This is a genomic window from Pseudomonas sp. NPDC077451 (genome assembly GCF_044543345.1).
GTDB lineage: Bacteria > Pseudomonadota > Gammaproteobacteria > Pseudomonadales > Pseudomonadaceae > Stutzerimonas.
Map to the genome: position 1 here is coordinate 1 of NZ_JBITVX010000025.1, position 44,874 is coordinate 44,874.

Below are 44,874 nucleotides of genomic sequence, written 5' to 3' on the forward strand. Positions count from 1 at the left end.
CACGATGTGATACACGGTAAGCGTTCAGCGTGTGATACAGCTACCCGTGCAGCCTGTGATACAGATACGCAAGGTGAGTTAGCTAGACGCTTACTCTCTACGTGCCAGGTAATCACGAGTTCTACTCCGGCCACCTGACCCACACATTGGTGACGATGCGTTCCGCCGCTCGGGACGGTCGTGTACAGGTCATGAATATGCAGGAAGCTGAGATTGAAGGGGTTCGCTTTCTTGGATGCACAATGTGGACGGACTATGCGGCCGCCGGCAACGCCCATCAGGCCGGTTTGTATGCGCGTTCGTGCATGAACGATTTTCGGTACATCCGCACCGAGTCGTTCCGGCGGATCGTACCGAACGATTTGGTGCAGGAATCAGTTAAAGCGCGTTCCTGGCTGCGCTCGAAACTAGACGAGCCGTTCGATGGAAAAACGGTGGTGATCACTCATCACGCGCCATCGCTTCGCTCGCTGTTAGATAGTCCCGATGCGGGAACATTGCTCGATGCAGCTTACGTCAATGACTGTGAACATCTTATGGGTGGGGAGCGCGTTGCGCTCTGGCTCCATGGCCATTCACATTCTGCTGTGGATTACGAAATTCGCGGAACAAGGGTGGTATGCAACCCGCGTGGTTATCCATTTGAAGAAACGGGTTTTATTCCGAATTTGGTGCTGATGGTATGAGTTCAACTAAGCGGATTGTCGAACAAACGCGCGATGTGGCAGAAGCTTTGGCACGAGCGATGGGCACCTCTTTCGGCAGGGAAGTTACGGCGTACCTAACGGACGCCTATTTAGTGGCAGGCTGTTGTGTAGGCGTGGTTCATCGTCACGTGCGAGCTGACGTGTATGGGCGGTTTCAAGACGGGCACCGGGTTCGCACCTCCGACGTCTTGGAGGCCCATGAGCAGTATGGGTTTTGGACGCTGTATACCGCCACGGGGAGCCTGTACGTCATTGTGACATTCTTAAAAGGCAGCGGGCGCCGTTCGCTGGATGTGCTCCTGGAGCAAAGGGTAAAAGGCTTGCACGCGACCCCTGCAAGAATTCAGTGAGCCGTGCGTAGTGGGATGGTTCTCGCGTCATTTTTATAAATCGAGGTCCGCGGTTCATATGGCCAGGATGAGCTAAAAGCTATTACTAATGGCGCTTGTTAGAGAGTTTTTTACGGGAAAATGCCGTGCTCTGATTTTTATTAAATCTAACACCGATTTATAGCCTTCCATCGTTTGTAGCAGGTCAATTGGTCTATTATTTGCGAGCCCGGCTGCGGGCCGTCTCATCCAATCACGGGACGCCTTAATGTTTCCTTCAAACATCTCGACAGCAGCGAATTGTGCAAGGACAAAGCGAAGTTGTTTCCTGTTAGCGACAATTGGGCCAACACCGAGGCGATCAACTATGATTCCATGCTTGCAAAGGAGATCGCTTGACGCCTCAAGCAAAGCAGCAGGCACTACCCCCCTTGCGAGCGTTAGCAGCTTGATATCTTCCGAGGAAACGCTGGCAGGGGGTAGTTCTTTTAAAAGCTGCCTAATTATTTCGTGAATCTGCTCATTATCCATTCTGCTTTCCTCCTTTAGTTCGGCGTCCTGAGCATATTAAATATAGTGCAATATGCCAAGGCCAGAGTGCTGCTTAATAGAGGAAGGGTAATGCGTAGTTCCTTTACGTGGTGTCGCCGAAGTGGACATTGGTTCATCGTGCTCAATATGAACCAAAATCCAGTGCATATGGAGCACAACTTAAGACCGAGTGCTAACAAGTGACTATTTGACCGGCTTCATTGCCTCCACACATTAGATTCCCTAATTTCCATACCGGTTCGCTTCAGACTTGCGTCGCATTTCCAAAATTGGATGGTCTGCCGCTACTTGTTTGCCCAAGTGCATGGGCCCAGGCAGACGCAGGTAGCCGTCCCACAGTGAAGGGGTCCTGCACAGCAAGGCGACCTGTTCAGCGATCACTGTCGCAGTGCTAAATGCCCCGGGCGTTATGATCGTGATTTCTGTTACGCCCAACTGCTGCCATGGATCTCGCAGGTCTCGTTCTGATACGTCGTATCTTGTGTTCTCGCGCTGTGAGCGAACGCTGCCGTACTGCTTAGACGGTGACACGAAATAAAATACCGAGGCGCTCTCGCAAGATTGAAAAGCTCCCACCTTCGTCCCGATGTAGTGAGCAGAGTTGGGAGACAAGGTGTGGTTGCCGCTGATCTGTGCTACCTGGTGATCGGCTCGAATGCGGACGACAGCGGCATCTGACGGGACGGGAGGAAGACCCTCCCCGGGGCCATCTTTCAATGCTCCATAGAAGGTTCTTAGATTGGCATCGAGGCAGACGATCAACGAGTCGTTCGAATTGATCTTGCAGTCCAGCAAGGATTGGGTGACCAATGTCTTCAATTGGTCAGGCTTGAGCAGAGTGTCCGTCCCGTGGATGGCGGCCAAGCCCTCGCCGTAGCTGAACCATTTGCCATTGGAGTCCAGGCTAGATTCGAACCAGAAAACCTCTGGTTTATTCCCGCCCAACACCGTCCGGGTGATAACCGGCAGATAGATGGCCGGGCCTTTATCCTGAATTCTATCCAGCAAAATCGACAGCACCGTTGTGCTCGCCGGCATCGATTTTACTTTGGGCGTCGGAACGGGGAGGTGCCCGCTTAGTCGAATCGCTTCGATGATCGAGTTGGTAGCTTTGAAATCACGATCATCCGCTTTGGTCTTCCGCCTCTTAGCTTGTGCATCAGGGTCGATATGCATGATGAACTGGGTCGCGATGCCGTGCTTTGCCAGTACCCTCCGAATGACGTGCTTGGGGTCTAGCCCTGCTTCCTGAGAGGCAGCGGACGTACTGGTCTCAACGATCATTACCTTTGCGCCATTTTCAGAAGCCTGCTTGCTCGCGGGCACCACATGGTTCATTAGCCAGTCGTTTAGGCTGTTGCTGTCATGTTTTCCTTCAAGCATTCGCTGCGCGTCCGGTACATCCAGGCGTGTCAGTGCCACGAGAGGAGGCATCACCTTATCGAAGAACTTGCTGTCCTGGGCCAGGGTGGTACTGGCTGCATGTAGCCGCAGCATCACGTCAGCGTGTGCTGCGAGTACCATCGCGTTCAGATTGGCGGCCTCTCCCGTGGTGACAACCTTCTCCTCTCGTAAGCTAGCCACCGCCTTCTTGACCAGAAGCGGAGCCGTTCCAGGCAGACTTGCAAGGAGGTGAAAGCCGGCTTGGTCGAGGAACAGCGGGCCAGGGCCTGACGCAATCATTGGATTCGACGGTGGGATGGCGTAGATGGGTCTCACGTCGCTGTCGATGGGGATGTCGCCGTCGACCATTGGAGGAAACGACTGTACGCCCATGAAGGTCAGCAGCTTCTCGACAGGGTGCTCGTACGTAGTTTCCCAGCCTTCGACCGTCTTCTTGGTTTTGAGCTTCGCTTTGACGATCAGGTCGCCGGTTTTGACCCAGGCATGTTTTTTCTTGCCTACAAGGTTGGGCATCACCTGGGTCAGTTTCACACGTAGCTGGATGTAGGGCTGCGGCCGACCGTGCAGCAAGACAAGAGTCGGTTCGATAGCATGCAGTGCACTGGCATATCGGACATCATTTTCGGAAACGATAGGGTCATCCCATGCAAGCAAGCTGGAATCAGCTGCCTGGTACAGCTTGATGGGCATCGCCGCCTGCATGGGCTTTTGTATGAGGGCTTGCCCCACCAGCCAAGGAATGACCGTATACGCGAGCGATGAAATGTCTCCAGGCGTGACTAGGTGACTTGTATCCAGCGGCACCACGTCGGTGACGATCAACTTTCCTTCAATGCCGATCAGTTGCTCGTTCCAAATCCTAAGGACGTCCATCGACCATAGGTGGAGCACCTCGTTGATAGTGTCGACTGACAGCGGATAGAGCATGATAATCGCCGAGACACCGCCCTCTTTTTGGGGGAATAGGTCCACCTTTACGGGGCCCCGGGAAAGAACGGCAAGCATCTCCTCCAATCCTGTCGTAGGCAGGCCCGGATGTGGCTTTTTAACCAGCCCCTGAAGCGCTTGCCACGCGTCGAGATACTGGGGGCCGATTACCACACGGTAGGCTTGCCCCAATTGGGTCGCATCAAATTTGAATAGGCTGGTGCGTAGCTCAAGGGCCTTCATCTCGCGTCCTTTCTTGATTCATTGATGTATTTCAGAAGTGCTGATGCGACGCCGGCATGGTGACGTTCGAACTGATCCCAATCCCCATCTTTCTTGAGTTGATGGACGCTCTCGTTGAGCATCTCGTGCCAAGGCTTGACGCCATTCAGAAACGCGGCATCAGCGAAGTAACAAGTTACCGGAGTACCTCCTCGACGCCCCCGTCCGATGAGTTGAGTGAGGCTCACCAGGATGTTCATGATGGTGTAATGACGGATGTTATCCGGTTGCTGGCTAAACGCCGGGCGTGCGGTACGAATACTTTGTAGGAGAGCATTGGAGTGCTTTCGCTCCTGCATCATCAGCAAGCCAGGGCTGCTGTAGAAGGCAACCGCTTTCCCCGTCTCGTAGCAGATATGGGCAAGGTTGTTGTTTGGGCTGTCCGAAGAGGGCAGTGGACGGACGCAGATCACTACGGCGCCAATCGCCGAAAGACCATCGGCGTTTACGATGTTGTGGCCGCGCGCCATAGGGCCAAGCGCACTGACCAGCAACGTCTTGTCCTTATGCCGGCCGCTGGTGAATTCCGCCAGGTCGTCGTAGACAAGTGTTTGCTGTGCTTCGAGTGAGGATGGCTTGTACTCGCTCTGTCGTCCTCGCACCCAGCCTACCAATTGGCCTGGGCCACCCTGCATTTTCGCGAGGGTCATGGCCAGCACTTCAGCATCCGTGTCGCTGTTGGTGACCAAGAGCAGGCGAGCGCGCTCTTGGGTCTTTGGGTCGTTTGCCAGACTCTGGAGACGGGCTTTCGCCCAGGGCCATATTTCTTTGGCAAATTTCGATACCAGGAACTTGCGCTCCGCAAAGGCGGCACCAGAGATGGCGGTCGTTTGGTTGACATTCTCGAAGGTGATCTGGCCAGCTGCATCCGGAACGTCGATGAAGTCTTTGGCTCGAAGGTCGTAAGCACTGGCTCCGGGAAAATATGCAGTGGCAGAGAACCCTATGAACAACCGTTTCACACCGGCATAGCCCAGAGCGCTGACATCCGGAAGTGAAAGTAGGGTGCTGTGCGGATCACCGCGCATGGCGACGACGTTCAGGGTCGAGTCATTGTCGCTACTGTCTTTCCGCTTGAAACCAAACACGGCCCGCTGCAAGGGGCCGTTGGGGGTAGGGCTCAACGGCTCTGGCCCTGCAATGCTCCTTCGAACCTCATAAGCGTTTGGGACCTCGGCGTTGACGAAGCCAGAAAGCTCAACCTGGAGGTTTCGCAGGTGTGTTTCGATGACCAGCAGCGTGCCACGCAAGATCAACGATGCTTTTAGGCGGATCTGGTCATGCTCTTTCAGCGGTGCAGGAAGCAGACCACTGTCGGACAATGCCTTGATGAGATGACCAAGGTTGACCGCCAGGGTTTCAAGCTTGTGTTCGCCATCGTTTGAGCGCCAGCAGGCAAGGTGGTGACTTAGCCTTTCCAGGTGGGGTGGTATGCGGTTCGTGTTGTTGAACAGCTGTTCCAGCTCCTCGCGATTGATTCCCAGCTTTTCGGTAATGAAGGTGTCGTCGGCATCTGACCAGGTTGTTTCCTTCTTTGGCCACTCGAAATATTTTTCCTGCTGAAGGTTCATGAGCTGGCTCACACTGAGCGTGCAATAGGTTAGCGCCCAGTTCACCCGGTACAGACTGCTTCGATCAATCCCAGGTATGTTTGACCGGCCAACAACGGTATTGAACAGGCGCAAGAGAGGGCTATTGTCACCCTGGTTGCCAAGCTTCAGCTCGATGACACTGCTGTCTATGGCAGACTTCAGCAGACCGTCGATTTCGTCGACGAGAAACACCGGGGCAGTCCGGAGCAGCAACTCGATCAGGCTGCGCGGTCCAGGAAACTGGTCGGCGTCGGACAGCGGAATGCGCGTAGTGCCCGACAATAGGGCATGATGGTTGATCACCACGATGTCGGCTTCAAGAGCTTCTGACAACATTCTGGTCCGACCGCATTTGAAGAGAAAAGGACAGTGGTTAAGCCGTTTTGAATGCTCAAGTCGGCCTTCCTCCTGGGTCGATACCCGAACGTTGAAGCAAGGCTCTTTACCGGGTTCGACGTCGAGGAGGTCGGACGCGTAAGCATCCAGCAGGCAGGCATAGTCGTACGCGGACGCAGTATTGCTCTGCGCGAACTGGATCTGTGCACGCTCATAGACCCGCGTCGCTGAGTGCAATGGTGCAACCTTCAGATCAGCCGCTGCCACAGCTAGCGACAGCCTGAGAATACGTACGGTGTTTTCCAGTTCGACTAGCGTCGGTACCGCAATCACGACTCTGTGACCTCGGCGAGCCGCGTCAATCGACATCATCACCATGGCAACGCTTTTGCCGGTTCCAGTGGGGGCATTCACGCGGTAAAAATTGCCCGAGTCTGCTGCGCGTTTGGGTTCTGATCCCCAAATGTTGGTCAGGGAGGCTTCGTGTTGGCTGTGGAGATTGGGCGTTGCATCGAGTTGCTGGGCGAGTTCGCGTAGTGAGCCAAGCTCCCACTCGATTTCCTGCACAGCGGGCGATGAGGGGATATGGATGTGGCAGTCAGCGACTTCGAGGACGCTCCGCTCGCTTTCAGGTACAACGAAAACCCTGACCTGATCTCCAGCGATATGCTTGAGGACTACGTCCCCAGACTCTGGGAGCTGGGCATAGACCGGTGTCGCACGCCCATACTTGAGTGCCTCGAAGTATTCCCTGATGAGCTGGTCGGCATTCAGGTGCGGTGATATGCGATAGCAATCCTGTTCGTGGAGCTCGTCACTCAGCTTGCTCGCGTCGATCAACTCAAAGGGGCTGCGTTCACCTTTGATAATCGCCTCGGCGCTCATCAGGAAACGCTTGGGTTGGGCTACAAGTGAGGGCCTGAACCGCAAGCTCTCGGCTATCAGCAGCTGATCAGCGTCCTGAAGCGCGCACCAGGTGCTCCAGCCGCGTGTTCGGCCCGCGCAGAGAGCTGCTGCATCGGCCAGCATGGGTTCACTGCCCACATATCGCGCAGCCAGGGCGAGGAAAAGCGTTGTACTAATGTCAGAAAGGGGCTGCATGTTTTTGTGCCTCCCTTACGCACTGGCTCTGCGTGAAGACCGCAACCCCTGCAGGGCAGCGTTGGCGGAGCAGGGGAATGTTCTGCATCTGGTAATCCGGGATTACGATCCAGCGAGGCTTGCTCGAAGGGATTGATTCGATGTGTTTGGCCAGCTCGTAGGACGATATCCAGACCTTGGCATCAATATCCTGGTAAGCGTGGCCAAGACGGATACGCAGATCCGTTCGATCCACATCAGGCCACAGCTGCACCTCCAAACCTTTCGCCACGAGCGCGCTTGCGAGCGCAACCTCAAGCAGTCCAGGTTGGAGCGTGAATTTCCATAATGGCGGTTTGAGCATCAGCCGGTCTTCGACGGGGTGTCCCAGAAGGATGCTGTTGTCTACACGGTTGATCAGTCTCGAACCATCACGAACAAAAAGACTCTTTTTGTCCTGGCACCAGGCAGAGTCGCAACTGACCTGGTGCCGCTGAGCATTCATCGGCCATTTGCATTCGGGACATAGATACAGAAGCCCGTTATGGTGCAGGTGAGGGGGGATGGGCTCGTAGAACTCGCTTAGAGAAAGATTGAGTGGAACGAAGGATTCTTGGGCCTGGAAGGGCACGATCACGCCATGCTCAATCAGAAACAACCGGAAGTTTCGATAGTGTGTCTCACCGTCAGCCCGAAGGCGGCACGCTTGCTTGACCCGGTTTACGCTGGCCTGGACTTGCTCCCACAGCTCCCTTACGTCGAGCTCAAGCAGCATCTCATTGCAGGTTTGCGTGGCGATGTTGGAATACAGTAAGGGGCCTGAGTAGTCGGCCCTGATAGCCGAAGACAGCCAGTCCTCAAGGGGAACGCTTAGCTTGCGCTCCAATTCTATGGCTGACATTGGGTAGCCAACAGGCTCAAGACGCCAGAGCAGGGCGCAAGCCCGCTGCAGCAAGGGAAACGCCAGTGCCCTGTTCTTACTGCTGAGTGATGCGCCTTGAGCGAGGAGTTGCAGCAAATGCTCAGGTTGTTGTTTATCCATGCACTGTTCTCCACTGCGTCAACTTTGGTCTTTAAGTGGGCCGAATGTGAGCAGCTTTAGGCCATAACCTGAGTATTCAGGGGCTACCCATCCAGTGGGTGCGATATCGCATTTGATTTTGGCCTCTAGCAGGATCAATAGGTCGAAATAGTCGCTTATCGACATATCGCAATTGCCTTCTATTACGAGGATTGCATCGACCGTAGTAGTGAGTCTTGTATGCCCAGCCTGCGCTAGTAATGAATCTATAGCTGCATTTGGTGTTGAGCCCCAGCTAGTTGCTGCTTGACCAATGCAGTGTTCAGGCAGCTGCCATGTGGGGTAACTATTCCAGTTCAACCCTGGGATGCTTTGCATCTCTCTTGCTAAGTACAGGCTTGCCCAGAAGTCACACAGAGCTTGCTCAGTGCACCATAGATAGCTGCGATAACCCGGATATGCTTGTGCCATGCATGGGGCTAAATGATGGACGTGGATGATGGCTGCTAGTCGATCTAGGTGACTCGCGGGAGGTAGCTGGTCTGGAGATGAGCAGAAAAAATGAAGCTCATCAAATTGCTGTTCAGGCCAAGGTTCGTCTAGTCCGTGAGCAGAAAAACGATGCCTGTCGAGACAGGTGATGCTTTCGGGGAAATAAGCCTTGGGCAGTTCAAGTATTTGGTCTGCTAGTCGCTGAGCTTCGGCTTGTGTTTCTGCGATCAAGGCGATATCGAAACTTACCGAGTATTGTTCCCGTAGATTGAGAGCTTTCTGGTGCGTTTCTGTCTTAGCGCTTTCGGTATCGTCACCTTGGTTTAAAAGGTGGTACAGATAGTCGCTAGGCTGCATGCGCTTGCGATGCGCGTTGTTCATCTTTAGCGCACCTGCACGGGGCCGTTTGCGCACTTGTAACCGGGGTATTGGGCTTCTGCCGTGACGCGAGCCATCTCGGAGCTGGCGGCCTGTACCGTGATTGTAAAGTTAGCGCGTGGGCCCGCATTGGGTGTCACGCGTTGCAGGAAGGCAAAGCAAGTCTTCATAGCTGAGTCTCCATGGTCAGATGACAGGAGACAGAATGGGTTGGGTATGCGACAGCCTGTGTCGCATTCAACCTTGTTCGTACAGTGCCGCCATCCGATGCGCCGATAAGGCCATCACCCAGAAGTGCTTGTTGGACAACCTCCAGTACCTCTGGCTTCACCTGACCTGGTTCCAGGACAACAAAGCGGGTGTTGCTGATGACCTTGCCTGAGCAGTCTTGGCTAGGCCGGTTTCCTTTCAACAGTGATGTCGCGTAATCCCGAAGGGGCGCCAGATTTTCTACCTGCGCCGCCATTCCGAATCTAGCAGCGTGCTCCATGATCATGACGAGGTTCATCGCATCTGTTGGCAGCATGCTCAGTCGCGATAGCGATTTCTCTGCCCACCACAGTTTTGCTTTGCCCTTGGGCCTGCTGTGCACATGGGGGAATTTCTATTCGAGTTCGCTGAGGTCACGTTGAATGGTGCGTTTATCAACCTGGACGCCTTGGTTGGCTACTCGTTGGTGAATGGCATTGCTATCGAGAGCGCTGTCCTTGCTAGGGAGAAGGCCAAAGATGAGCTCATGGCGGAGTAGCTGTTCCACACTTCCATCCCTACTTGTGTGCGACACAGGCTGTCGCATGGCTGTTGAAAATGGTCAGACACGATCATCGATGAGGCAGCAGCATGAGCAAATCTGCGGAAGTCTTCAATCTCATGGATAACCTTCTTCCGCTGGCTGAAGACGTCGATCTAGCTGGGCCTGACGAGTTGCAACGCCTTTACGCTGGCATTGGAATGCCATCGCTGAGAGCGAAGGAGCTAAGCGGGCAGGCGGGTGTTACCTATCACGAGATCAAAGCAGCCAATCCGCTTCTTGGATTGGTTGATCCGATCAGGATTCGAAATCGCTATGTGGAGCTGCGTGAGCAGGCTCTGTTGGGCGATGCGGATGCGCTCAATGATCTAGGGTGGTTTTGGCTCAATGGTCTGCGGCTGAAGCCGAACCCTGCGCTGGCCAGGCGGTTATTCAAGGTTGCGGCAGTGATGGGAGCCTCAGAGGCTCTATTCAACCTCGCCGAGCTGGCCTTTTATGGCAAGGGGCTGGTGGTCAATCCGGGCTTGGCCATCGACTATTACGAGCAGGCTTTCGAAGCAGGGATTCACTGTGCTGCGCAAGCATTAGGGAGCTTGTATGAGCGTGGGGACGAGGGTGTCATCGTCGATCATGGCAAAGCCATCAGTTGGTACAAGCGTGGAGCGGCCGAGCAGGACTTGATGGCGTGCTTCTCACTTGGCAGGTTGGCTCTGGATGAGACATCACCCGAGTATGATCCAGCACTTGGCTTGTATTGGCTGCAGTGGGCGGCCATGAGGGGGCTGGTGCTGGCGACTGAGCGACTTGCTGAATTTTACTTTTCTACCTTCGAGTCTCCACCGGATCCAGATGGGCTGCTGTTTCGTTTCTGGCGGGATCTGGCGATCAGCCAGGGAAGCTTGTGGGCCAGAGAGTTGCGTGCATCGGATGTTGCTATTCAACAGGTATGCAAAAGCTCATAGCATGCTGGCTTTATGCCCCTGCAGGGATATCAATAGGTGCTGGGGTTAGGACTAAGAGGAAGGGAATGAGTCTGACTGGGAATCAAAAGGCCTTTGCACGGTACCTGGCTGATTTATGGGGCAGGCCAGAGGCACTGGGGGAGATGCGTGGTTTGTTCCCAGTGGGAGATGCTTCGGAGGCAGGGCTGCTGCATAGCTTTCGCATTAGCAAACATCAGAGCTGGAAGCCTTGGAAAGGGCGTATTGCCTCAGCGGTTCATCATTGGTGGTGTCATTCGCTTCAGGAGGCCTTTCTCCATTACTCCTGGCCTGATAGCCCTAAGCCTAATTCGTCCCAATGCATTGCTGCCCGTTTACGGCAAGCGCTAGCTGTGCGTGATCAAGCAACTGCCCGCGATGCATGCCTGGCTATATTCCACTGGGGGGGCGTCGCGCGTCGCCCTGGTGATAAATCTCTGGCTTGGGTCGAGGATCAGTACCTAAAAAAAACGCTATGCCAATCAATCATGCATGCAGTCCAACTGCTTCAACCTGGATCTGCTCAAGGGCTTGCTGCATTCGATGGCAAGGAACTCCTGATGAATTCCGCTATGACAAAGGTCTACGCGGCTGCCGACCCTGACCACATCATTATCTACGACGGCCGCGTTGGTGCTGCACTTGGATTGCTCGCCCGTTATTCACTCATGCGTTCTGGCGTACCTAGCGTCCCTGCTGATTTATCCTTTCGGTGGGGGGCCGGACAAGGCGACACGACGAATAGAGATCCATCGCTGGGGGCGTTCAAGTTTCGCAAGCTCAATGCCGCTCAGTGCCAGCTATGGGCGGGACAGGTGTTGCTTGCAGGAGAGTTGCTGCAGCAGGTGATGGCCTACAACCCAAGCATTGGCTCCATTGCAGAGCTTGAGAAAGCCCTCTTCATGATCGGTTACAACGTAGATACAGATCTCCCCCCTCTGCCGCTTCCCCGGGTTTCCCCATAAGGAGATTTAAATGGAGCTTTATCGGGCGATTCCTGCCAGCCAAGTGGGGAGGGCGGAAAAAGATCTTCGTCGTCACTCAGCGATGCGAATACCCAGCAATGTTCCCTACGTGGTCGACAACCTCTGGGAGTCTCTTCGGCCGAGAAATATGCCGTCCCGCCGGCATGCAATTTACGCCAGCCCAACCCCTGAACTCGCTTTGCTGAATGCCAGTGCTCCGCTGGCTGATGGTGATGAATACGTTGCCTGCAGGGTTGTTGTAGAACCACAGAAAATCCGTAACGCTCAGCTTCAGGTGACCGATGCGCGCTACCACAGCGACATTCGCTTGATTAGCAAGTGGATCAGTCAGCATGGGCAGGAGTTGGCTGAGCTTTCGTTGGATCAAAAGCAGAAGCTTGCACCGCTCTTTATGCCGGGCCTGCATCGACGTGAGCTGACCGAGCTGTGGAAGGCTCATCCGTTGGTGGCCGCGCTTTGTACCTATGCGACGCAGCACTCTTCGTTCTGGTCCTCCGCATCTGACAGCCCTCGGTCTTCGGATGGCGAGCTGTTCTTTGAGTTGGTCGATGACGCCGATACCTACCGGCTTGAAGTCATTTGAAGTTGCCGGAGCGTTTCTCCAATCGCTGCCTCAGTTCAACGACGTCACTTTGCTTCTTCCGTGAAAGATCCCGTGCGACACAGGGTGTCGCATGCGTTGATTAGCTTTCACTCCAGCGTACCTAGAGGGATGGTGTCTATGCAGGAGCTTCAGCCTGGTCTTGTTGTCATCCATGGCAATCATCTAGAAGAACTGCGAGCCCTTGCAGTGCAGTGGATGCGCAGCCACCCGCTACATCCGCTGGAGAACGAGGTGCTGCTGGTGCAAAGCAATGGTATCGCCCAGTGGCTGAAACTGGCGCTGGCCGAAGACCCGCACAAGGGTGGCTGCGGCATTGCTGCGGCGCTGGATGTGCAGTTGCCTGCGCGCTTTCTGTGGCAGGTGTATCGCGGGGTGCTGGGGGCGCAGACCACGCCGCAGTCCTCGCCGCTGGACAAGGCAGCGCTGAGCTGGCGGCTGATGCGCCTGCTGCCCAGCTTGCTCACGAACCCGGTTTTCGCAAGCCTGCAGCGCTTTTTGGAAAAGGACGATGAACAGCGCAAGCTGCACCAACTGTGCGAGCGGTTGGCGGACTTGTTCGACCAATACCAGGTGTACCGCGCCGATTGGCTGGAAGACTGGGCTGCCGGGCGGGATCAACTTCAACACATCAAGGGCACTGTGCTGCCATTGGATGCGCCGAACCTGTGGCAGGCGCAGCTATGGCGCGAGGTATTGGCCGACGTTGGCGAGGGCGCGCTCGAGCAAAGCCGCGCCGGGGTTCACAAACGCTTCGTCGCCCACCTGCGCAGCGCTGCCCAGGCGCCAAAGGGGCTGCCACGCAGGGTTGTGGTGTTCGGCATTTCCTCGATGCCTGCGCAGGTGCTCGAAGCCCTGAAAGAGCTTTCCCGCTACAGCCAGGTGCTGCTGTGCGTGCACAACCCTTGCCGGCACCACTGGGGCGATATCGTTGCCGACAAAGACTTGCTGGCGCACCACTACCGCCGCCAACCTGCCCGTGAGGTTGCCGCAGCTGCGAATGAGCACGGCCAACCCTTGCTCGCCGCCTGGGGTAAGCAGGGGCGCGACTACATCAACCTGCTCGACTACCACGACGAGCCCGGCAGCTATCGCCACCTGCTCGATGGCCTCAATGGCGGGCGTATCGACCTGTTCACCGAACCGGATACGGCAACCCTGCTAGGCCAGCTGCAAAGCGATATTCTTGAGCTGCGCCCGTTGCCGGAAACCCGCGAAGCCTGGGGGGCGGTAGACGCTACCGCCGACCGCTCGCTGCGTTTTCACGTGGTGCACAGCATGCAGCGCGAAGTGGAGGTGCTGCACGACCAACTGCTCGCCCGCTTCAGCGCCGACAAGCAGTTGAGCCCACGGGATGTGATCGTGATGGTGCCGGACATCAACGCCTACACCCCTCACATCGAGGCAGTGTTCGGCCAGGTGCCAAGGAGTGATTCGCGCTACCTGCCGTTTACCGTGGCCGACCAAGGCCAGCGCGGCCGCCAGCCGCTGCTGATTGCCCTGGAACACCTGCTCAAGCTGCCCCATAGCCGCTTCGCTGCCAGCGACATTCTTGACCTGCTGGACGTACCGGCCTTGCGCGCGCGTTTCACGATCAACGAAGCCGACGTACCCACACTGCAACGCTGGATCGACGGTGCCGGTGTGCGCTGGGGGCTCGATGCCGAGCAGCGCGAAAGCCTGGGCATGCCGGCGGGCCTCGAGCAGAACACCTGGCGCTTCGGAATGCGACGCATGCTGCTGGGCTACGCTGCTGGGCGAGCGCCTCAGCTCAACGGCATCGAACCCTACGACGAAGTGTCGGGGCTGGAAGCTGCCCTGGCCGGGCCGCTGCTGACCTTGCTCGACCACCTGGAAGTGGCCCTTCAGGAACTCCAGCAACCGGCCACGCCGGTGCAATGGGCAGAGCGCCTGCAAGCCTTGTTGAAGGTGTTCTTCCGCCCGGTAAACGATACAGAGGAACTGCTGGTCAACCAATTGCTCAAGCTGCTCGAAGGTTGGCTGCGCACCTGCGAGGTGGCGCAGTTCGCGCAGCCACTGCCGCTGAGCGTGGTGCACGAGGCCTGGCTCAGCGGTATCGAAGATAGCGGCCTGTCGCAGCGCTTCCTGGCCGGCGCGGTGAACTTCTGCACCCTGATGCCTATGCGGGCGATTCCGTTCAAGGTGGTGTGCCTGCTGGGCATGAATGATGGCGATTACCCGCGCCAGCAATCACCGGTCGATTTCGACCTGATGCGCAACGACTACCGCCCTGGCGATAGGTCGCGACGTGAAGATGACCGCTACCTGTTGCTGGAGGCCGTGCTGTCGGCGCGAAAACAACTGTATGTGAGCTGGGTGGGCCGCAACATCCGCGACAACAGCGAGCGTGTGCCCTCGGTGCTGATTGGCCAATTGCGCGACCACCTGGCCAGCGGCTGGCGCTCGGCCAACGGCCAGCCATTGCTGCCAGCGCTGACCCAGGAGCACCCGCTGCAACCCTTCAGCGCCGCCTACTTCGCCAACGAGCCGGGGCCTGATGGCTTGTTCACCTACTCCAGCGAGTGGCGCGAGGTGCATGACGAATACAGCTCGCAGCCAGCAGGGGAGCGCCTGCCCGCGCTGGTGCAGGACACGCCATTGAGCCTGCGGCAACTTTCCGAGTTCGTGCGCGACCCGGTGGGCGCTTTCTTCAGCCAGCGGTTGAAGGTCAAATTCGACGACGACGAGTTGGTAAACCGCGATGACGAAGCCTTCCAGCTCGATGGCCTGGAAAACTGGCAGCACCAGGACAGGCTTACCCAGACGCTGAAGCGCTGGGTCGAGGAGGCTTACGACCCCGAACAGGCCGTGACCGAACTGGGCCTGCAAGTGCAACGCCTGCAACGCGAGGGCGCCTTGCCACTGGGCGGCTTCGGCACCTTGAGCGCCTCGGCGCTGGTGGAGCCGATGCCGGGCCTGCTGGCGCGCTACCACGCCCAACTGCAAGCCTGGCCTGAGCTTGAAGAGGGCCAGAGCGCCGCAACCATCGAAGCCACTGACGAGCGTCCCGGCCTCAAGGATTGGCTGGGTGGCATTCGCCGCAACGCGTTGGATGAGCGAGCCTACCTGCAACTGGACAGCAAGAAGCTGTGCAGCGACGACAGCCTGCGTTGGCAGCACCTGGTGCGGCCTTGGTTGCGGCACTTGGCGTTGCAGTTGAACGGGCCTGCCTGCACGACCATTCTGGTGGGTTTGAATGGCGATGTGGTGTTCCGGCCAGTGCCTGAAAACCAGGCCCGGGAGCAGCTGCAAGCGCTGCTCCAGGCCTGGGTGGCGGGCATGCAAGAGCCGCTGCCGGTGGCCTGCGAAAGCGCCTTCGCCTGGTTGGCAGCGGGTGGGGAAAGCAGCGATTCGGCCTACGACAAAGCGCGCGATATCTATGAAGGCGGCTACATGAAAAAGGGTGAAGTGGAGCGCTCGTTCGCCCAACGGCGTGCCTACGCGGACTTCGACCAACTGCGCGCGAGCGGCCAGTTCGTGGCCTGGGCCCAGCGCCTGTATGGCGGCTTGTTCGGCCACTTCACCTCGACCGACGCAGGAAGCGACCAATGACAGCGGTTAACCTCAACCCCCTCGATTTCCCACTGCATGGCAGCCGCTTGATCGAAGCGAGTGCCGGCACCGGCAAAACCTTCACCATCGCCTTGCTGTACGTGCGGCTGGTACTGGGCCATGGGGGCGATGCTGCGTTCAAGCAAGCGCTGACGCCGCCGCAAATTCTGGTGGTGACCTTCACCGACGCCGCCACCCAAGAGCTGCGCGACCGCATTCGCGCACGCTTGAACGAGGCTGCCCAGTGCTTTCAGGCACCTGATGAGCGTCACGACCCGCTGCTGGTGAAACTGCGCAACGGTTACCCCGCCGATCAGTGGCCGGCCTGTGCTCGTCGGTTGCAGTTGGCCAGCGAGTGGATGGACGAAGCCGCGGTTTCGACCATTCATGGCTGGTGCTACCGGATGCTGCGCGAGCACGCCTTCGACAGCGGCAGCCTGTTTACCCAGACACTGGAAACCGACCAGCGCGAGTTGCTCGATGAAGTGGTCAGGGACTACTGGCGCCAGCAGTTCTATGGCCTGCCGCCTGAGGTTGCCAGGGTGGTGACGGATAGCTTCAAAAGCCCCACCGAGCTACGCGAAGCGCTGACGCCGCTGCTGTCGCGTAGCGATGCCGAGTTTCAGCAGGCAGGGATGTCGATCACAGCGCCCGCGCACCTGGATGCTTTGCTTCAGGGGCCTGCTGACTGGGCTGCGCAGTGTGTCGCGCTCGAAGCGCAGGCAAGGGCGGCCTGGGCCAACGACATCGTGGCTCTGGAGGCGTTGCTGCACAGCGCGCGCAGCGCACTGAACGGCAAGTCCTACCCCACCAAAACCCCCGAAACTTTTGATCAAATGCTTGGCGATATCGCCGCCTGGAGCCAGGGAGGCGAAGCCAGTAGCCACGTTCGCAAATGCGGGCAAGCCCGCTTCAAGCTGAACAAAGGCGGTGCCATCGGCACGCACCCAGCGTTTCAAACCATCGATGCTTGGGTCGACCATGAGGAGTCGAAGCAGGACATCCGCGCGCAGTTGCTGCTGCATGCTCTGCGTGAAGTGCAGGGCGCCTTCGAGGAAGAAAAGCTGCGCCGGGCGCAGATCGGTTTCGACGACTTGCTCAACCGCCTTGGCCGTGCCCTGGAAGGCCCGTCTGGCCCGCGCCTGGCGCAGACCATTCGCCAGCAGTACCCGGTGGCCCTGATCGACGAGTTCCAGGACACCGACCCGGTTCAGTACGGCATCTTCGACAAAATCTACTGCATTGGAGAAAACCTGCCCGACTGCGGCCTGTTCATGATCGGCGACCCGAAACAGGCAATCTATTCGTTCCGTGGCGCCGACATCTACACCTACCTCAAGGCGCGTGAGGCTACCAAGGGCCGGCATTACACCCTGGGCACCAACTACCGCTCCACCCAAGCGATGGTCGATGCCGCCAACCATTGTTTCAAGTTCGCCGAAGCCCACCCCCGAGCAGCGTTCCGGTTTGCCGAGGAGGGGAAGGAGAACCAGGTGCCGTTCGAAGGTGTTGATGCCAAAGGCCGCAGCGATACGTTGGAGATCGAGGGTGAAAAGCAGAAGGCCCTGACCCTCTGGCAGCTGCAAACCAACGGAGTAATCAACAACGCCACTTACCTGCGCGAGGCCTCCGAGGTATGCGCCTCGGCGATTCAGGCCTGGCTCGACCGCAGTGCAGAAAAACCCTCGGGCCTGCGCAACAGCGATGGCCAACTCACTGCACTCAAGCCTGCCGATATCGCCATTCTGGTACGCAGCCGCAAGGAAGCCGAAGCTATTCGCAAGGCCCTTGCGCGTCGCAAACTGGCCAGCGTTTATCTGTCTGACCGCGACTCAGTATTCGAAAGCGAAGAAGCCACCGACCTGCTGTGCATCCTGCGGGCCTGCGCCCAGCCCACCAGCGACCGCTTGCTGCGTGCGGCATTGGCCACCCGCAGCGTGGGCATTTCCTGGCAGGACCTGGAGCAGTTGAACCAGAACGAGCTGTGCTGGGAAGCGCATGTGCAGTGGTTCCGCGACTTCCGCGTGCTGTGGCAGCAACAAGGCGTGCTGCCCATGCTGCGCAGGCTGCTTGCAACCTTCAAGGTGCCGGCCCGTTTGCTGGCTGAAGAACAGGGCGAGCGCCGCCTGACCAACCTGCTGCACCTGGCCGAATGGCTGCAGCGCAGCGCCGCCGAACTCGATGGCGAGCACGCGCTGATTCGCCATCTGGCCGAGCAGATCAAGGAGCAGAGCGAGGAAGAAATTCTGCGCCTGGAAAGCGACTCGGACCTGATCAAAGTGGTGACCGTGCACAAGTCCAAGGGCCTGGAGTACCCCTTGGTGATGTTGCCGTTCGCGTGCAGCGCCAGGGCGGTGGATGGCCGTAGCAAGGCGCCGCCGATGTTCCATGAACGACAGGATGAGCATTACAGCCTGGTGCTTGAACTGGCCAAGGGCGACCCGGCAAAGCCTGCGCAGAAACGCGCTGACGATGAGCGCATGGGCGAGGAAATGCGCCTGCTGTATGTCGCCCTGACCCGCGCCCGCTACGCCACCTGGATCTGCGTGGCGCCCCAGGGGTTCAAGACCGGAGGCTCGTCGATAGACCTGCACAAGTCGGGCTTGGGCTACTTGCTGGCAGGCGAAGGCACGGTTGCCCCTGATTGGTTGGCTGAAGTGGTGGACGCCTTCGCGAAGGGCTGCGACGACATCGCGGTGTGCAAGGCCCCTGCGCAAACCGAGGGTGTCCATGTGGCACCTGCGCGCCCGACGGTAAGCGAGGCCTTGCGCCCGCTGCATGCGCTGGCGACCAACTGGTGGATCGCCAGCTACTCTGCCTTGGCCATCGCCGACGACCGTGCGCGGATGGGCGCCGAGTCGCCGGTTGCCCCTGAGCCTGCCACCGCGCTGGAAGCCAACCTGCAAGAGCAGGACGACGAGCAGAACCCGCCTGCCGGCGTTGGTATTCACGCCTTCCCCCGAGGGGCGGGGCCGGGCACTTTCCTGCACGGGCTGTTCGAGTGGGCCGGCGATGAGGGCTTCGGCAACGCTGCCAGCGACGAGCAAGCCCTGCACGACGCCGTGGCCCGGCGCTGCAACCTGCGCGGCTGGGAGCGCTGGATCGACCCGCTGTCGGCTTGGTTGAGCCATTACCTCAAGGCCCCACTGCGCTTCAACGGCACCCAGTGCACGCTAGCCGGGTTGAGCACCTATCAGGTCGAGATGGAGTTCTGGTTCTCCAGCCGCAACGTGAACGTCGAACGCCTCGATGCCTTGGTACGCGAACACACCCTCGGCGGTACGCCGCGACTGATACTGGCGCCCAACCAGTTGAACGGCATGTTCAAAGGCTTCATCGACCTGACCTTCGAACACGAGGGCCGCTACTACGTGGCGGACTACAAATCCAACTGGCTGGGCAGCACCGATAGCGCCTATGTCGCTGAGGCCATGGCCGAAACCATGCTGGACAAACGCTACGATCTGCAGCTGTGCCTGTACCTGTTGGCCCTGCATCGCCAGCTCAAGCTGCGCCTGCCCGGCTACGACTACGAGCAGCACATGGGCGGGGCGCTGTACCTGTTCATTCGTGGGCACCAGGCGCCCACCCATGGCCTGCACTTCGAGCGGCCACCGCAGCAACTGATCGAGCAGCTTGACCAACTCTTCATGGGCCAGTTCGAGGAGGCCAGCGCATGAGCCAGACCCTCAAGCAACTGAGCAGCAGCCAGGGCGATACCGAGCAGGTGGCGGTGTTCATTGGCGCCGCCAGCAACAGCGAGCTCTTGCAGCAAGTCGATACCTGGGTGGCGCGTGGCTGGTTGCGCGCGCTGGATCGTGCCTTGGCGAAATTCATTCTTGAACAAGACCCTCAGGCCCAGGCCAGCGTGCTGCTGGCCGCCGCGATGACCAGCCACCAACTGGGCCGTGGCCATGCCTGCCTGGACCTTACCGCCACCCTGGCAGCGCCGGATTTCGTGCTGTCGTTGCCACCAGAAGGCGAGGAGGGCAGTACGCTGCCGTCGCAATGGTTGCAGGGCCTGGACGCTACGCAGTGGCGCCAGGCTCTGGCCGCCAGCACCCTGGTCGAGGACCGTGACGCCCGCCAGGACGCCCCCGAACGGCCCTTGGTGCTGGTGGGGCAGCGCCTGTACTTGCGCCGCTACTGGAACTACGAGTGCAGCATCGCCCAAGCCTTAAGCGCACGCTTGAGCGTGGCGCCGGTCACACCAGATAACTTCGCTAGCCGTCTCGATGAACTGTTTCCCGCCCGTTCCGAAGCCGAGCGCGCGCAAGGCAGCAACTGGCAGAAAATTGCCTGCGCGCTGGCGGCCCGTGGCAACTTCAGCGTCATCACTGGCGGCCCGGGCACCGGCAAGACCACCTCGGTGGTGCGCCTGCTGGGGTTGCTGCAAACCCCGGCGGTCGAGAGCGGCAAGCCGCTGCGCATCCGCCTGGCGGCGCCGACCGGCAAGGCGGCGGCGCGGTTGTCCGAGTCCATTGGCAAGGAGGTTCGGGTGTTGCCGGTGAGTGATGCGGTGCGCGCCGAGATCCCGACGGATGTGTCCACCTTGCACCGCTTGCTGGGCAGCCGACCGAACTCGCGCAACTTCATTCACCAGCGCGATAAACCGCTGGAGCTGGATGTACTGGTGGTCGATGAAGCCTCGATGATCGACCTGGAAATGATGGCCTGCGTGCTGGATGCCTTGCCCCAGGCAGCGCGCTTGATTCTGCTAGGCGACAAGGACCAGTTGGCCTCGGTGGAAGCCGGTTCGGTGATGGGCGACTTGTGCCGCGAGGCTGAAAAAGGCGACTACAACGCGCAAACCGCCCAGTGGCTGAGCACCCACAGCGGTGAGGCGCTGGTTGACCCTGAGTTGCAGATGGCCGAAGGCGCGGGTGCCCCGCTGGCGCAGCAGACCGTGATGTTGCGCCGCTCTTGGCGTTTCGACCCGCAGAAGGGTATCGGGCGCCTGGCCAAGCTGATCAACAACAAGCAGGCGGGCGAAGCACGGCGTGCGCTCGAACAGCCCTCGGAGCAACTTTTCAACCTGCTGGTGCGTGGCGAGCAGGATGCGGCGCTTAGCGACCTGGCCATCGATGGCAACCGCAATGCGCCCGGCTACCGGCATTACCTGGTGCAACTGCGCGACTTGCGCCCTGTGGCTGATACACAGTGGGACAGCGAGCTATGGGCCGGTTGGGCAGGCAAGGTGTTGTCTGCATTCGACCAGTTCCGCCTGCTCTGCGCATTGCGCCGGGGGCCTTGGGGCGTCGAAGGGCTTAACCAGCGTGTGGCTACGCAATTGCGTCGCCGCGGCTTGCTGGACAGCGACCACGGCTGGTACGAAGGGCGTCCGGTGCTGGTGACGCGCAATGACTACAGCTTGAACCTGATGAACGGCGATATCGGCATCGCGCTATGGGTGCCGGGGCCGGACGGTGCGCTGGCCCTGCGCGTGGCCTTCCCGCGCAACGACGGCAGTGGCGGCGTGCGCTTCGTGATGCCGAGCCGGTTGGTGGAGGTGGAGACGGTGTTCGCCATGACGGTGCACAAGTCCCAGGGCTCGGAGTTCAACCACACCGCGCTGGTGTTGCCTGATGCGCTGAACCCGGTGTTGACCAAGGAGCTGCTGTACACCGCCATCACCCGCGCCAGGGAATGGTTCAGCCTGGCCGAGACTCACCCGGGTGTGTTCGAAGGCGCGGTGGGCCGCAACGTGCAGCGCACCAGCGGCTTGGCGTTGCAACTGCATGAGGCGCTGGCTCAACGCATCTGAGTGGGCGAATTCAGGCATTTGTAGCCGGGTTACTGGCCTGGGCCGTGACCTTTGCCATGTCAGAGCTTACGGCCTGGACGGTGATGGTGAAGTTGACCTGAGGGCCGGCGGCGCTGCAGGAGGCCAACCCGCTGGGGGTATCGCGGCTGGTGGATGGCGAATACCGCCGCTAGGGCCTGAATAGACACAATCGTTGCGGTTCGTCGCGCCGACAAGCCAGCTCCCAGGCAAGTCCAACCTGTAGGAACCGGTTTGCTGCATCAGTGGACGCCTGCTTAAGAGGGGGTAGACAAAATCAAGAGGTAAGTCGACGAGCCAGCATGCGAGCCTTTGGCAGCCGTGCCCATGCTGCACTCATATTGATGTTCATCTCAATCACATGAACCTGTGTCCATCCTCAGCCAGCCACTGGGTATTTGGCATCGCCCCATAAGGTGTCCGGGCTGTCCAGCGTGATCTAGATGATCAAGGGCATCAGTTTCCTAGCAGGTAGCAGCAGTCTCGTAGCTAATCCCTACTCACTCTGCCATTCCAGGTTGCTCCACCATGAATGAGCTGGGTTGCGCAGGGTGTACGGGTTGTCCAGTAGTACGCGAATGCTGCCGGGAAACTCCGACCAGACGAAGTCTCGATGTTTTTGTTGCTACCAAGGAACACGGTTTTTCGAGAAAGGCTTTGAAGGTTTCCCGCTCGGATAATCGCTGCTGCTCGACGATATCGGTGGCGTAGGCAGCGTTGAATGCGATCCACAGAAAAAAGAAACGGCCATTTAGTGTCTTCGGCTTGTTTTGCTCGGTTCAGCTAACTGAGTGCTCGGTGTAGTCGTAGGCTGAGATTGGGATGATGTTGATCGTTGGGGTCGTCTTTACCAAATGGTACTGGTAATAAAGATGGTCTCCAGGCCCCAATTTGCCGAAGTGTGGCTTGGACACTTCAGCGTACCGGCACGGGGGCGTTGGCGCATTTGTAGCCCGGGTATTGGGCTTCGGCTGTGATGCGAGCCATTTCGGAACTCACGGCCTGCACTGTGGTCTTGAAATTGGCGCGAGGTCCCGCATTAGGGATTACGCGCTGAAGGAAAGCGGAATAGGTCTTCATAGCTGAGTCTCCATGGTCAGGTAATCGGAGACAGAATGCTCCCAGCATGCGACAGCCTGTGTCGCATTCAACCGTACAGTCTGGCCATCCGACGTGCCGACGAGGCGATTTGCTGCCTCAGTTCAGCCGGCTCTAGAACCTCCAGCTCCTCCCCTTGGCTCAAAAGCCATAGCTCGAGACCTTGGCTAAGAGGCAGACTGCCTGTCATCAACCACCAGCCATCAGCGGTGGGCTGTAGCTGTTGATCGGCAGTGAGCGCGTTCTCGTCCAGGCGTTCGTAGAGCGTCTGAGAAATGCGGAGCTTCAGTTGAGTTGGGTGCTCAGATTTCTGGGATATCAGGCTGCGCTTGACCTCGAACGAGTTCATCTCAAAACCGTCAGGAGTTCTTAGGTCTTCCCATGTAGCCTTGGCAGACTGAAAACGATGCAGGGGAAGGGAGGCCAGTTTGCCTTCGGGCAAGCCTTTGAAAACACATACGAGGTAGATATTGGAATCTTGATAGGAAAGACCTAGTGGCTTGATATGTAGTGTTCGTGGCTCACGGGCACCGCGCTTCAGGTAGAGCGCTTCGATAGAGGCATCATCCAGAAGTGCCTGTTGGACAGCCTCTAGGACCTCCGGCTTCACTTGGCCTGGTTCCAGAACAACGAAGCGGGTATTGCTGATGATCTTGCCTGAACAGCCCTGGCTGGGCCGGTTTCCTTTCAACAGTGATGTTGCGTAGTTCCGAAGGGGCGCCAGATTCTCAACCTGTGCCGCCATTCCGAATCTAGCCGCGTGATCCATGATCATGACGAGGTTCATTGCATCTGTTGGCAGCATGCTCAGTCGCGACAGCGACTTTTCTGCCCACCACAACTTGGCTTTTCCCTTTGGCCTGCTATGCACATGGGGGAATTTCTGTTCTAGCTCGCTTAGGTCACGCTGAATGGTGCGCTTATCAACCTGGACACCCTGGTTGGCTACTCGTTGGTGAATGGCATTGCTATCGAGAGCGCTTTCCTTGTTCGGGAGAAGGCCAAGAATGAGTTCATGGCGAAGCAGCTGTTCCACAGTTTACGTCCTTGTTTGTGTGCGACACAGGTTGTCGCATGGCCGCTGAAAATGGTCAGACACGATCATCGATGGGCAGCAGCATGAGCAACTCTGCAGACATCTTCAATCTTATGGACAACCTTCTTCCCCGGGCTGACTGCGTCGAGATGGTTGAGCCTGACGAGTTGCAACGCCTTTATGCTGGAATCGGTATGCCATCGCTGAGAGTGATGGAGCTGAGCGGGCAGGCGCGGGGTGTCAACTATCACGAGATCAGGGAAGCAAATCCGCTTCTTGGATTGGTTGATCCGATCATAATTCGAAATCGCTATGTGGAGCTGCGTGAACAGGCTCTGTTGGGCGATGCGGATGCGATCAATGATCTAGGGTGGTTTTGGCTAAATGGTCTGAGGCTGAAGCCCAACCCTGCGCCTGCCGGTTCGTCTGCTGTAGATGAACCGCAATCCGATTGTTCGGATACTTTAGTGGCGGGTGTAGGGGAGCGTCCTGCTGCTTGTAAAGTGATTCTGAATCGCCCTGGTTTCGTAGACGCGTTCGAGTCTCAATATCGGGCCTCAGTTAACGTCCGCTTCTGGGCCGGTAGCAGCCTGTTGTCACCGGCTGCAATCGGCCAAAAGCCGTCGTTCGACTGATCGGACTGTGACGGCTATGGTGAACCATCAAATCATTGCTGCGTGAGTACTCAATGCTGATCTCCGGCTTATCCAACGGCCAGTCACTAACACCTCCTGCGCAATTCGAGCCCGCCGTGCCATGGTGGAGTTTTACCAAAGCAGTTTTGGCTGCTACGGCCCTGACACTCGTGCGTGATGGGCTGATCGATCTGGATGATCGACTTCCCAAAAACGCATTCACCTTGCGTCAACTCCTGCGTCATGAGGCGGGACTTGCAGACTATGGCGAGCTTCCCGAATACCATGCTGCCGTTGCCAACCATGAAGCGGCGTGGCCAGCGGAGGAGATGATGCGCCGTCTCGATGGTCACCGGCTTCGATATAGCCCTGGAACTGGTTGGCGCTACTCGAATGTGGGCTACATGCTCGTGGCTAGGCTTATCGAACGTACAACAGGCCTGCCGCTTGAAGAAGCCGTCAATAAGCAAGTATTGGCTCCCCTCGGTATCACGAGTGCTCGCTTCGCAACGGAGAGAGAGGATCTATACGGCGAATGCCTCGGCAGTTCGTTGAGCTACGACCCGGCTTGGGTCTACCACGGACTGTTGGTCGGCCCCGTTTCACAGGCCGCTCTTCTTCTGGATCGCTTGCTCGCCGAACAACTTCTTCCCGCCAATTTGCTTCAGGACATGCTTGCCACACGGGCATTGGGTGGCCCGATTGCCGGGCGTCCCTGGATTTCGCCGGGATACGCTCTAGGCCTGATGCGCGGCACTATCGAAGGTGGTCTGTCCTTGACTGGGCATACTGGCTGTGGGCCCGGAAGTGTTGTGGCGGTATATCGCGGCTCTGCTGGTGAAAGATCGGCATGCTGCGCAGTTTTCTCGCGGGATTTACATGATGGGGATATAGAGGCACGCGTTATCCAGCAAATACGTAAGGGGCTTGGAATGGTGCATTGACGGAATCTTCCAGCCATTCCTTACGCTTGGTAGATATCAGTCTATTTGAGCATCAAAGGTTTGTCGCTACCTTCCGAGTGATCCAGAACGACTATCTAACTGAACTGCGCTCGGTCAAAAAAAACACTGGCTCCACACGGAATCATATTCCGGCTGAGTCCGCTTTTGGCCGATTGCTGCTATTAGAAACACTGGCAAGACAAGCTCTACATTTGAAAATACTTGGCGTTACGCATACCTAGCATCGTGAACGCGAAGCGTATGTTTTCCTCTGTAAGATCTCGATCGCGCAAGTGCCGGACCTTTAGTCCCAGGTAGTCGGCCCAGAATGCGCCTTGCTTGAATTGCAGCCACCGTTTGGTCTTAGCCATAGCTTCTAAGTACTGGTTCATTAGCAAGTACTGGTGATCACCCGCGCTGTAACGGCCAAGCTGGAAGGCTGCTGTATAGTGCTCGGCTGCTTTATCAAACTGATCAGCGTTGTAATGAACTACCGCGCGCAGCCAATGAAGCACCCAAGGCACCCGTTCGGCCACGCCGGTCTTACTCATCCGAACCTCAAGCTCATCGATGGCTGATAACGTAGCTCTGCCGCGCCGACGCATGGCATTCGCTTCAGCCATTAACTCATCGAAGCCGTCAGGCTTGTCCAATACCCACCGGCTAGTGATGTCCTGATTTATACGCGCGGCGAAAGTACCCAGCTGTTTCTCGACCCAATCGATGCATAGTGGGTTGTATGAGCCATCGGATCCTCGGTTTGACTGGATGAACGCATAGGCTTCATCGCATTGCCGGAGATATATGGTCATCTCACGGAGTGCATAGTGACTTCGTGTCTTCTCTAGGCTTAGGTCAGGGATGGGAGTGTGCTCGGCAAGCCGATCCGCTTTCGCTTGAGCGATCTTTATATGGGGCGACAACCAGTCGGTGTAGAGCTTCAACTGTTGGCACGTCTCTAGCAAAAACGCTCGACCGTAGATGGACTCGATGCTGTGAGCCACATAGCTCGCTATGCGAGACACAGACACAGTTGTGATGATCGCCCGGCGCAGCTCCAGCGGCACCGGGTTGCCGGCGCGCTCTAAAGCTTCAAAGCTTTGCACGAGGTTTCGATATAGCGCGGGTAAAGTCGGAGGCTTGGCCTTGCTGAGCCATTTCCACCGGCGGCACGTGTCCAAATTACGCGCTAGTTGCCCGCACAGGTCGGCCACCCCGGCAGGTCGATGGAACTGGGCCTGGGATACACCGCAGACTTGGTATGCCCACTGCAGTGCGTTGTGCAGAGGGGAAACAAGCTCACCCTCCTCCTCGTGCGGCAGAAACCAAAACTGCTGGGTGGGTCTCGGTTGCTGATTGTTGGCAGCCGAGGTTGCAAGCGCCTGCACCTGCCATGAGACCACGCAGCTTCTGACTACAAACGTGGTTAGGAGGTAACGAACCGTTGCCGGCTTGCTCATGAATGTACTGAATCGCTTGAGCGTATTACGGTACGGCTCGTACAGGTCATTGAAGAGTTCTGCAAGTTGTGCACGCATGACCGGACAGGTCACGTAGATACCGAGCTCCTCTGTGTAAAGGTTGATCAACGATTCAAGCTGAGGCTGAAGCGAACCACTTTCTTCAGCCAGTCGATTAAGCCGCTTATGCAGCGTCTTGCTGTTTATCTCACGAAACGTGCTTCCTTCAACCGCCAGCAGATCTTTGCTGCTGGATAGGCCCGTAGCATCGAGCGGAACAGGCGCAGCGCAAGCAAAAAGCAGAAACAGGCAGGTTTCGAGTAGGAACAGCTGCGCCCGCGATGACGAGGTCCCTTAACGTGGAGGCTCATTCAATCAGCCAAGGAGCACGCCATGGGCGTTATCGTCATTACCGGAGGCAGTCGAGGAATTGGCGCCAGTGCAGCAGAACACGCCGCCCGGCGCGGCATGGGTGTCATCCTCACTTACAACCAGCATCCAGACGTTGCGGATGAGGTGGTGCGACGCATCGAACAAGCGGGCGGCAAAGCCGTTGCGCTCAAGCTCGACGTGGCGGATGTGGGAAGCTTCGACGCGTTCCGTGAAGCTGTCCTCGCAGCACTCCAGCAGACCTGGGGTACGAGCACGCTCGCAGGCTTGGTGAATAACGCCGGTTACGGCCTGTTCAACCTGTTGGCATCAGTCAGCGAGGCGCAGTTCGATGGTCTGTTCAATGTTCATCTAAAAGGTCCGTTCTTCCTGACGCAGACCTTGCTGCCACTGCTGGAAGAAAACGCCAGCATCGTCAACCTGACCAGCGCCACCACGCGGGTGGCCACGGCTGGAGTGGCACCATACGCGGCGTTCAAAGGTGGGCTGGAAGTGCTCACGCGCTATATGGCCAAGGAATTCGGCGATCGGCGTATCCGTGCCAACGCTGTTTCCCCTGGGGCGATTAGAACCGAGTTGGGCGGCGGGCTCAATGACGAATTCGAGGCGATGCTGGCTGCGCAAACGGCGCTGGCCAGAGTCGGTGAGCCCGATGATGTGGCCCGTGTCATCGCCATGTTGCTGTCCGAGGAGGGGGCTTGGATTAATGCCCAGTCCATTGAAGTCGCGGGCGGCTACATCATCTGATTAATCGAGGAATTGTCATGCTTGATCATATTTTTCTGTCTGTGAGTGACATCGAGCGCTCCATCCGTTTCTACGAGACGGTCTTGATGCCGCTCGGTATCACAGCGCGCCTGGACTACGACGGCAAGGACGGCCCACCCGGGCACCCGGACTTGAAAGGCTTCGGCGCCAACGGCCGGATGTTTTTCTGGCTGCGCCAGGGTGAAGTCGAAGGCCGAGCTGTGCATGTCGGTTTTGTCGCAGACAGTAAGGCTCAAGTTGAGTCCGCCTATGCGGCCGCATTGGCCAATGGCGCGGTCGATAACGGCGCACCGGGTGCACGACTGCATTACGACCCGAACTACTACGCCGCTAATGTCCTGGACCCTGACGGGTACAGTTTGGAATTCGTCTACAAGAACTGGCAGCACGTCCAATGAAAAAATTAATGATCTATGGCGCAACCGGTTACGTGGGGCGCATGGCGGCGGAGTATGCCAAGGCACAAGGGCTGGACATGGTCATTGCCGGGCGCAGCCACGACAAAGTACGTGCATTTGCCGCAGAGCTGGACGTTCCTTATCGCGTATTCGCGCCAGATGCCCGGACGGCCGAATCCCTTGAAGGCGTCGGCGTGCTGGTGAACTTTGCCGGGCCCTTCGCGCAAACCGCCGATGCCTTGGTGCAGGCCTGTATCAAGGCTGGCGTCGACTATCTGGATATCACGGCCGAGATCAATGTGTACCGGTTGGCCGAGCGATTGGGCGCTGAGGCGGCCGGGTCAGGCGTCATGCTGCTGCCTGGCGTGGGCTGGGACGTTGTGCCGACTGACTGCCTGGCGGTGCATGTTGCGCACCGTGTGGAAGATCCGCTGTCACTTAGCATTGCACTTCAGGTCGCGGGCTCCATGTCGCGTGGATCGGCCCGCAGTGTCAGCGAAATCATTGGCGCGGGACTTATGGCGCGGATTGACGGGCAGCTCGTGGCAACGCCCGATGCGCAACCACGACATTTCGATTTTGGCGATGGCCTGGAGTTGTGCGCGCCGCTGTCTTTCGGTGACTTGGTTACCGGCTGGCACTCCACCGGCATTCCAAACATTTCCATGTTCGTGCATTTCTCCGGCGAGCCTTTTCCCGAAGGCGATCTCTCACAGCTCCCCGATGGGCCCAACACGCAGCAACGTGAAGCCCACCGCGCCCGTGCAGCGGCTGAAGTCACCGGCGCTGACGGCACAGTTGCGCGTTCAGTGATCGAGACCGTCAACGGCTACACCTACACACCGATCGCTGCGGTGGAGGCGGCGCGCCGGGTATTGAGTGGCGAGCGGCGGCCGGGCTTCGAGACGCCAGCAAAGCTACTGGGCGTTGGATTCGCCGAGAGCATCGCCGGAACGACCATCACTGATCGCTGATCCTCTGGGCACGGCAATGCTGGGCTGCTCAGGAACTCGCAGCACTGTCGCTTGCCTCGAACTCACGGGAGATCAGCTTGCCAGCAGTCTGTGCCACCTCCACCAGGCGCTCGCAGGACATGCCACTGCATGCCGCTGCCGACAGCCCGCGCAGGGTGACTAGCAGATAGTCAGCCAGCGCCTGAGCAGCGTCTGGCCGGACCTCATCAAGGTATCGGCGGATCGCCTGAATCCCGGCGTCGCCCAGCTTCTCTGCCATGTCGCGGGCGATCGGATCGTCCGCGCGCATGCCCTCGGTTATCAGGCAGCCACGCAACGCGCTGTCGCGTCCGTACTGCTTCGCAGCGGCAACCAGCAGCGCGGTCAGCGCTTCGGCGGGCGCTCGATCCGGTGCCAGCAATTTGTCCATCGGCAGGGCGTTTTCACCGGCGTAGCGATGCATTGCACGCTCGAACAGCTCGGCTTTGCTGCCATAGGCAGCGTAAAAGCTGGGCGGCTTGATGTTCATGGCCTCGGTCAGGTCGGCCAGGCTGACAGCGTCGAAACCACGCTGGTGAAACAATGCCTGTGCGATGGCTATCCCTTGCTCTCGGTCGAAGGCGGGGCGGCGCTGCCTGGGTTTTTCGTGCATGGGTATCTCTCAAGTTGATGCGACACTGTAGCGATCGCTAAATGCATGTTCAATCGCGATTCCCTGAAAGGTAATTTTAGTGATCGCTAAATAGCTTGCGAGCAACCTTGGGTTTATGTAGTGTCCGCTACATATTCACTCGTTGAGGTATTTGTCATGCAGTTCAAAAACAAGGTTGTGCTGATCACTGGCGGTTCTTCGGGCCTAGGCTTTGCGATCGCCGAAGTGTTCGTCAGCCAGGGCGCCGACGTGATCATCACCGGTCGCCGCCAGCCTCAGCTCGACGAAGCCGTTAGCCGCCTCGGTGGGAATGTTTCTGCCGTGCGGACCGACATCTCGAGCCCTGCAGAACTTGCCGATATGTACACGCACATAAGCGCGGTCCATGGCCGTATCGATGTGTTGATCGCCAATGCCGGGATGGGTGAAGTCGAGCCTCTGGGGGCAATCACTGAAGCGGGTTTCGATCGGGTGTTCGCAACCAACGTCAAAGGCACCACGTTTACCGTTCAAGGGGCGCTGCCGTTGATGGGCGAGGGCAGCAGCATCGTCATCATCGGCTCGACTTCCTCGATCAATCCTGGGCCTGGCATGAGCGTCTACGGAGCCACCAAGGCCGCATTACGCGCGATGGTGAGGAGCTGGATCCTCGACATTAAAGGCTCAGGCGTACGCATCAACCTGCTCAGCCCTGGGCCGGTGGACACCCCGTCACTGCGCGACGTACTTGGCGAAAACGCACAGCAGGTGATCGATGTATTCAACGAGAAGAGCACGCTCGGCCGGATCGGCCAGGCGCACGAGATCGGCCAGGCCGCGCTCTTCCTGGCGAGCGATGCGTCGAGCTACATCAACGGCGCCGAGCTGTTCGCCGACGGCGGCGCCTCCCAGGTCTGATCGGCTAGGAGTAGCCGCTTTGCCCCTCGCTGATCTCCATAAAGCCCAGGAAAACCTAACCTGCTCCTAATACGGCCGCGCCATGCTGTCGGCGATGCTCGCGTTAGGTAGCGAATTTACGAATCTGCCGAACAATCGGCGCCTTGAGGAGTTACCTAATGAGTGAGTTTGCCGGATCGGCAATCGATCATATGGGCATCGGTGTGTCGGACATTTTGCATGCACGTGATTTCTACGAACAGGCGCTCAAGCCGCTTGGGATCACGTTGATGATGAGCATCGAGACCGACCCTCCACAATCGACGCCTCGGCGACTGGGGTTCGGTTCCGCAGGAAAGCCATTCCTCTGGCTGCACCACGCTCCTGTCCCCAGCCACGGGGCCCATATCGCGCTGATCGCGCAGACTCATGAGGAGGTCGATGCGTTCCATGCGGCTGCTATTGCCGCTGGCGGAAAGGACAACGGCGCGCCGGGGATCAGGCCCCGTTACCACGCTAATTATTACGCGGCCTACGTCCTGGGCCCTGACGGAGTGAATCTGGAGGCTGTTTGCCAGCTAGCTACTAGAGCCCCATGGCCCGCATGAGGTGCCTATTCGGGCGACGTTCTTAGCCAGCGATGCGGCCAGCCATATCAACGGCGTCGAGCTATTCGTCGATGGCGGGGCTTCCCAGTATTGAATCCTGTGTACCGACATTATCCTTGGAGCGATTGATATGACTGACAGCACCAACCAACGGGATCTCGTGGCACGCCTGGATGCCGAGAGCGCGATCCATCGCCTCCACGCCACCTATATCCATCGTCTCGACAACGGGGATTTTAAGGGCGTGGCAGAGGTTCTCAAGCATGCCGTTATTCATGTGCTAGGCAACGAGGCATCGACTGTCGAAGGGCTGCTGGCGTTTTTCAACGCGGGTCTGCAGGTCCATGGGGATGGCACTCCGCGTACGTGGCACTCCATTACCAACCAGCTCATTGACGTGGACCCGTCCGGTGAAAGGGCGAGCTCGGCAAGCTATTACACGGTTCATCAGCAGGTCGATGACTTCCCGTTACAACCTATCTGCACCGGCAAGTACCTCGATCAGTTTGAGCGGAGTGACGGGGAATGGCGCTTCACCCGGCGGGAGGTCACGCTGCGTTTTGCAGGGGGCCTTCAACACCACGTCAAAGGGGCTCAGAGGGATGCGGTAGCGCAGACCGCCTGACAGGCATTGTTCTTAATTCCCTTAGGGGCTGGCAGAGTTGCGCTTTCCGTGTGGGTAGTCGGTCGCGACCTAATCCGTGGTGGGCTGGCAGTAGCCAGTTTGCGCAACGAAGGGCTAGACGTCGGTTGTTGCATTCTTGAGCGTCCGCCTCTGCCGGTCGCCAAGGGCTGCTTCTGGCCGAGAGCTGCCAGTGCCAGGAGGCTTCCGGTCGTCGACCACTGACCTGTGAACAATTAAGAAGCCAGGCAGTGCCTGGCTGTTGTGTCGTCGGAGCGGCTTACTGGAGCCAACTCTCCACCTTTTCGCCGCCGTGCTTCTCTTTCCATGCTTTCAGAACCTTATGGTTGCCGCCTTTCGTCTCTACTACTTCTCCGGTCTCTGGGTTCTTGTAGACCTTGACCTTGCGTTGTCGGCGAGGCGCAGGAGTTGCCGGAGCGGCACTAGTGCGATTTGCTTGTGGGTCCAGCAGAGAAATGATGTCGCGCAGGCCTACACCGTAGGCGACCATCAAGTTGCGCAGCTTCTGCTCGAACTCGATTTCGCGCTTGAGTTCGTCGTCATTCTTAAGAGCATCAAGTTGTTTGAGTTGGGCAGCGAGCTGGGCTTCTAGCGCTTTATATTCAGCAAGTTTGGACATGAGTAACCTTTATAGGGAACGGACGACATTTGGTTGTGGAAGGATTTTATCATGTGGGGCAGGCTGGAGAGGGAGAGCTATCCTAGCGATAACCTTTCGACGGGCTTCAAGAGTCCTCGTTTGAGCTCGGCCTGAATCTGGAGCTGCGCTAGGGATGAAACGTATCCCGTAGACCTCACCACTGTTCCGTCGTGCAAAGTGGATGACCAGGAGAATAGGTGTTGTGCAAAGCAACGACCGTTGGAAAGAAAATGTCGCGGGTACAGTTTGCGTCGCTGTCGGAGACGCGGCTGGATAAGTAGTTGCCCGAACGAGCAAGAGCAGTCATGCATAGCATCGAATATTATTAGCTAGCCATTCACCTGCGGCAAATGAAAGGAGCTGCTTTTGACAACAATGGAAGCCGCTTCGCGAAGGCAGTTGAGCATTTTGGTCTTATTGCTCGGTCTCGCTTCACATTCGTTTCGCTTACCTGCAAACGTCCAAAACGCTCAACTGCCCCATACTTGAAGGTTTCAAGTATGGGGCGCGGGGGCATACTCAAAGGAACGCCTATCGGCTGCTTCAAGTATGCCCCCGTGATTTTGTTGTCAAAACTTCGGCCGCCAGGCGTTGCCTGGCCGAAATAGCGACTGAGCAAAGAGACGTAGGCTACCGCACCCATGAGCCCTGCCGCTCCGTAACTGAAATCGAAACAAAGCTGTCTGACCTAGAGCGCTGGCCGAACCAACTAGCGATGGTATAGGCGCATCGTAGATGAGTCAGATGAAGCTAAGTAAATATTGGTCGAACGGGTTTTTATCGGCTATACGAGTTTCGCGTAACTATCTGATAGTTATCGATTTGAAGGAAAGTATAACCAAATAAGGCACTGCCAGTTCTGGCACTGCTACTGCCAATGACGGGGCTAGAAACGTCGATTAGGGCGCTCTGTAGTGCCATTACAGGCATCAAGTGTGCCGGCACTGACCTCCGATGGCGCGATTTTTCTGTTTCTCAAGGTGGTCAAAGTCATACCGCGACATTCGCACCATTTGCTGCTGCACGGTTGTATCACGGCGTCTATGCGACATGATCCAAGTGTCGCAGTCTCGTCCTGTCACTCGTGCGGCTTGCTGCAGCGGGTGGGTGTAAACGGCTGAGCAACCGCACTGCGTGCGTGTCACATGTGCGGGTTGCAGCGCTGGGAAATCGTCGCTGTTCCTAAGTGCGACATGACCATCGCGTCGCGCAGGCGACTTTCACAGAAGTTATCGTCGTAGTGTGGGGCCTGCTGTTATTGGCGGCAGGTTGATCAGCAATCGGGTCGTTGGGTGGTTCAGCGAACATCGCCGCTAAGTCACTCGCATCTTTGCTCAATGCGGCTGCGCTAACAGAACGAAAAAAGCCGCAGGGTTAGCTGCGGCCTTTTATTCATCCTGTCTCATAATCATCTCCAGGCGATGATTGTTTTGAACGCTACGCGCTAGTAAGGCTTTTGCTTACTTCTCCTTCCTCGCTTTCCGCGTCCGGCTTGGTTTGCGAGCAGGTTTTTAAAATGCCCCCAGCGAATCTGCTCGGTCTGTACGTTGTATGTCAGGCCCCGTTCCATCTGCTCCAGTAGTCTCAAACACAGTGGCTGTTCCAAGTAGTGGTCTGCTGTGACTTCTGGAACACCGCCCTCATGGCCGAGCAGGTAGGCAATAGTTGACGGAGTTATTCCTGACCGTTCAAGCCTCACGGCAAACGAGCGGCGGAAACTTTTAAAATTCAGTCCACCATTAACTGCTGGCGGACAGTGCTGACCGATATACCCCGTGCCCGTGCACGGCCCGCAGAAAAACCGACTTGGGTCGCGGGAGTACAGGTGCTTTGGATCGAAGCTCAGCTCGTTGAAAAGCAGCGCATCGTTGCCATCGGCCTGGCGCCGCTCCTCTACGAAATTTAAAAAGCCCATTTCCACCAGCTTCGAGCAGATTGGAATCTGCCGGGCCGACGGCCCCGTCTTCAGCGACTTGTTGTAGCCATTGTCGTTGATATCGATAAGGTCGACGCCGTGGACATCTTGGATCACATCATGCACACGTAGCTGGCAGAGCTCGTTAAGTCGCGCGCCGGTATAGAGCCCAAGCGGGAGCAACCAAAACCGATAGGGCTTGGCGTCCTGGTTGATTTTCGGCAGGTCGCCTGCGAGATACTTTCTGTAGGGCCAGCCTGAGAACATCTGATTCAGATTGCTATCCAGAAATGGCTTGGTGATTTCGGCGTGTTTTGTATTGCAGGTCGCGACTTTGATCGCCTCGGTAATCAGCTTGCTCTCAAGTGCTTCGTCCAGCATTCGATTGAACAACTGATAATAGGTCGTGAGGTTTGCGCCTTTGCTACCCGACGCAGCGTTCTGCTTGAGTAACGACGGTAGCTGATCCTTCAGACGCTGTACGTCGGACCGATCAAGCTCAGCAACTCGGCGGGTAGGATTATCTTGCATCAGAACGATCTTTAGTTTTTCCATCCGCGCTCGAAGCATGTGCTCGGATTTCCCTGCGTAATTGTTTTCTCGCAGAAAGCGGGACAGCGTTATGTCCATGAACTCGGCCAGCAGAGGAGAAGACTGATATCGGTTTATCGCATCCGTTACCGCTGAAATATTTGCCAAGGCGATTCGCAAGTGTTCTTCATGGCCAGGTTCGACGATAAGACTCAGGCCTTTGTAGAAAGGAATGGAGAGGGGGGAAGTTACATTCATATATACCTCACGGTGGGTGAGGCTTGAGATTATTACTGGATGGATAAACAGTCAAGATAATCTATTAGGAGCTATCACTCGATAGCTTTTATTGACAAGTTGTCAATAATCGCAAGACGAGCAAAAAAGGTAAGAGCGGGGCCCTTACCTTTTATTAGCTAAATATTATGCATACGTTTTCCAGTGCCGCTTAGCAACCCGCACGCTGGGGAAGGTGGTGCCAACTGGGCGACCGACGTTGAAAACGCCCTGGCGTTCTTGTAACTCTTGATAGTGCCGGTAATGGATGTGTCCCAGCCCTAGCCCAAAATCGAGCTTGTCGAGCTCGTCTTTGAGCACGTCAGACGGATAGCAGTCGCCGTACCCACCGGTGGTACTTTTATCCGAATGGCCTACAAGCGCTTTGGCTTTCGCCAGGTCAAGGTTCTGCCTGCGAAATTGATTGATAAAGGTGTGGCGCAGACCGTGGTACGTCAGGCCGTCATCTCCCAGGCCGCAAAGCCCAAGGTAACCCCGGCTAATCTGGCTTGAGCCGAGAAACCAACGGCTCGCAACATGCCCGGGAGAAAGGTCGCCGTATACCCGAATATTGTCGAAAAGCGGAGCCTTGCCGTCTCGCTCGACAGCTTCCAGGCGTGCTTGATGAAACTCCAAGAAGCCCGACTCAATAAGCTGCCGGTGAATCGGCACCAACCTTTCCGAATCGGACGTCTTTAGCTGTTTCGACCCGCTTCGATTGATGCTGATGAGCCAGACGCCGAGTTCTTGCCGAATGTCTTCGAGCCGTAGCTGGCACAGTTCGCTGAGCCTTGCGCCTGTAAAAAGCCCAAGCAGCGGCAGCCAAAATTTGTAGTCATCCAAGCGCCAGCGCGGCGGCGTGGTCAGTGTGTAGGCCGGGCCGTGAAGAAGTTTCTCGATCTGGCTTGGGCTATAGGTGCGCTTCCTTGGCGCCTCGGCGCCTTTAGTGCTGAATGCCAATCCGGCCGCGATATTTTCGGTGATGTAACCTTGATCATGTGCGTAGGTGACAAGGGCCCTTGCCAGCTCAAAGAACTTTTTCGCGGTGCGCGGATTGATCGGCTCAAATTTCCCGTCGCTGATGATCTTGCTCAACGGCTGGTTACGTGTGGCGCGAAGGCGGTGCCGGTTCTTTGGATAACCGCGTAGGTGATCGCGCAGCGTGTTGAATTCTGCGCGAGTTAGCGTTTCGACCTGCCGATGTCCCCCGAGCAGCTCACACAAGCCTTCCAGCCGGGCCCGTGCGGTGATGCGAGTCCGCGGATTGGCCCATGCACCTTCGCGAATTTGCCTCTCTTCGTATTCCTTCACCAGGGCGGCGAGGCTCAGCCCTGCCTTTAAATTGCAGGTTGGCAGGACAATCCGTTCATTTGCCGGTGGTTGAGTGAAGAGCGTTTCAAGCCTGGCTTTCTGTGCGCTTGGCAGCACGCTCCCTAGAGCGTTCAGCAAGGTGAGGGTACCCGGATCCTGTGGTGGCGCTACGGTCTCCGACTGGGAACGCAGTTCGGGGATAGTTTGCATAGGCTCGGTGGTTGCAGCAGAACCTAACATCCGCCGAACCAGGTCACCGATCTCCTGCATGGCTTGGGCGTAGGGGTCTTCGTGATCGTCTTCCTGAAAGTAACGCAACAGCACCTTATCAACCTTCTGCAGCGTAAACGTCAGCATAAGGACTGCGATGATGATGGAGCTGGTCAGCAACTCGATCCGAAGACTTTTCCTTTCTCGCAGATGCGCTTTCATGCACAGCGGATCGAGATCGATAAGCAGCACATAAAGCCCGGACTCTTCTTGCACCAGGAGAGCTCGATCAATGATGCGGAGCTTCAGATGCACCGCGTTGGCTTGCTGAAGATGGAAATGCAACGCTCGCCGAGACTGAGGCAGTGCTGGGGGGATGTGCATGAGATTCCGGCCCTGGTCTGGGCGGGCATGGCACAGGTACTCATAAAGCGTCATCGCTGCAGACGCAGGAGATTCTTTCGAATAGCGCCCTGGGGATGGCGGGACTGTTTCAAGCACATCAAGGGCCGCGTAAATGTACCGGGCAGCGTCGCTGGCGACGTTGTGATTGCTGGTTCCGAGTGGCCAGTCAAAGCGTACGAACCCGACTCCAAGTGCTTTTACCAGCGCGGGCGTCGGTGTAAGTGCAAAGAAGATTTCGCCGCCAGGTTCGTGGCTATACAGCACCACCCGCTCGGCACTCTCACTCATCATGCGAGTGTGGGCGACTGTGAGGTCTTGATGCGCGAGCTTCATTGGCGACGGGCGCACCTTCCAAACGCGGTCAGCAAACTTGAGAGCCTCCGCTACCTCAAGGTGAAACCTTTGGAGGTCAACCAGTAGGCGGTCAGAAAAGAGCTCGACGTACTGCGCGGTTGCTTTCGCAAGAAACTGCTCGAAAGACGCGTTCAAGTACTTGGCTAGATCGCGGGCAAGGGCTTCGTCGTGACTAAGCGCCCAGCGGATTTGCGCGGGCAGCTTGGGGTTGGCCGCGAAATGCTTCGGAAAGGCGAGGTAATACTGGAAGCCAGTTTTGGCTTGATAGACAAGGTGCGGAACACCTGTTCTGGTTTGGCGCTTGGACATGATGGCATACCTTTTGGATTCACAGACGGACTGTGAGTAATCCAATGCCATCAAATCTGGTCTGAAACCCGCGTTCTAGACGGGTTTCAGTGTTGAATTGGTGGAGCCGGGGGGATGGTCAACCGCATTCCCCACTCCCCATTGCAAGCCACTGATTCCGTACGCTTGAGCCGCAGCGCAGCGCCGCGATGTCACACCTTGGTGGGCGTGGTTAATGGTTCAGGAGCCGAATCTAGGCTACGCCAGCAGAAAAGGAAAGCAAGCGGCGTTTATCCATCAGCTCCTGCAGGCTGTGATGTTGGCAGGGCATTATGCCATCATCGGGCCTTTTCAGATGGAACTGAGGGGTTACGTGATGCTACCTAAATTACCCAGCTGCGCTTTGGTCGGTCTCAGCTGTATTTGTTCGATTGCATTCGCCGAGCCATCCAAGGATGAGCTGTCAGAGGTAATGTCAACAATAGACGGCGCATATGACAGCTTGGCTCTGCTTGCTTATTGCAATGAGGAAGCGCTGTACTTGCAATACGCTCAGTCTCTGCAGGATGCGGTATTTAACTATCCGGGCATTGATCCGCAGAAGGCTCCTGCTTTCTTACGGCGTATTGATACCATGTCGATGGATGAGTTAGAGAGAATGATGCTCGGGCGAGATAAAACTGATAATGCTAAGCTCTGTACTTCTGCTAAAGCTGTTGTAAAAAAGCAGATGGCGCTATTTGATAATTTCATAATCAGCAGGTAGTTCGGGTAATGCATATGCTTGTCTAGATGTTTCAGTCCGCTAGTGCGAGTAACCCACCCTTCGCCTCGATCTGTTTGAGATAATCAGCTCTCACGAGACAGATCGAGGCTCGCAAGTATTAAGCAATCACCAAGCAATCCCCCTCTCCCGGTAGTTGAATATAAATCGGCTTCCCATTGTTCTCCGCTCTAAACGTCTGCGCCCATCCGGCACTGTGTACTTCGATGGCGTCTAACTGTTCAATCAGTTCGCATGCTGCTGAGTAGCTTATAACTTTATGCTGCATAGTTTTGCTCCTGTTTCGTTGGTGTGAATACAGTAGCGTTGATTTGAAATGTCGAGAAGTCTGCCGGTGTCGGTACGTTCTGTGTATAATTCAAACGGTCCAAGCTCGTACTTCAGTCAGTGGTTAGTTAGTTCAACTACCACTGATTTTTTTGCCCCCGTTTTTTGGGTTTGCCTGCTCTGCTGCAAGCTCTTACGAGGCGTTTAGAGCGCTGTTTGTTGTTGTCCGCTATGTCTGTCGGTGTTTCGTAAGATCGCATCGCTATGCGCGTTCTAGGCGGCTTCTTGGCTGTGCTGGTGCTGGTTCTCGCTGGTTCTAGGAGAAGTCCGGTAATCCGGCGTATAGAAACGGGTTCCCTGAAACGAACTGCTTGATGCTGGAATACTTATGCTGCCCGCCGCGCGTTGCTTCGCTTGTTGATCTGTGCGCGCCACTCCCGGCATTGGTTCTGCGCAGGCGCTTGAGCTTGTTCTGTGTAGGTGCTTCGTCCTTCGGAATGTAGCGCGCAACGTCTGGCGCGCTGTGCGGCTCTTCAATGTGGATCGCTTCGTTGGTGCCGTGCGGCACGTATTGCGGCGCTAACGCCTGCTTCAGAGCCTCCTTGGCTTGCTCGCGTAGGTGTGCCGGGATGTGAAGCGCTCCGTGGATGTGGAGCTTGTGGATCGTCTTGGCCTGCTTCGGGGCGAACTCGATGCTGAAGGCCATGTGAGTAGAGTCGATGCCTGCCGAGGCGAGCGCCCTTGTGATGCGTTCGGCCAGCCAGCTGCACGGGCCTTGCTTCGCTTGGATTGCCCGCTCACCAATGTCGATGTCTAGGCGAATCGTTGCGAATATCGCGTCCGGGTGGTGCAGTACGGCTATCAGCTTGAAGAACTGAGCCACGTCCGATGGCAGTCGATTCCACTCTGGCAGGCTGTCCGGTGTGGGTAGGTGATGAGTAGAGTCAAGGATCATCGCCTGCCCCCAGTATCGTGACTTCAACCAGTCTTTAACCATTCGTCTAACGAAAGCTCCGGTGGTTGGGCTATAGAGTGTAGTACCACCTATAGCTCCAAAGCGGTCCGCTTGCTCCATCACCATCGCGACCAAAGTCCGCGCGGCGTCTGGCGTAGAGAGCTTTGCCACCCTCCTTCGTTGGGTTCCAAATTTTGTAATTTTCCCTGAATTCGTTCCTGGCTCGGCTTCAGGTTCGGCGGCGTTTTTGCGACTGTTCGCTTGCTGCTTGCCCAAACTCGGGCTGCGCTTTTTTTGCGACTGCTCGCTTGCTGCCGACTTGCCACAATCGGCCAGAAGCTCGGCGCACATCTGTTCAATTTCTTGCTCTATCTCCTCCGGGGTCTTGTGGGTCCGGTCGCTCTCGTTTTCATGGAGCGGGCCGTCTGGTTCGCCAACGTGCTCTCGGATAGTCAACGAAGGGTAGGGGGATAGTGAAGCCTCTAGCTCGTCAAAAAGCGCTTCGCGCTCCTCCAAGCTCAGTGTGGGGGTCGTCTTCTTGCGCATCTGTCCAATGCCCTTTGTCGCCTCCGTCCCTCTGCCTGATTTTCAATTTTCAGGTCTGCGCATTGAGCGCTATGGGGTCTAGTAGGCTTTGTTTTTCTAAGGATTCGACAACCGGGCTCGTGGTGTCATGTTCGGCCCGGTGTCGGTTCGTTGTAGATGTCAGTCCTGCACCAGCTCTACTACCCCGTTGTCTTCTTCTTCGGTCAGCAGTGAGTTGCCCGTGATGCGCTCGGCTGCTTCGCGGCGCTGCTGCTCTCGAATCTCCCTGACGTCATCGTCGGTCATGATTCGAATGCGAAGCTCGGACAGCTCTTCGACGTGCGTGGCTTCTGCTAAGCGATCAAGCGGCAGGGCACGGCGCGCCACCTTCTGCGTGAGATCAATGGCTGTGGCCGCTGCGACCAGTGTTCGCATCATCTGATAAGGCGTGCTGGTGCTGGGGTCGAGTGCTTCCACAGCTTCCACTATTCCCCCTCGGATCATGCGGGACAATGCGAGATCGTCCAGCACCAGCGCGGCGGCATGCTGTTGTGCCGCGTCCAGATCGAAGGCGGTGTTGAGCATGCCTTGACGTGCTTGCTCGACAAGACTTTCGGTTGCAGCACCAGCAACAGCGCTGCGGCGCTTCAGAATGCGCTTAGTGGTAGATAGGGAAAGGTCGAGCTTTTCAGCGATGGCCGGGCAGGAATAACCCGCTTCGCGAAGTATGACGGCTTGGGCTTCGATGTCCGGTGTGGTCTTCGAGCTCATTGCGCTTACTCTTCAGCGATAAGCAGGGACGGTGGCAGACCTGCCAGCGCATTGAGTTCATTCGCTAGCTCGTGCCAGTTGTTGCGCACGTTGTACATCGGCGCGCCTGACAGCCTAACGATTGTTTTCAGCTCGACCGGCGCTATATCGAAGATGGTTTTGCCATCGGCTGTGAGTGCTTCGAGAGTTGCGGTGATGATGGCTTGGCGAGTTCTAGCGCGTTGAGTGCAACCGGCAGTTGGCTGATTGCGGCATCGTCGACTCGATTTGATGCCATGGGTTCGGCAGAAGTGGTAAGCGGAATTTCTTGTCCAACGGGAACCGTCAGAGCGGGGAGCAAGTTTGTTGAGTAGATCGGCAAGGCGCGAATAGCTGCCGTTGTCGGATTGCATGAACTGCTTAGCAGTTGTCTCTAGGTATTGCATTCGTTACCCCTTAGCAACGATGTGAAAAATTCTTCCCGATAGGGCGTCCTCCAAGTGTTTGTGGTTCATGGTTTAAGGCGCTGTTTAATTCAGCGCCAATATTCTAATTGCGTTTGGCGTTTTGTGTCTAGAGGTTTGCTTGACTTCGGCTTTCTTGTATGTGTAAGGATTTTGGAAGTTCGGCCTTGGCTCGATAAACAGTTGCCACTCCGCACTTTGCCAACCTTGCGATCTCCTCAGCAGAGGCGTCCGGAAACTTCAACAGCATCTCTTGGGCTGTAACCCATGATTTCGACTTGCCACGGGTTTTAATCATCTCGCCACGCTCCTTGCGGCGCTCAAGCCCTTGTTTGATCCGCTCGACTCGTTTCTGTTGGTCGAGTCGGGCCATGGTTGCCATCAGGTCAAGAAGCATATCGTTGATAACCGTCAGAACCTGGCTAGCGATGTCGTCGCTGTTGGCTAGCTGGTGCGTGGTCGGAAGGTCTACCACTACTAACCTGAGTCCCTTGCATTCGATCATGCTGCGAAGCTGTTTCCATTCGTCCTGAGACAAGCGGGACAGCCTGTCCACGCTTTCGCATAGCAGCACCTCAGCCGGCTCAGCTTCGTCGAGCAGGCGAATCAGCTCCGGGCGCTCCAGCTTCGTGCCGCTGATGTTCTCGGCGTAGATGGCGGCAATGGTCATGCCTCGGTCAGCCGCAAATTCTCGCAAGATTTGCTCTGCGCGGTGGCTGTCTTGTTCCTTCGTCGATGCTCTCAGGTACAGGCGGGCTTTCATGGGGAGGTTTCTCAAGTAACTATATATTAGATGGGTAAATGATAGTTCGATCAATTGCCCTGCGTCTACAGGTTTTTGATAGCCTCGGCGCGAGAGCTTGTCGTCTCTCAGATGGGTATAGGTGTCTGATAGGCGTTGGCGTCATGAAGGCGGGCTGCTCTGTTCGGCTATTTTTGTTGTCTGTTCATTGCCACTATCAAGAGGTGCCCGTCTGTAGCGTCCGGACTGTTGCACTTCGCTCAGTGCCCATGGAGGCCAAGCTGTAAGATCTCTACTCACTAAAAGTGGAGTGCGATATGGACAAAGCTTTATGGGGCCGCGCCGCAGAGGTTTTTGGAAGTGATCTTGGCAAAAAACTGATAGAGCTAACGTCCGCGCTGCCAAGCGTCCGGATGGGGGCAGAGCAGCTATTCGATGAAGCAGCCAACCCAGTTGTTTTGACAGCAATGGAGGCTCTTGTTCATTTGGGAATTGCTCGCAAAGCTGAGCGAGGAATTGTTGTCTTGAGCCGAGACTTGATTGACAGGCTAGAGGGTGAGCTTCGACCTTTGGTTCTGCCAGGCGCAGCGCCTCTTCAGAAAAGGCAAATATTGGAGCGTGAGCTTGGTCTCTTATAAGTCTCATCAGTGAATAGTCGAGTCGTGCCCAAGTACCATCAAAGACTGTCTCAAAGTGACTGCTGCGTTAAAGATGAGGAAGAGTATGAGGGACTTAGGGCTTCTTGGGGAAAGTGTATTCAGTGCTTGGTGTGCCGATGCTGGGCTCATTCCGAACGGTTCTTCGGTGGTGGATAAGACTGGGTGGGATTTCTATGTCGAATTCCCATTCGCTTCATCTAGCAATCCGTTGGACTTACACAAGGGGCCTTGTGAATGTAAGGTTCAAGTGAAGTCTACTGATAATAGAAAGCGTAGCTTGCAAATAAAGCTTTCTAACCTACGTCGGTTGGCTACAGCTCAAATGCCTGCTTTCTTTTTGTTTTTGGAGTTTGATGGTGGGAGTAATGCTGAAAGAGCCTATCTAGTTCATGTTGGGGATGACCTGATTGCTAAAACTCTTAAGAGAATTAGGGAGCTTGGTGAGGGGGTTGCACTCAATAAAAAAACCATGGTCATCAAGTATGGTGATGCAGAGCTTTTGCCTAAAGCTAACGGGCATGCCCTGAAAGAAAGAATATTGGAGTATGTGGGCGGCGATCTTGCGAAATATGTTTCGGATAAAGCGGGGTTCTTGAGCTCGGCAGGGTTTGAGGATGGTTTTGGAGAAATGCGCTTTACAACTGAGGGGGAACAGAATTTACAAGATTTAATTGATGTCTCCATTGGTGCGAAAGGATCTGTTCCTGTGTCGAGTTTGAGAGGGGTTTATACAAGATTCGGAATAGAGGACGATAATCCTTTTCTAAATGTGAAGGATGGCCGTATGGAGATGCCGGATTTAAGCCCTACTGCTGTTGGTGTTATAAGGTTTAAAGAGGATGTTTTTTCAGTTGGTGTTAGCTTTCCGGCGCGTTTGTATGTCTCTCCGTTTAATTCATGTGTTCCGCAAGAAATGGCACGGGCAAGGGTGGAGAGTGATTTCTTTGATATTCGTCTTAGTCCATATACGGGTGCGGCTACTTACAATTTCTTCTTTGGCGAGGGGGCTAGTGCAGCGTTAAAGCAGTTCAGGGATCTGCTTATTTTGCTTGGCTTGATTTTCGGGTCTGGGCGAAAGTTAATTTGCGAGATGGAGTTTGAAGGTTATCCCCTGCTCGAATTTACTCTTGCCTGTTCTAGTGGTGAGTTTGCGTATAAGAAAGAGTTAGAGGCTCTTGAAAGCGCTATGCGGTTGGCGTCCATTTTTGATCTTGGCAGTGATGTGCAAATATCCCTGCAGGAGTTAATTAAGTACGCGGATGTAATTCACAATATGGAGCGCGTTCTGGGGCTGAGAGGTGCGTTCCGGGTTGAGTTCGGGGTTGAGGGTGATGACTTCGATGCAAGTTTGCCCGTGGCGTGTGTTGTAATAGTCTCCGTTCCTCTTGGGGGGCATGTTCTTGGCGCAGTTATCACAGTTAAGGGCGATGTTTTAGAGTCTGATGATGGGCGATATACGCTGTTGAGTAGTAACCGTCCGCCGAACCCATCTCCCCGCTTCTTCCAGATAGCGGCATGGTGTGCACCTATTTTTGGTGGACACCATTTCAAGCCACTTTCTGGA

At 56.7% G+C, this 44,874-nt stretch carries 36 protein-coding genes and 1 pseudogene; 19 read left to right on the forward strand and 18 right to left on the reverse strand.

Annotation, left to right across the window (positions count from 1 at the left end):
* Positions 1–191: 191 nt before the first annotated feature.
* Positions 192–686: a metallophosphoesterase family protein gene (locus tag ACIGHL_RS22045; protein ID WP_499176819.1), complete on the forward strand. Its 495-nt coding sequence runs from the start codon at positions 192–194 to the stop codon at positions 684–686.
* Between the two features lie 443 nt (positions 687–1,129).
* Here ACIGHL_RS22045 and ACIGHL_RS22050 read toward each other — a convergent pair whose 3' ends face one another.
* From ACIGHL_RS22050 to ACIGHL_RS22075, 6 genes are all read right to left on the reverse strand, one after another.
* Positions 1,130–1,567, reverse strand: coding sequence for an MbcA/ParS/Xre antitoxin family protein (locus ACIGHL_RS22050; protein WP_128121601.1), 438 nt, complete (start codon positions 1,565–1,567; stop codon positions 1,130–1,132).
* A 243-nt stretch (positions 1,568–1,810) separates the two neighbouring features.
* Positions 1,811–4,162 (reverse strand): RNaseH domain-containing protein, encoded by a 2,352-nt coding sequence (locus ACIGHL_RS22055; protein WP_216706969.1) that lies wholly within the window; start codon positions 4,160–4,162, stop codon positions 1,811–1,813.
* On the reverse strand, positions 4,159–7,230 hold the full coding sequence (locus ACIGHL_RS22060) for an ATP-dependent DNA helicase (protein WP_216706968.1): 3,072 nt from the start codon (positions 7,228–7,230) through the stop codon (positions 4,159–4,161). The genes ACIGHL_RS22055 and ACIGHL_RS22060 overlap by 4 nt, the downstream gene beginning before the upstream one ends.
* Positions 7,214–8,251, reverse strand: coding sequence for a restriction endonuclease-related protein (locus ACIGHL_RS22065; protein WP_079329505.1), 1,038 nt, complete (start codon positions 8,249–8,251; stop codon positions 7,214–7,216). Before ACIGHL_RS22065 ends, ACIGHL_RS22060 begins: the two co-directional genes overlap by 17 nt.
* 18 nt (positions 8,252–8,269) lie before the next feature.
* Positions 8,270–9,103: a hypothetical protein gene (locus ACIGHL_RS22070; protein ID WP_128121602.1), complete on the reverse strand. Its 834-nt coding sequence runs from the start codon at positions 9,101–9,103 to the stop codon at positions 8,270–8,272.
* Positions 9,104–9,266: 163 nt separating this feature from the next.
* Positions 9,267–9,626, reverse strand: a complete 360-nt coding sequence (locus ACIGHL_RS22075; RefSeq protein ID WP_181690045.1) for a hypothetical protein — start codon at positions 9,624–9,626, stop codon at positions 9,267–9,269.
* A gap of 66 nt (positions 9,627–9,692) precedes the next feature.
* Here ACIGHL_RS22075 and ACIGHL_RS22080 point away from each other — a divergent pair, with 66 nt between their 5' ends.
* The 7 genes from ACIGHL_RS22080 (at position 9,693) to recD (ending at position 21,755) form a co-directional block, all read left to right on the forward strand.
* Complete coding sequence (locus ACIGHL_RS22080; RefSeq protein ID WP_168423440.1) at positions 9,693–9,848, forward strand: hypothetical protein; 156 nt, start codon at positions 9,693–9,695, stop codon at positions 9,846–9,848.
* Between the two features lie 92 nt (positions 9,849–9,940).
* On the forward strand, positions 9,941–10,813 hold the full coding sequence (locus ACIGHL_RS22085) for a tetratricopeptide repeat protein (protein WP_128121603.1): 873 nt from the start codon (positions 9,941–9,943) through the stop codon (positions 10,811–10,813).
* A 65-nt stretch (positions 10,814–10,878) separates the two neighbouring features.
* Positions 10,879–11,796 (forward strand): hypothetical protein, encoded by a 918-nt coding sequence (locus tag ACIGHL_RS22090; RefSeq protein ID WP_128121604.1) that lies wholly within the window; start codon positions 10,879–10,881, stop codon positions 11,794–11,796.
* Between the two features lie 10 nt (positions 11,797–11,806).
* The gene (locus tag ACIGHL_RS22095) at positions 11,807–12,400 is read left to right on the forward strand and encodes a hypothetical protein (protein WP_128121605.1); all 594 of its coding nucleotides are present in this window, start codon (positions 11,807–11,809) and stop codon (positions 12,398–12,400) included.
* A gap of 138 nt (positions 12,401–12,538) precedes the next feature.
* Positions 12,539–15,991 carry an exodeoxyribonuclease V subunit gamma gene (gene recC, locus ACIGHL_RS22100; protein WP_128121606.1) on the forward strand — a complete coding sequence of 1,151 codons (3,453 nt, stop codon included), beginning with the start codon at positions 12,539–12,541 and terminating at the stop codon, positions 15,989–15,991.
* Complete coding sequence (gene recB / locus ACIGHL_RS22105) at positions 15,988–19,671, forward strand: exodeoxyribonuclease V subunit beta (protein WP_128121607.1); 3,684 nt, start codon at positions 15,988–15,990, stop codon at positions 19,669–19,671. Before recC ends, recB begins: the two co-directional genes overlap by 4 nt.
* Positions 19,668–21,755 carry an exodeoxyribonuclease V subunit alpha gene (gene recD, locus ACIGHL_RS22110; protein ID WP_128121608.1) on the forward strand — a complete coding sequence of 696 codons (2,088 nt, stop codon included), beginning with the start codon at positions 19,668–19,670 and terminating at the stop codon, positions 21,753–21,755. The genes recB and recD overlap by 4 nt, the downstream gene beginning before the upstream one ends.
* Positions 21,756–22,212: 457 nt before the next feature.
* Here recD and ACIGHL_RS22115 read toward each other — a convergent pair.
* The 3 genes and pseudogenes from ACIGHL_RS22115 to ACIGHL_RS22125 form a co-directional block, all read right to left on the reverse strand.
* Positions 22,213–22,664, reverse strand: a pseudogene (locus tag ACIGHL_RS22115) (hypothetical protein).
* A gap of 24 nt (positions 22,665–22,688) precedes the next feature.
* Positions 22,689–22,853, reverse strand: a complete 165-nt coding sequence (locus ACIGHL_RS22120) for a hypothetical protein (protein ID WP_168355697.1) — start codon at positions 22,851–22,853, stop codon at positions 22,689–22,691.
* Between the two features lie 67 nt (positions 22,854–22,920).
* Positions 22,921–23,907 carry a helix-turn-helix transcriptional regulator gene (locus ACIGHL_RS22125; protein ID WP_241509349.1) on the reverse strand — a complete coding sequence of 329 codons (987 nt, stop codon included), beginning with the start codon at positions 23,905–23,907 and terminating at the stop codon, positions 22,921–22,923.
* A 38-nt stretch (positions 23,908–23,945) separates the two neighbouring features.
* Between ACIGHL_RS22125 and ACIGHL_RS22130 the strand changes: the two genes are divergently transcribed.
* Positions 23,946–24,542 carry a hypothetical protein gene (locus tag ACIGHL_RS22130; protein WP_241509347.1) on the forward strand — a complete coding sequence of 199 codons (597 nt, stop codon included), beginning with the start codon at positions 23,946–23,948 and terminating at the stop codon, positions 24,540–24,542.
* Between the two features lie 53 nt (positions 24,543–24,595).
* Positions 24,596–25,486, forward strand: coding sequence for a serine hydrolase domain-containing protein (locus ACIGHL_RS22135; RefSeq protein WP_128122032.1), 891 nt, complete (start codon positions 24,596–24,598; stop codon positions 25,484–25,486).
* A gap of 206 nt (positions 25,487–25,692) precedes the next feature.
* On the opposite strand, the gene ACIGHL_RS22140 is transcribed toward ACIGHL_RS22135, so the two are convergent.
* Entirely contained in the window at positions 25,693–27,075 is a 1,383-nt protein-coding gene (locus tag ACIGHL_RS22140) for a hypothetical protein (RefSeq protein WP_128122031.1), read from the reverse strand.
* 264 nt (positions 27,076–27,339) lie between these two features.
* Between ACIGHL_RS22140 and ACIGHL_RS22145 the strand changes: the two genes are divergently transcribed.
* From ACIGHL_RS22145 to ACIGHL_RS22155, 3 genes are read left to right on the forward strand one after another with little or no spacing between them, the layout of a single operon-like run.
* Positions 27,340–28,083, forward strand: a complete 744-nt coding sequence (locus ACIGHL_RS22145; protein WP_128122030.1) for an SDR family NAD(P)-dependent oxidoreductase — start codon at positions 27,340–27,342, stop codon at positions 28,081–28,083.
* A gap of 17 nt (positions 28,084–28,100) precedes the next feature.
* Positions 28,101–28,502, forward strand: coding sequence for a VOC family protein (locus tag ACIGHL_RS22150; protein ID WP_128122029.1), 402 nt, complete (start codon positions 28,101–28,103; stop codon positions 28,500–28,502).
* The gene (locus tag ACIGHL_RS22155; RefSeq protein ID WP_128122028.1) at positions 28,499–29,476 is read left to right on the forward strand and encodes a saccharopine dehydrogenase family protein; all 978 of its coding nucleotides are present in this window, start codon (positions 28,499–28,501) and stop codon (positions 29,474–29,476) included. Before ACIGHL_RS22150 ends, ACIGHL_RS22155 begins: the two co-directional genes overlap by 4 nt.
* Positions 29,477–29,504: 28 nt before the next feature.
* On the opposite strand, the gene ACIGHL_RS22160 is transcribed toward ACIGHL_RS22155, so the two are convergent.
* Positions 29,505–30,107 (reverse strand): TetR/AcrR family transcriptional regulator, encoded by a 603-nt coding sequence (locus ACIGHL_RS22160; protein WP_128122027.1) that lies wholly within the window; start codon positions 30,105–30,107, stop codon positions 29,505–29,507.
* A gap of 156 nt (positions 30,108–30,263) precedes the next feature.
* Between ACIGHL_RS22160 and ACIGHL_RS22165 the strand changes: the two genes are divergently transcribed.
* From ACIGHL_RS22165 to ACIGHL_RS22175, 3 genes are all read left to right on the forward strand, one after another.
* Entirely contained in the window at positions 30,264–31,004 is a 741-nt protein-coding gene (locus ACIGHL_RS22165; RefSeq protein ID WP_128122026.1) for an SDR family NAD(P)-dependent oxidoreductase, read from the forward strand.
* Between the two features lie 158 nt (positions 31,005–31,162).
* Positions 31,163–31,591, forward strand: a complete 429-nt coding sequence (locus ACIGHL_RS22170; RefSeq protein WP_128122025.1) for a VOC family protein — start codon at positions 31,163–31,165, stop codon at positions 31,589–31,591.
* A gap of 130 nt (positions 31,592–31,721) precedes the next feature.
* Complete coding sequence (locus ACIGHL_RS22175) at positions 31,722–32,216, forward strand: nuclear transport factor 2 family protein (protein ID WP_128122024.1); 495 nt, start codon at positions 31,722–31,724, stop codon at positions 32,214–32,216.
* Between the two features lie 277 nt (positions 32,217–32,493).
* On the opposite strand, the gene ACIGHL_RS22180 is transcribed toward ACIGHL_RS22175, so the two are convergent.
* The 3 genes from ACIGHL_RS22180 to ACIGHL_RS22190 all read right to left on the reverse strand — a co-directional run bounded on the left by ACIGHL_RS22180 (position 32,494) and on the right by ACIGHL_RS22190 (position 38,185).
* Entirely contained in the window at positions 32,494–32,853 is a 360-nt protein-coding gene (locus tag ACIGHL_RS22180) for a histone-like nucleoid-structuring protein, MvaT/MvaU family (protein ID WP_128122023.1), read from the reverse strand.
* A gap of 1,465 nt (positions 32,854–34,318) precedes the next feature.
* Entirely contained in the window at positions 34,319–35,578 is a 1,260-nt protein-coding gene (locus tag ACIGHL_RS22185; RefSeq protein WP_128122022.1) for a site-specific integrase, read from the reverse strand.
* A 165-nt stretch (positions 35,579–35,743) separates the two neighbouring features.
* Positions 35,744–38,185: a site-specific integrase gene (locus ACIGHL_RS22190; protein WP_128122021.1), complete on the reverse strand. Its 2,442-nt coding sequence runs from the start codon at positions 38,183–38,185 to the stop codon at positions 35,744–35,746.
* A gap of 214 nt (positions 38,186–38,399) precedes the next feature.
* Between ACIGHL_RS22190 and ACIGHL_RS22195 the strand changes: the two genes are divergently transcribed.
* Positions 38,400–38,930 carry a hypothetical protein gene (locus ACIGHL_RS22195; protein WP_128122020.1) on the forward strand — a complete coding sequence of 177 codons (531 nt, stop codon included), beginning with the start codon at positions 38,400–38,402 and terminating at the stop codon, positions 38,928–38,930.
* Positions 38,931–39,531: 601 nt separating this feature from the next.
* Here ACIGHL_RS22195 and ACIGHL_RS22200 read toward each other — a convergent pair.
* From ACIGHL_RS22200 to ACIGHL_RS22215, 4 genes are all read right to left on the reverse strand, one after another.
* A complete protein-coding gene (locus tag ACIGHL_RS22200) occupies positions 39,532–40,716 on the reverse strand; it encodes a hypothetical protein (protein WP_128122019.1) in 1,185 nt (394 codons plus the stop codon).
* 159 nt (positions 40,717–40,875) lie between these two features.
* Positions 40,876–41,466 (reverse strand): helix-turn-helix domain-containing protein, encoded by a 591-nt coding sequence (locus ACIGHL_RS22205; protein ID WP_128122018.1) that lies wholly within the window; start codon positions 41,464–41,466, stop codon positions 40,876–40,878.
* Between the two features lie 5 nt (positions 41,467–41,471).
* Entirely contained in the window at positions 41,472–41,891 is a 420-nt protein-coding gene (locus tag ACIGHL_RS22210) for a hypothetical protein (RefSeq protein WP_128122017.1), read from the reverse strand.
* A gap of 127 nt (positions 41,892–42,018) precedes the next feature.
* Complete coding sequence (locus ACIGHL_RS22215; protein ID WP_128122016.1) at positions 42,019–42,672, reverse strand: recombinase family protein; 654 nt, start codon at positions 42,670–42,672, stop codon at positions 42,019–42,021.
* Between the two features lie 296 nt (positions 42,673–42,968).
* On the opposite strand from ACIGHL_RS22215, the gene ACIGHL_RS22220 reads away from it, so the two are divergent.
* Entirely contained in the window at positions 42,969–43,289 is a 321-nt protein-coding gene (locus ACIGHL_RS22220) for a hypothetical protein (RefSeq protein ID WP_128122015.1), read from the forward strand.
* 85 nt (positions 43,290–43,374) lie between these two features.
* Positions 43,375–44,874 (forward strand): hypothetical protein (locus ACIGHL_RS22225; protein ID WP_499176805.1); only part of this gene is annotated, 1,500 nt, incomplete at its 3' end.

Bases quoted from the DNA above. Each gene is read 5' to 3' on its own strand.
- ACIGHL_RS22045 (WP_499176819.1), top strand. From the start codon at position 192: ATGAATATGCAGGAAGCTGAGATTGAAGGGGTTCGCTTTCTTGGATGC.
- ACIGHL_RS22050 (WP_128121601.1), bottom strand. From the start codon at position 1,567: ATGGATAATGAGCAGATTCACGAAATAATTAGGCAGCTTTTAAAAGAA.
- ACIGHL_RS22055 (WP_216706969.1), bottom strand. From the start codon at position 4,162: ATGAAGGCCCTTGAGCTACGCACCAGCCTATTCAAATTTGATGCGACC.
- ACIGHL_RS22060 (WP_216706968.1), bottom strand. From the start codon at position 7,230: ATGCAGCCCCTTTCTGACATTAGTACAACGCTTTTCCTCGCCCTGGCT.
- ACIGHL_RS22065 (WP_079329505.1), bottom strand. From the start codon at position 8,251: ATGGATAAACAACAACCTGAGCATTTGCTGCAACTCCTCGCTCAAGGC.
- ACIGHL_RS22070 (WP_128121602.1), bottom strand. From the start codon at position 9,103: ATGAACAACGCGCATCGCAAGCGCATGCAGCCTAGCGACTATCTGTAC.
- ACIGHL_RS22075 (WP_181690045.1), bottom strand. From the start codon at position 9,626: ATGCTGCCAACAGATGCGATGAACCTCGTCATGATCATGGAGCACGCT.
- ACIGHL_RS22080 (WP_168423440.1), top strand. From the start codon at position 9,693: ATGGGGGAATTTCTATTCGAGTTCGCTGAGGTCACGTTGAATGGTGCG.
- ACIGHL_RS22085 (WP_128121603.1), top strand. From the start codon at position 9,941: ATGAGCAAATCTGCGGAAGTCTTCAATCTCATGGATAACCTTCTTCCG.
- ACIGHL_RS22090 (WP_128121604.1), top strand. From the start codon at position 10,879: ATGAGTCTGACTGGGAATCAAAAGGCCTTTGCACGGTACCTGGCTGAT.
- ACIGHL_RS22095 (WP_128121605.1), top strand. From the start codon at position 11,807: ATGGAGCTTTATCGGGCGATTCCTGCCAGCCAAGTGGGGAGGGCGGAA.
- recC (WP_128121606.1), top strand. From the start codon at position 12,539: ATGCAGGAGCTTCAGCCTGGTCTTGTTGTCATCCATGGCAATCATCTA.
- recB (WP_128121607.1), top strand. From the start codon at position 15,988: ATGACAGCGGTTAACCTCAACCCCCTCGATTTCCCACTGCATGGCAGC.
- recD (WP_128121608.1), top strand. From the start codon at position 19,668: ATGAGCCAGACCCTCAAGCAACTGAGCAGCAGCCAGGGCGATACCGAG.
- ACIGHL_RS22120 (WP_168355697.1), bottom strand. From the start codon at position 22,853: ATGAAGACCTATTCCGCTTTCCTTCAGCGCGTAATCCCTAATGCGGGA.
- ACIGHL_RS22130 (WP_241509347.1), top strand. From the start codon at position 23,946: ATGGCCGCTGAAAATGGTCAGACACGATCATCGATGGGCAGCAGCATG.
- ACIGHL_RS22135 (WP_128122032.1), top strand. From the start codon at position 24,596: ATGCTGATCTCCGGCTTATCCAACGGCCAGTCACTAACACCTCCTGCG.
- ACIGHL_RS22145 (WP_128122030.1), top strand. From the start codon at position 27,340: ATGGGCGTTATCGTCATTACCGGAGGCAGTCGAGGAATTGGCGCCAGT.
- ACIGHL_RS22150 (WP_128122029.1), top strand. From the start codon at position 28,101: ATGCTTGATCATATTTTTCTGTCTGTGAGTGACATCGAGCGCTCCATC.
- ACIGHL_RS22155 (WP_128122028.1), top strand. From the start codon at position 28,499: ATGAAAAAATTAATGATCTATGGCGCAACCGGTTACGTGGGGCGCATG.
- ACIGHL_RS22160 (WP_128122027.1), bottom strand. From the start codon at position 30,107: ATGCACGAAAAACCCAGGCAGCGCCGCCCCGCCTTCGACCGAGAGCAA.
- ACIGHL_RS22165 (WP_128122026.1), top strand. From the start codon at position 30,264: ATGCAGTTCAAAAACAAGGTTGTGCTGATCACTGGCGGTTCTTCGGGC.
- ACIGHL_RS22170 (WP_128122025.1), top strand. From the start codon at position 31,163: ATGAGTGAGTTTGCCGGATCGGCAATCGATCATATGGGCATCGGTGTG.
- ACIGHL_RS22175 (WP_128122024.1), top strand. From the start codon at position 31,722: ATGACTGACAGCACCAACCAACGGGATCTCGTGGCACGCCTGGATGCC.
- ACIGHL_RS22180 (WP_128122023.1), bottom strand. From the start codon at position 32,853: ATGTCCAAACTTGCTGAATATAAAGCGCTAGAAGCCCAGCTCGCTGCC.
- ACIGHL_RS22185 (WP_128122022.1), bottom strand. From the start codon at position 35,578: ATGAATGTAACTTCCCCCCTCTCCATTCCTTTCTACAAAGGCCTGAGT.
- ACIGHL_RS22190 (WP_128122021.1), bottom strand. From the start codon at position 38,185: ATGTCCAAGCGCCAAACCAGAACAGGTGTTCCGCACCTTGTCTATCAA.
- ACIGHL_RS22195 (WP_128122020.1), top strand. From the start codon at position 38,400: ATGGTTCAGGAGCCGAATCTAGGCTACGCCAGCAGAAAAGGAAAGCAA.
- ACIGHL_RS22200 (WP_128122019.1), bottom strand. From the start codon at position 40,716: ATGCGCAAGAAGACGACCCCCACACTGAGCTTGGAGGAGCGCGAAGCG.
- ACIGHL_RS22205 (WP_128122018.1), bottom strand. From the start codon at position 41,466: ATGAGCTCGAAGACCACACCGGACATCGAAGCCCAAGCCGTCATACTT.
- ACIGHL_RS22210 (WP_128122017.1), bottom strand. From the start codon at position 41,891: ATGCAATACCTAGAGACAACTGCTAAGCAGTTCATGCAATCCGACAAC.
- ACIGHL_RS22215 (WP_128122016.1), bottom strand. From the start codon at position 42,672: ATGAAAGCCCGCCTGTACCTGAGAGCATCGACGAAGGAACAAGACAGC.
- ACIGHL_RS22220 (WP_128122015.1), top strand. From the start codon at position 42,969: ATGGACAAAGCTTTATGGGGCCGCGCCGCAGAGGTTTTTGGAAGTGAT.